The sequence below is a fragment of the Streptomyces sp. NPDC096040 genome (genome assembly GCF_040303265.1).
Lineage (GTDB): Bacteria > Actinomycetota > Actinomycetes > Streptomycetales > Streptomycetaceae > Streptomyces.
In genome coordinates this window covers 1-53,940 of the sequence record NZ_JBEOTA010000038.1, presented here as the reverse complement: position 1 = coordinate 53,940, position 53,940 = coordinate 1, and the positions used below count along the sequence as shown (strand labels likewise).

Below are 53,940 nucleotides of genomic sequence, written 5' to 3'. Positions count from 1 at the left end.
GGCGATCCGGGCGTGCGCCCGGCCCAGCGCGGTCGCCGGGCAGTAGTGGGCTCCGCCGCCGAAGGAGAGATGCTCGGCGGTGTTGTCGCGGTGGACGTCGAAGCGGTGCGGGTCGGGGAACTTCTCCGGGTCCAGGTTGGCGCCCTCGACGAGGACCAGGACGAGGTCGCCCTCGCGGATGTCGGTGTCGCCGAGCCGGATGTCCTCCAGGGCGAGCCGGGGCAGTGCGTCGGCGATGGAGAGGTTCACCCGCAGCAGTTCCTCGACCCCCGGGCCGATCAGGTCCGGGCGGTCCCTGAGGAGGTCGCGTGCCGTGGGGTGGGTGAGCAGGTACACCAGGGCCATGGTGAGGAAGCCGGAGGTGGAGATGGTTCCGGCGCCGAACATGGTGACGCCGACGGTGGCCAGCATCTCGTCGTTCGGACGGTCGTGCTCGGGGCCGTCCCGGAGTGCGGCGAGCTCGCCCATCAGGCCATGGGTGGCCGGGTCGTCGAGCAGGGCGGTCATCCGGGCGATGTCCCGGTCCCAGTTGATCCGGGCGCCGGTTATCGGGCACGCCGAGTTCATGAACGCGATGTCGAGGCTGCGCAGGAACGCCGGGGCCTCGGTCTGCGGGATGCCGAGGATGTGGCAGTGCATCCCCGCCGAGTACGGCTCGCAGAACGCGCCCCGCAGATCGGCCGTAGGTCCGTCCTCGACGAGCAGGTCGACCAGCCGGTGCGCCTCCGCGCGCAGCCACTCCATGAGGCCCGGCGCCTTGGGGTTGAGGGCCTTCAGCACCGCGCGGCGCAGCCCGGCGCCGGTGATGTTGCCCATGTTGTTCACGACCTCGGGCGGGATCGTGAGCGTGTACTGGCGGGGCACGCCCGGTGCGGAGGTGTCCTTGAGGGAGAACCGGTCGTCGCGCAACACCTGGTGGCACAGGCGGTACGACGACACCAGCCAGGCCTCGTCTCCCGCGATCGTGCGCACCCGTCGTACCGGGCTCGTGGCGCGCAGTTCCCCGACCTCGTCCGGCACCCGGGTGCCGTCCCAGGAGAACGGGAAGGACAGTAGCTCCGTGGCGGTGGTCATGCCGGGGCTCCTTCGGCGGCGGGGGTGACGATCGCGTGCCCCTGGTTTCGGGAGGCGCGCAGTCCGGCGCCCCGGGCGTACAACAGCTCGGCCATCGGCAGCAGTTGGTGGTAGCAGTTGAGGGAGGACGGCACGTGGAGGATGGCGGGGGTGTCGAGGAAGAGCGGGGCCTCCGCGCACACGTACTCCAGGCACACCGCGCGCTGCCGGTCGCTCGCCTCCTCTCCTCTGGCCGAGAGAAAGCGGCTGACCAGGGAGTCGCAGACGGCCCGGAAGTCTCCGTCCTCGACCAGCCGGTCCTTCAGCCGGCGGTGGATCTCCTGGTAGGAGGGGTTGGCGCGGAAGCGGGACATCGGCTGCCAGCGCAGCCGGGTGCCCTCCGGATCGGCCTCGGTGACGGCGTCACGGACCTTGGCGCGCACCCCGCGCAGGTTCTTCACCGCCTTGCGGCGGGCCTCGTCGGGCGAATAGCCGGATGCCTCGTACATCTCGGCGACGTACAGATCGGTATAGACGAAGTCGACTCTGTCGAAGTGGTCCAGTCCCCAGTGGGCGAGGTCGTGCAGGCGCCGGGCGGAAAAGTAGCTGTTGCCCGGCGACACGCCGATCACGGCGTGCGCACCCTCGTCGTAGATGACTTGGCAGTGGGAGGTGTAGGGCTGAACCTCGAAGACGTCGGCCATCAGCACGGATGCTGTGGTCAAGGGGGATACCCTCCGCCGCTCGCTAGTCCCTGCGGGGCCCAGTGCCCCTGGTGTGGCGACGCGGCGGCCCTCACGCTAGCGGTACCTGATCGACACGGGTAGTTACCGTCTGGGTTTGGCCGGAACCTGTCGTAGCAATGGTGGAAGTCCCGTGGAGATGCACGTGCTTTCAGGCCGGGAAGGTGGGACTCTCCTCTACGGTCCGATGAGTACCGCAGGGGGAAGTATCACCGTAGTGAACCGTATGCGCACTTCTTTCGGGGTCCTGGCCGCCGCCGGAGTCGTCACCGCCGCCCAGCTGGGCCTGGCAACCGGCGCGTCCGCGCAGGCCGGGGCGGCGCGGAGCACCGGTTGCCCGGTCGACATCGTCTATCCGAGCCGCTTCTACGTGAACTCGGCCGGCTGGGTCACCAACGGCGGCCTGTACTTCGCGGTGAAGAACACGAGCGCGAGCACGAGCTTCACGAAGGTCACGTTCACCGTGACGGACGTGAAGAACATCCGCTTCGGCAGCGCCGCGGCCAAGGGCGGCAAGGTCAGCCACAAGACGTCGAAAACGGTTTCGGTGTACACGACGACACTGAAGAAGAAGGCCAGTCTCGGCGTGAAGGTGCAGACACATCTGCTGAACACCCGTACCTACAAGGTGAAGTTCGCACTGCACGGCACGGGGTGGAACTGTGCCGTCGACCAGGGCACCTGGGGCTCCTGAACCGGGCCGGCCCGTACCCTGGTGACCGTGGTCGACTGCGACGAAGGTCCCGGTGCGGTGGCCGCCCGGCTCACCGGGCGGCCGGTCTCCGCCGAGCGGGCACGGTCGGGCAGCCTGGCGGAGGTGACGCTCACCGGCGGGCGTGCGGTGATGGTCAAGCGCGGCGAAGGCCCCGGCGCGGTGCGGGCCGAGGCGGCCGGGCTGCGCTGGCTGGCCGCCGCCGGGGCGGTCGCGGTACCCGGGGTGCTGGGGCACGACGAGCGGTGGCTGGTGACCGAGCTGGTCCCGCCCGGACGTCCGGGCGCCGAGGCGGCGACGCGTTTCGGCCGTGCGCTCGCCGCACTGCACGCCGCCGGAGCCCCGGCCTTCGGGGCGGCGCCGCCGGACGGCCCGTGCGACGCCTGGATCGGCCTCGCCCCGATGCGCAACGAGCCGGGAACCGACTGGCCGCACTGGTACGCCGAACACCGCGTCCTGCCATATCTGCGCACGGCGGTCGACCGCGGGCTCCTGCGGCCCGGCGAGGCGACCGTGGTCGAGGGGGTCTGCGAGCGGCTGCCGGAGCTGGCGGGGCCGCCCGAGCCGCCCGCCCGGCTGCACGGAGACCTGTGGAGCGGCAATGTCCTGTGGGGCGCCGACGGCCCGGTCCGGTTGATCGACCCGGCCGCGCACGGCGGGCACCGCGAGACCGACCTCGCGATGCTCCGCCTCTTCGGCTGTCCGTACCTTGACCTGATCCTGGAGGGGTACCAGGAGGTGGCCCCCCTGGCCGCCGGCTGGGCGGAGCGTGTGGGAGTGCACCAGTTGTTTCCGCTGCTGGTGCATACCGTGCTCTTCGGACGGGGCTACGCCGAACAGACTCTGGAGACATCCCGGTCCATCGCGGGCATCTGACGCCGTCACATGCCGAACGGGCATGTGAAATCGGCCACGGACGGGAACGATTCACCGCTGATTCCCAGCTGGTTTCTTAACAAGCCCTTAATTAGGACTGAGATTACGCAGAGTAAGGAAACCAACCACGCGTTCGAATCGTATAAGTGCATGGAAGAACGAAACAGGGAGAGACCATGCAACCGTTCGCGCTCAACTACGCACGCCCCGCAGTGCAGTTGGACGTCATCACTCCGTACGCGTATGACTCCGGACTGCAGTTGAACGTTCTCCTCGATGGCCGGATCGCAGCCACCGATCACGCAATGCTCAAAGCCCTGGGGACCACGACCTCCACCGCGGGCTCCAAGACGCACTTCGACGACTGAGCGCGGGCCCCCACGATGACCGTGCTCATCCTGACCAGTGACGAGGACGTGACGGCGGACATGGTGGTCCTCCGGCTGCACGAGGCCGGAGTGCCCGTCGTCCGCCTCGATCCTGCCGATCTGACCAGCGGTGTGGCCCTGTCGGGCGAATATGTGCAGGGCGTCAGTCGCGGGCATCTGTCCGTCAACGGGCGTCTGGTGAGCATGAGCGGCCTCCGCTCCATCTGGGTGCGCAGGCCGGGGGTGGCGGCCGCTCGGGCCGCCCAGCCGTCCGCCTGGCTGAGCGAGGAGTCCGAACAGGCGTTGTACGGCATGCTGCGCGGGACCGACGCGCGCTGGATGAACCATCCGGACGCGGCCCGCCGGGCCCGCCACAAGCCGTGGCAGCTGCGGCTGGCGCAGCGCAGCGGACTCGCCGTGCCCGCGACGCTGATCACCACGTTCCCGCAGGCGGCCAGGGAGTTCGCGGAACGCTTCCCGGATCTGGTCGTCAAACCGGTGTCGGGCGCGCATCCGCAGGAGCCGCCGCGGGCGTTGCCGACCAGCCGGGTGGCGCCGGACACCGACTTCGCGGCGGTGGCGTTCGGGCCGACGCTGTTGCAGCGGCGGGTCGCCAAACGGGCGGACATCCGGCTGACGGTGGTCGGCGAGCGGCTGCTGGCCGCCCGCAAGCCGGTGAACCCGGACGCCCATCCCGACGATGTGGACGTCCGGTTCGCCCCGTCCGTCTCTCCCTGGCAGGAGGCGGAGGTGCCGCCGCGAGTCGCCGAGAACGTTCACACGTATATGAAGGATGCAGAACTGGCCTACGGTGCCTTCGACTTCGCGGAGGACGCCGACGGCATCTGGTGGTTCCTGGAGTGCAACCAGTCGGGCCAGTTCGGTTTCGTCGAGATGGACACCGGTCAGCCGATCGCCGAGACCATCGCCGGCTGGCTGGCGCACGGCACGGAGCAGTACCGGCCGTACGTCAACGGCGGTCGGAGCACGACGCCTTGACCATCCGGGCGACGATGTGGGACCGGGCACGGAGAGAGGAACGGGAGATGCGCATCGGACTGCTGGGGACCGGCCCCTGGGCACGGGCGGCCTACGCCCCCGCGCTGGCGGGGCACGGATCGCTGGACTTCACCGGGGTGTGGGGCCGCCGCTCGAAGGCCGCGGCGGAGCTGGCCGAGGAGTACGGGGTCCGGGCATACGACGACGTGGACGCGCTGTTCGCCGATGTCGACGCGGTGGCCGTGGCACTGCCGCCGGCCGTCCAGGCGGAACTGGCGGTGCGGGCCGCGGCGGCGGGCCGGCATCTGCTGCTGGACAAGCCACTCGCGCTCGGCGTCGCCGAGGCGCGGGCCGTGGTGGAGGCGGCAGAGCGGGCCGGGGTCGCCTCGGTGGTCTTCTTCACCACCCGGTTCCAGAGCGAACCCGAGGCGTGGATCGGCGAACAGGCGGGCATGGCAGGCTGGTTCACGGCGCGGGCGCAGTGGCTAGGGTCGGTGTTCACCGACGAGAGCCCGTTCGCCGCGTCGCCGTGGCGACGGGAGAAGGGCGCGCTGTGGGACGTGGGCCCGCACGCCCTGTCCGTGCTGCTTCCGGTCCTGGGCGACGTACGGCGGGTGGCGGCCGCCGTGCACGGCCCCGCGGACACCGTCCATCTGGTCCTCGACCATGCCGCCGGTGCGTCCAGCACGGTGACGCTGAGCCTGACGGCTCCCGCGGCGGCAGCCGGGGCCGATGTGGAGCTGCGGGGCGAGGCGGGGGTGACGCTGCTGCCGAGGAGTGCGGAGGGAGCGGTCCCCGCCCTGTCCCGCGCCGCCGACGCCCTGGCCACCGCCGCCCGCACGGGCCACCCGCACCCCTGCGACGCGGCCTTCGGCCTACGGGTCACCGAGATCCTCACGGAGGCGGAGACCCTGCTGGGCAAGGACGTCGGCTAGCGATCTCGCCGACGGGCACCCGCTTGCCGCGCACCTGCCGGATGCCGCCCTCGAATCCCATGCCGGCTTCTCCGTCGGCTGTGGATCACCGCGCCGTCAGCATGTCACCCGGCACTGACAGCGGCCGTCGCCCAGAAGTTGATCCGCTCCCGGACGACCGGGTAGCCCGCCTCGGCGAAGTGCGCGGCCATCGGGAAGTTGCCCTGGTCGGTGGCGGCGCCGATGGCCTCGGCGCCCTGCTCCACGAGGAAGCGGGTGCACTCGACGAGCAGGTCGTAGGCGTAGCCGTGCCCGCGCTGCGCGGGCAGGACGCCGATGTACCCGATGCACGGCCCGGACGGATTGCGGGCCGGGATGTGGATGCCGACCGGCTCCCCGTCGGGCGTGCGGGCGATCTGCCACCACTCGCGGGGCGAGGGGAACCAGTGGAAGATCTCCAGGTCCTCCTGGGCCGCCAGCTCCACTCCCCCCTTCGCGACGGCCCTGCGGGCGTGGGCGTCGAGGGTCGCGGAGCTGATGTCGCGCAGGATGCCGAGGAAGACCGAGTCGTCGGGTTCGGGGGTGAAGACGAGACGGCCGGGCCGCGCGGGCAGACCGCACTCGGGGGTCCAGCGGTAGTTGTAGCGCTCCACCAGCAGTTCATAGCCCGCCTTGCGGGCGGCGCCGAAGCGGGTCTCGGCGGCCGTGCGCAGCGCGGGGACGTCACGCCAGCCGGCGGGCAGGTCGAGTTCCAGTTCGTCGGTCTGCCAGGGCGCGCCGCGCAGCAGTTCGGCGCCGGCCTCCTCCTCGCCCTCGGCCACGTCGAACCAGTTGATCAGGAGCGGTTCGGTGTCCTCGGGGCCGCCCCACCAGGCGGCGCGGGCGACCACCCGCCCGTCGCGCAGGGCGACGCGCTTCCAGCCAGGGCGGTAGCGGGTGTGCCGGTGCGTCTCGCGCAGGCGCAGCGGGTCGGGCAGGGCGTCGAAGAGCGAGGCGGTGCTGTCGTCGAGCGTGCGGATGACCGGATCGGTCACAGATTCCTCCGGGATACGTACTGTGGGCAGCGCTCCCGGGTCAGCTCTGACCTGTCACGCCCGGCAGACTGGGAGGGAGCGCGGAATGGGTGAGATGAACGTCACATTCGCCTCCTTCCGTCCGGTCTCGGGCGTGCGCCTCACACAGTAGGGGCCCCGGTTGGGACACGTCCACGGAAATTATCGCTGCGGCATTTCAAGATCCATACGCGACCCTTGTCCAGACACGGGCGTAGCTTGGGGATGTGACTTCGGTGCGCGGCTGGTTGTCGCGTGACTACCGGGACGGGCGTGGGTGGCTGCAGGGTGCACCGCCGCCACGCTGGGTGCGGGTGCTGCCCGTACTGCTGCTCGCGGTCGTGACCACGTTGACGCTGGCCAGCCCCGACGGCCACGACTTCGGCTTCCTGCTCGGGGCCATCCCGCCGCTGGCCGTCCTGTCGTACGGCCCGCTGGCGACGGCCGTGCTCAGCTGCCTGGTCGTGGTCCTGCTGAACGTGCCCGCCACCCATCTGAACCAACCCGGCAACACCGACCTGCTCACGATCACCTTCGTCGCCCTACTGAGTGTGTTCGTGTCCTATGTGCGCAGCCACCGGGACGCGCAGCTGGTCACCGAGCGGGCGGTGGGCGAGGCCGTGCAGCACGCCGTGCTGCCGCCACTGCCGGAGCGGGTCGGGGCGGTGGGGTGCGCCGGGCTGTACCGGGCGGCGCAGCACGGCACGCTGGTCGGCGGGGACTTCTTCGACGTGCGGGACGGGCCCTTCGGTGTGCGGGCGGTGATGGGGGACGTACGCGGTCACGGGCTGGCCGCCGTCTCCACGGTGGTGTCGCTGCTCGGGGCGTTCCGGGAGGCGGTCCTTGACCAGCCGGACCTGGAGTCGGTGGCGGCGCGGATGGACCGCAGACTGACGGTGGACTCGGCCGACGTACCGAACGCGGAGCTCTTCGCCACGGCCCTCTTGCTGGAGTTCTCCGCCGATCTGCGGTCGGTGCGACTGGTGGCCTGCGGTCATCCGGCGCCGGTGCTGCTGCGCGACGGCCGGGCCCAGGAGCTGGCCGCCGCTCCGGGGCCACCGATGGGGCTCGGTCTTGTGGGGGTGGAACCGCCGAAGGAGGTCACGGTCGAGCTGGGGCCCGGCGACCGGCTGTTCATCGCCTCGGACGGCGTCTGGGAGGCGCGCGACCGGGCAGGGGGCTTCTATCCGCTCCCGGAGCGGCTGGCCGGGTTCGCCGCCGCGGACGCGGCCGAGCTCACCGAGCTGGTGTGGGCCGATCTGACCCGGTGCTGCGAGGTGCGGGACGACGCCACCATGCTCGTCCTGGCGCCGGACATCACCTGAGGTTTCGGCGCCCGTCCCGCCTCAGCCCACCTCCCACAGGAAGCGGTGGGTGTGGATGCCGAAGTACGGGAACGACCGGACCTCGCGCACGCCCTCGATCGGCCGGACCACGTCGTTGACGAAATCGAGCAGGTGCTTCGGGCCGGGTGCGACCACCTCGGCGAACAGGTCGAAACCGCCCGAGGTGAACACCGAGTAGACCACTTCGGGGTGTGCGGCGAGGGCGTCGGCGACGGCGCGGGGGTCGCCGTCCACGCCGACGCCGAGCAGTGCCATCGCCTGGCCGCCCATGGCCATCGGGTCGGTGACGCCGACGACCTGCACGGCCCGGGAGTCCAGCAGACGCTGCAACCGCTGCCGGGCCGCGGAGGCGGAGAGGCCGACCCGGGGTCCCAGGTCGGCGTAGGCGATCCGGCCGTCGCTCTGCAACTCGCGCAGGATGGCCCGGTCGATGTCGTCCATGTGCACCTCGGCTCCCTTCCTCAGCAGACGAGTTCGAGCAGGGCGGCGCCGAACATCTCAGTGTGGGTGTCGACGTCCTGCTCGGTGGTGTCGGGGCACATCAGGGCCATGTTGTGGAACGGGGTGAGGAGGATGCCCCGGTTGGCGAGGTAGAGGTGCAGGAAGTCCTCCAGCTCGGTGTCGGCGGCGGCCGCGGACTCGGTGCCGGTGCGCGGGGCCGGGGCGGCGAAGCGGTACTCGGTGCGGGCGCCGAGGCGGCTGACCGACCAGGGCAGGGCGTGTGCGTCGACGGCCTGCCGGACGCCGGTCTCGAAGCGTTCGGAGAGCCGCGCCATACGGGCGAACGCCTCGTCGGTGAGCACATGCTCCAGGGTGGCCCGGGTGGCGGCGACAGAAAGCGCGTTGCCGGCGAGTGTGCCGCCGACCCCGCCCATGTCCACCAGGTCCAGGTCGGCGCGGGCCAGGAGGCGCTCGGCGAGGTCGGCGGAGAGGCCGTAGGCGCCGGCCGGGATGCCGCCGCCGATGGCCTTGCCGATGGTCAGCAGGTCCGGCTCCAGGTCCCAGGCGGCGGTGCAGCCACCGGGGCCCGCGGAGAACGTGTGCGTCTCGTCGTTGATCAGCAGCGTGCGGTACTGCCGGGTCAGGGCGCGCACGCCCGCCAGATAGCCGGGTTCCGGCAGGACGATGCCGATGTTGGTGAGCGCCGGTTCCATGAGTACGGCGGCCACGTCGCCGTGGGCGAGTTCGCGCTCCAGCTGCACGAGGTCGTTGAACTCGGCGACCCGGCTGGTCAGGGTGACGTCACAGGGCGCGCCGACGTTTCCGGGGCGGGGCGCGCCCTTGCCGCCGGGGCCCACGACGATGAGGGACTCGTCGACGCTGCCGTGGTAGCTGTAGCTGTTCACCAGGACCTTCGGGCGGCCGGTGACGGCCCGGGCCAGCCGGATGGCCCACCGGTTGGCGTCGGTCGCGGTGAGCGAGAAGCTCCAGCGGGCGAGCCCGAAGCGGCGGGTCAGCTCCGCACCCACCCACTCCGCGTCCTCCGTCGGCAGCATCGCCGTGGCCCCGCCCAGTTCGGCGAACCTTCGGTGCACCGCCTCCGTCACGGCGGCCGGCGAGTGACCGGCCATCGCGCCGGTGTCGCCGAGGCAGAAGTCGATGTACGTGTGCCCGTCGACGTCGGTGACCCGGGCGCCGCGCGCGGTCGCCAGATAGCGCGGGAAGGCGCCGGCGGTCTTGTTCATCCATGTCATCGGGACCCGGCCGAAGAGATGGCCGGCACCGGCATATGCCGCTCTGGAGCGGGGATTGCGCCGCTCGGCCTCGGCGCTCTCCCGGGCGAGGAGGGCGTGCAGACGGGTGCGGTCCATGGAGTACCCCTGGTCGGGAGCGAGGGCGACGGAATCAAGGGAGCGTACGACTGATACCGGCTCCCCATCAAGACATCGCGCTCGAATCGATTGTCACGAAAGCTGATTCGAGCGGCGGCGCCCGAAGAACGCCCGCCGCAACGCTCAGCAATCGCACCAGGGTTCGGTGTTCGAACTTCCGCCCTTAAACGCCACGGTTCGCCACCCCTTCCGCCAGTTAGAAATATCTACCAGCATGCATATGCCGGGTTGGCGTGCGAACGCACCGAGTGCCCGGTGTCGGTCGTTCCCTGCGCCCGAAACAGGTGAGCGGTGATCCCCCGGAGCGGTGCATGACGAACGCGATGTGGATGCAGGGTGTGGAATGGCTCGCGGCGGCCGCGGCGGACCCCCGGGCCTGCAAGTGGGAGTGGGACCACGGGGAGGGCGTCGCACTGCTGGAGGCGGGCCGCTACTGGGATGTGCTGAGCGTCCCGGACCGGCTCGGTCTGCTCACGCTGGACCTGCTGTGGCGGCCGTCGCTGCCGGTGCCCGGGCCGACCCTGGTGGACACCGCGGCGGGCCGGGTCGGCTTCTTCCTGCCGCCCGATCCGTCCGGCGGCTGGATCGGTGCCGGGCTGCGCTACGCGACCAAGGGCGCGTGGCTCGCCGTACCGCCGCCGTACCGGCCCGCGCGGTACCTGGAGTGGCTGGTGCCGCCCGACGGCAGCGGTGCGCTGCATGCGCCGGGCACGCTGGAGCTGGCACTGCGGGAGGCCAACGGCGCGCTGGCGGTGCTGGCCCCGAGGTGCGCGGAGTAGCGGGGTCAGCGGCGGGGCCGGGGCACGAGCACGGTGGCCTGCCGGTCCTCGGGTCCGGCCGGCACGGTACGGCCCTGGTCCCGCCACTCCCGGAGGAGCTGGGCGTAGATCGGCTCGATGGAGCGGAGGGCACGCGGCTCCCGGGCCGGGCGCCAGGGCGTGGATGAGGATCCGTCCATGCCGGGGCAACGCCCGAACGCGCCGGTGGTACGTGCCGGTGGTACGCGCTCACCGGGTCGGGTGAGCACGCCCCCTGATCGGACCCGGCCGCCTGTCCTACAAGCATTCCGGCAGGTGTTCGGGGGGCCTCCGGTCGACAGGCGCCTTCGGGGGTGCGCTCGTACGCTGTGAGGTCAGGGTTCTGACGTCCGACCCCACCGCACGTTCCCTCTCACGTGCCTGGAGTCAGCCCATGTCGCCCACGTCCGCCATGCTGCGCAGCGGGGCCGCGATCGCGCTCGCGCTGGGGGCACTGACGGTGCCGCTCGCCGGAGGGGCGGCCGCCGCCTCCGTACCGGCCGCGTTCGCCGCGCCCTCGCCCACTCCGTCGCCGTCGCCGTCGCCGTCGGGCAGTCCGGACGTCCGTGACATGACCCCGGCCGTGGCCCGCCAACTCGACGCGGCCGTGCGGAAGGTCATGCGCGAGGCGAACGTGCCCGGTGTGACCGTCGGCGTCTGGCACACCCGGCCGGCCCGACTACGTTCGCTCGTTCGGGGTCGCGAACAAGGCCACCGGACAGAAGATGTCGTCCGACCTGTACATGCGCATCGGCAGCGAAACCAAGATGTTCACCGTCACGGCAGTACTGCAACTGGTCGACCACGGCAAGGTGGGCCTGGACGACCCCATCGGCAGGTACCTCGACGGCGTGCCCAACGGCGACCGGATCACCCTGCGGGACCTGGCCGGGATGCGCAGCGGGCTGTTCAACTACTCAGCGGACGACGGCTTCTTCAAGGCGCTGACCTCGGATCCGCAGCGCCCCTTCACCCCACGGCAGTTGCTCGCCTACTCCTTCAGGCACCCGGTGATGTTCCAGCCCGGGAAGAAGTTCTACTACTCCAACACCAACCTGATCCTGCTCGGCCTGCTCGTCGAGAAGGAGAGCGGACAGCGGCTCGGCGACTACCTCCAGGAGCACGTCCTCGGTCCGGCGGGCATGAGCCACACGGTGTTCCCCACCGGGAACGAGTTCCCCGCCCCGCACGCGCAGGGCTACACCGATCAGACGGCGACCGGAAAGGTCGAGGAGACCGCCGACTGGGACCCCTCCTGGGCGTGGGCGGCCGGTGCGATGATCTCCGATCTGGACGACCTGCACACATGGGCGCGTACGGCGGCCACCGGGGTCTTCCCCGACGGTACGACCATGGTCGGCCCTGTCGTCCAGAAGCAGCGGCTGACGTCTCCGCCGACGGGGATCCCCGGCGCCGGGTACGGCCTCGGCATCTTCGACGTCCAGGGCTGGATCGGGCACAACGGCTCGCTGCCGGGCTACGAGGCCCTGACCGTCTGTCTGCCGTCCGCGCGCACGACCGTAGTCGTCCTGCTGAACACCGACATCAGCTACCGGGGGAACATCGAGCCGAGCACGCTGTTGGGCCGGGCGATCACCCGGGTCGTCTCGCCCACCCATGTCTTCGACCTTCCGGCGCCGGCCTCCGCCACGCGCTGACGCCCCACACTGACGGTGTGCACTGTGCCGCGAGTGCCACATGGGAGGGCCCTGGGCTCCCCCTGCCCACAGCTGCCCTACTCCCCCTGGAAACCGATTCCATGATCGAATTACCGGAACTGTTGGCCGGTGGTCTCGCCGCCGGAACGCTCTCCGCGCGCCGCTGGCCCGAGCCGAGGCGCTCGCCGCGTTGCCCGCCCTGTTCGGCTTAGGGCGTGAATCCAGGTCACGGGGGCGTGAGTCCGGGGGTCGCGGGGGCTGCGACCGGTCCCCCGTTCCGGTCGTGCCCCCGCGAACGTGAACCTACGTGCGGATCCGGCCGTTGGGTATCGCACCGGTGCCCGATCGGGAACCCGGAGGACTCACCCGTGCACAGGTGAGTCCGGTTGGCCCGGATTCGCCCCGAGCAGGACGGGTGCGGTGAGGTCCCCGAGGGCGAGGTGAGCCAGGACGACCTCGTACAGGTCGGTGCCCGCTGCCAGCAGCTGACGTTCCAGGACGGGCTCGGCGCCCCGGACGTGTTCACGGACGGTCTGGGCGTGTACCCCCAGGTCCTGGGCGGCGCGTTCGGCGTTGCCGTCGGCGGCGATCCAGGCACGCAGGGTGCCGCGCAGGTCACGGCCGTCCCGGGTCAGACGGTCCAGCAGGTCGTGCGCCCAGACGCGCAGCCCGGGCCCGGCCAGCAGGTCCCCGAGTCGCACGCCGGACGCCTGCGGTGCCGTACCGGTGAGGTCTTCCGTCCTGGCCGCCTGGGTGTTGAGGGCCAGATGGGCGGTGGCGCGCACGGTGAGGTCGGAGAAGTCGGCGCCCAGCAGGGCCTCCACTCGGTCCATGCGGGCGCGGACGGTGTTGCGGCTGACGCCGAGGACCTTCGCCGCGCTGACGGCGGTGAACTCCAGGCCGAGGCGGGTGGTGGCGAGGAGTTCGGCGCGGGTGTGGTGGGGCAGGGTGTCGAGCGGCCGGAGCACGGCGGTGGACCAGGCGTGCAGCGCGGCGGGGTCCATCAGCCGTTCCGGGTGGGTGCGTTCGGCGTAGACGGCGGCCTGGCCGGGGCGGAAGTGGGCGACGGCGAGTGCGCTGATGGCCTGGCCGTAGGCGGTGGCGGTCCGGGCGAGGCTCTGCCGGACGCTGCCGCCGAGGAAGGTGCCGGGGCGGCCGTCGACGAGCGAGCGCAGCCACTCGCCCGCCGTGGGCGCGGGGCTGACGACGATGACATGGCCGTCGACCGCGGGACAGCGCACGACCAGGGCCTGGCCGCGGGTGATGGCGAGGCAGTCCTCAGCGAGCCCGTCGCGTTCCGCCGGGTGCCCCTCGACGACGTACACACAGGCGCTGTCGGTGTCGAGGAGGCCGGGCCACAGGCCGGCGGCGACCCGACGTGCGGAGACGGTGTCCTCCACCATCAGCAGTTGCAGGATGGCGAGGCGCAGATCGGCGGTGGCCCGCCGGAGCCGGCGCCCGGCGGCCGTCAACTCGCGTTCCCTCAGCAGGAGTTCGACGACGCCGGCGGTTTGGGTGACGATCTCGGCGGCGCGTCGGTCGAAGGGGGTGGCGCGGGCCACGGCGAGCAGTGAGGTGGCCGCCCGGCGCGGGTCGGGAGCGCGGACGGAGACCAGCCGGAGGTGCCGGTCGCCGTCCTGGACGGCGGCGGCGGAGATCCGGCCTGCGACCACCTCGGCCACGAGGCTGTCGTCGAGGGACAGCGGCTCCCCGGCGAGCAGGGTTCCGTCGGTGTCCTGGAGGCAGACCGTCGCCTGCACCGCGCGGGCGAGCCAGCCGACGACCCGGCGCGGGTCGCGGGCGCCGGGGCGCAGATGGTCGAGGAGCTGCGTGGCCCAGGTGTCGCCGTGCGGTGTCGGGTGGTGCGGGCCCTCGCCTTCCCGGCCTGCCATCTCGCCCTGCTCCTCGTCCCTAGCGTCGACCTCGGCCTACGGACGTTACCGGACGAACCTGGGCCGGTCCCGACCGCCGGGTACAGCTCCGCCGACGGCCCTCGGGGGAAGGGCCGCCGGCGGAGTACGCCTCACCCGGGGCCGGGGGGTGGGCCCTCGGGCGGCTGTAGGGCGGGTGCCCGAAAATCCGGCGGGTATGCACACTGATCCGGAAGACGCGAGCCCGTACGGATCGGCGACCTTCGTCGGACTCGGGGCGAAGCGGACCTCGGCGGCGGAAGATACCTGCCTCGGTGGACTTGCGACCCCCGGTGGCTGCCGGCTACGAACAGGCACTCCGAACAGACAGAGGACGCGGGTGACCACGACGGAGGTGTGCACCCTGGTTCCTCAACGCGTTCCCGCTGCCCTCCACGACCGCCTTGCCGCGCGTCGGGCACGCCGTCGCAGACCGGGGCGACCCCCATGGCCACGGCCTCCCCGGCCGCCGTGAGCTGCCCGGCCGTCGCCGTGGGCACACCCGCTCCGGTCAGCTCGGGGCCAAGCGCCGCGCCGCCCCGGGGCCGTACCCGTCCCGCCGAGTCCGTGCGGCCGTCCGGGCCCGTACGGCATAAGCTCTGCGGATGGCGAAGTACTTCGACGTGCACCCCGACAACCCGCAGCCGCGCAGCATCTCCCAGATCGCCGACGCGGTGCGCTCGGGGTCACTCATCGCATATCCGACCGACTCCTGCTACGCGCTCGGCTGCCAGCTCGGCAGCCGGGACGGCATCGACCGGATCCGCGGCATCCGACGCCTGGACGACCGGCACCACTTCACCCTGATGTGCCGCGACTTCGCCCAGCTCGGCCAGTTCGTGCGCGTCGACAACGACGTGTTCCGGGCCGTGAAGGCGTCGACCCCCGGCAGCTACACCTTCATCCTCCCGGCGACCCGGGAGGTGCCGCGCAAGCTGCTGCATCCGAAGAAGAAGACCGTCGGCGTCCGTATCCCCGACCATGTGGTCACCCAGGCGCTGCTGGCAGAGCTGGGCGAACCGCTGCTGTCCAGCACGCTGCTGCTGCCGGACGAGAAGGAGCCGCTGACCCAGGGCTGGGAGATCAAGGACCGGCTCGACCACCAGGTGGACGCGGTGGTCGACTCCGGGGACTGCGGCACCGAGCCGACCACCGTCATCGACTTCTCCGACGGCGAGGCGCAGATCGTCCGCCGGGGCGCGGGAGACACCTCGCGCTTCGAGTGACGACGGAGTCCCCGGGCAATCGTCCTCTCACCTTCGCGTGCCACGATGATCGGGACATGCCGCGCCGGGCCCCCGACCCGACGCCGACTCCACAGAGAGGCACTGCGCCATGACCGCCGTACAGGGAACCGACGTGGACATCACCACCGAGGACGGCGTCGCCGACGCCTACCTGGCCCACCCCGCCGACGGGCTCCCCCACCCGGGCGTGCTCTTCTACCAGGACGCCTACGGCATCCGCCCGCACCTGAAGTCGATGGCGGACCGGCTCGCCGATGCGGGCTACACGGTTCTGGTCCCGAACGTCTTCTACCGCAGCGGCAGGACCCCGGTCATCGAACTGCCCGAGTTCATCGACCCGGCCGCGGACCCGACGCTCTGGCAGCGGATCGGCCCGATCATGCAGGCGCTGACGCCCGAGTTCAGCGACCGGGACTCGGCCGCCTACCTGGACTGGTTCGCCGAGAGCCCGCAGGTGACCGACGGGCCGGTGGCGATCACCGGCTACTGCATGGGCGCCCGGCTGGCCGTGCGGACCGCCGCCGTGTTCCCGGACCGGGTCGCGGCCGTGGGCGGTTTCCACGGCGGCCGGCTGGTCACCGAGGACGCGGACAGCCCGCACCTGCTGGCCGACCGGATCACGGCGGAGCTGTACTTCGGCTTCGCGGACCAGGACCACTCGATGACCGAGGAGCAGATCCGCACCTTCGAGGAGGCGCTCACCGCCGCCGGAGTCCGCAACACCTGCGAGATCTACCCGGGCGCCGCGCACGGCTACACCCAGGCCGACACCCCGGCATACTCCGCCGAGGCCGCCGAGCGCCACTGGGACGCACTGCTCGGTCTGCTGAAGCGCACCTTCTGATCGGAGCGGTACAGCGGGGCCCGTCGGCCGACGGGCCCCGATTCCGTCCGACTCATTGACATGCACTCGCCCCACCGCCACCCTGAGAGCGCTCTCAGACTGGTACGGACCAATGTCCGTACGACCCCGACCCCCACACGGAGGTGGAGAGTGCGCACAGGACTCGCACGCCGGACGCTGCCCCTGGCGGCCGCGGCGGCGCTGATCGGCGGGGTGCTCACCCTGGGCACCCCGCAGCCGGCCGGCGCGGCGGTGCCGGACACGATCCCGCTGAAGATCACCAACAACTCCGGCCGCGGCGACCAGGTGTACATCTACGACCTCGGCACCCAGCTCTCCACCGGACAGCAGGGCTGGGCCGACGCGAACGGCACCTTCCACGCCTGGCCCGCCGGCGGCACCCCGCCGACCCCCGCACCGGACGCCTCGATAACGGGCCCGGCGGCAGGGCAGTCGACGACGATCCGGATCCCGAAGTTCTCCGGCCGGATCTACTTCTCCTACGGCCAGAAGCTCGACTTCAGACTGACCACGGGCGGTCTGGTGCAGCCCGCCGTGCAGAACCCGAGCGACCCCAACCGCAACATCCTCTTCAACTGGTCCGAGTACACGCTCAACGACTCGGGTCTGTGGATCAACAGCACCCAGGTCGACATGTTCTCGGCGCCGTACGCGGTCGGGGTGCAGCGCTCCGACGGCACCGTGAGCACGACAGGGCATCTCAAGTCCGGTGGCTACAGCGGCTTCTTCAACGCCCTGCGCGGACAGTCGGGCGGCTGGGCGAACCTGGTCCAGACCCGATCCGACGGCACCGTCCTCCGCGCGCTCTCCCCGCTGTACGGGGTGGAGACCGGGGCGCTGCCCGCGAGCGTCCTGGACGACTACGTCAACCGCGTCTGGACGAAGTACACGACGACGACCCTGACCGTCACACCGTTCACGGACCAGCCGAACACCAAGTACTTCGGCCGGGTGTCGGGCAACGTCATGAACTTCACCAACTCCGCCGGGGCGGTGGTGACCAGCTTCCAGAAGCCGGACGCGGGCAGCGTCTTCGGCTGTCACAACCTGCTCGACGCGCCCAACGACCAGGTGCGCGGCCCGATCTCGCGCACCCTGTGCGCGGGCTTCAACCGGTCCACGCTGCTGACGAGTGCGAACCAGCCGGACACCAACCCGGCCGACTTCTACAAGGACGCGGTGACCAACCAGTACGCGCGTTCCGTCCACGCCCAGATGGCCGACGGCAAGGCGTACGCCTTCGCCTTCGACGACGTGGGCAACCAGGAGTCACTGGTCAACGACGGCAGTCCGCAGCAGGCGTATCTCACGCTGGACCCGCTGAGCTGACACAGTCGAGTGTCCCGCACCCGGCCTCCGGGTGCGGGACACTCGGCTTCCGGGCTCAGGAGGACGGCGTGCGCACCATGAACACGTCCACCGGATCCTCGGTCTCGACGGTGAATCCGTGCCGCTCGTACAGCCGTTGGGCCGCGCTGCCCCGCAGGACGTTCAGCCGGACCCGGACGCCGTTACGGTCGCACCGCTCCAGCAGCTCGTGCAGCACGCCCGAACCGACGCCGGCGCCCTGGACGTCCGGGGCCAGATAGAAGTGCTCCAGCCAGTGGGCGTCGGCGGTCGGCCGCAGCGCGACACAGCCGGCGAAGGCGCCGCCCACCTCGATCACCCAGGTGTGGGCCGCGTCGAACCCGTCGCGCAGCCGCTGCCGGACGCGACACGGGTCGTACCGCCCGAGCCGTTCCAGATCGTCCCGCAGCACGACGGCCCGCAGCTCGGCCACCGCTTCGACGTCAGCCGGCGACGCCGGCCGTATCTCCCAGTCCCCCATGACCGGCCAGGCTAGCCCGTGACCCGAGCCCCGACAGGCTGACCGTTTTATCCGGTTTATTCTGATGTGGTAAGGAGGCGCAGCCCCTGCGGCCCAGCCCGGTCGTCGGCAGCTCCCACCCCCACGGAAGGGGCTCACCATGCGGGTCTTCATCGTCGGCACAGGCAACATGGCGGGCGGTATCGCCACCCGGGCCCTGGCGGGTGGGCACACCGTCCGGCTGGTCGGCACCGACCCGGCAAAGGCGGCCACGCTCGCCGACGCCCTGGGCAAGCGGATGCCGGGCGCCGATGTGGCACCCGCCGTGCCGGACGCGGTGGGGGCGGCGGACGTGGTGGTGCTGGCCGTACCGTTCGACGCGGCCAAGCAGGTCGTGGTCGAGTACGGGGACCACCTGGTCGGGAAAACCGTCGTCGACATCTCCAACCCGGTGGACTTCGCCACCTTCGACACACTCACGGTGCCCGCGGACAGCTCCGGCGCCGAGCAGATCGCGGAGGCCGCCGTACCGGGCACCCGGGTGGTGAAGGCCTTCAACACCACGTTCGCGGGCTCGCTGGTCGCGGGCGAGGTCGGCGGGCTGCCGCTGGACGTGTTCATCGCGGGCGACGACCCGGCGGCCCGCGACCAGGTGGCCGAACTCGCCTCCTCCGGCGGGCTCAACCCGGTGGTCGTCGGTGGACTGCGCCACGCCCGCGAGCTGGAGGGCATCCAGTTGCTGCACATGGCCCTGCAGACGCGCCCCGAGGGGCACGGCTGGATGAGCGCGATCAAGATCGTCACACCCTGAGCCACTTCTGTGCCCGGACCGAAAACGGCCCGTGGAGAAGCTGTGCCGACTCGTGGTGCCCAGAGGTAACTGAAGTCCCGGTGAACGCCGGGGCGCACGCCCCCGGCGCGTAGTACCTTCCCCACAACAGCCGTGGCTCTGGGGGGAGTTTCACTTATGCACGGCACGACAAGCGGGTTCCACTACGGTGCGGTCACTCCGGTGGCGGCCTATCTGATGGCCTGTCTGGGCGCAGCCCTGGGGCTGCGCTGCATCGTCCGGTCGCTCTACCACAACGGGCAGTCCTGGAAGCCCGGTTGGCTCGCGCTGGGGGCGGCCTCGATCGGCTGCGGCATCTGGACGATGCACTTCATCGCGATGATCGGCTTCCATGTCCAGGAGACCACCATCCGCTACGACGTGGCCCTGACCCTGCTCAGTCTGGCGGTGGCGATCCTGGTGGTCGGCATCGGTGTCTTCGCGGTCGGCTACCGGGGCGCGACCGCCGGAACGCTCTGGACGGCGGGCGTCATCACGGGTCTCGGCGTGGCGGCCATGCACTACCTGGGCATGGCCGCGCTCCGCCTTGACGGAACGATTCACTACGACCGGCTCACGGTCGCCCTCTCGGTACTGATCGCGATCGCGGCGGCGACGGCCGCGCTCTGGGCCGCCGTGTCGGTCCGGGGCTTCACGGCGAGCCTCGGCGCCAGCCTGGTGATGGGTCTTGCGGTATCCGGCATGCACTACACCGCCATGGCGGCCGTGAGCGTCGACGTACACCCGGCGTCCGCCACCTCGTGGTCGAGCGCCTCACCGACCTCGCTGCTGCTGCCCATGCTGCTGGGCCCGGCCGTCTTCCTGCTGCTGGCCGGGGTGGTGGTGATGTTCGACCCGCTGCTGGTCCTGGGCGAAGGCGACTGGAACCGGCAGGCGGCCGGGAAGGACGACGGGGCGTCGGCGCCGCCACCAACGGCGCGCTCGCGGCCACCGGGCCCGCGCGACGGGGGCGCACCCGGGAACCGACACGGCCGTCCGGCACGCCCGGCGCCCGGCGGCGCGGCCCAGCCCGGCACGGCGACGCGCACCGCACCCGCCGGCCCGGACCGGTACGGCGCCCCGGGCCGCCCGGCGCCCGGCGGCACCGGCCGGTACGGCACCCCGACCCGCCCCGAGAACCCGTACGGCGCCCCCTCGAACCCCTACGAGTGGTGACCGCCCCGAAGGACGCCAACCCCCTCGCGTCACCCGCTCGTTGATCGTTGCTACGGTGCCCGCGTGTCTGACTCCTCACGCGAAACCGCAGAAGGCGCCGGCTGGGGCGATGCCGAGCGCGGCGCCTATCGCCAGTTGATGCCTGGCCATGTCGAGAAGCTGTTCTGGTTCAACCCCAGGACCATGTGGGCCGCCCGCAACGGGGTGCTGGCGTCCTGGTTCGGCGACCCGACCGGCCGTACCCGCAGCCGCTGGGTGGCCCAGCGGGCGGCCGCCGGAGCAGCGGCCGACAAGGTGATCCGGCGTGCTGAGGCCGAACGGTTCTCGTTCATGGTCATCGGTGACACCGGTGAGGGCGACGACTCCCAGTACGCCGTCGTGCCCGGCTTTCTGAAGGTGAGTCAGGACACCGACTTCGCGGTGATCGCGAGCGACGTGATCTATCCGGTCGGCGCCACCGACGACTACGGCACCAAGTTCTTCCGCCCCTACCAGGACTATCCGGCGCCGATATACGCGATACCCGGCAACCACGACTGGTACGAGGACCTCGGTGCGTTCATGCGGGTCTTCTGCGAGGACGCCCCGCCGCTGCCGCCCGATCCGAAACCCCGTCCCCTCTCCCGCGCCTGGTGGCGCACCCTGCTGTGGCACCGGCCGAGCCCGGCGGACGAGCAACTCCTGGCCGAGGCACGGAAGTTGCGGTCGGCGCAGGAGCAGACCGCCGTACAGCCCGGCCCCTACTGGGCCATCGACGCCGGCCCGGTGCGGATCGTCGGCATCGACACCGGTCTGCTCGGCACGGTCGACGCCGAACAGGGCGCCTGGCTGCGGGAGGTGTCGCGGGGTCCGCGCCCGAAGATCCTGGTGACCGGCTCGCCGCTGTACGTGGACGGCGCGCACCATCCATGCCCGATCGACGGCGGTGGCACCGTCGACGACATCGTCCGCGACCCGGCCCACCACTATGTGGCGGCGATCGGCGGCGACATCCACAACTACCAGCGCTACCCGGTCGACGTGGCCGGCCGCACCATCCAGTACGTGGTCGCGGGCGGCGGCGGTGCCTTCATGCACGCCACCCACACCATCCCCCGGATCTCCGTCGCGAACGTCACCGAGGACGACTTCCGCTGCTACCCGCTGCGCGGCGACTCCCTGGCCTTCTACAGCCGGCTGTACGGCCGCCGGCTGCGCATGCCCCGCTTCTTCACGCTCACCGCGGCGGAGGCCACGGCCGTGATCGCCGAACGCCTCGGCATCGAGCCCGGACGCGCCCCCGGCCCGGGCACCCGGGTCACCCGCCGCACCCGGCTGGTCGCGAGCCTGCTCGGCGCCGGCGGCCGCCCGGACCGCACCTCCCACTTCCGGCTGCCGGTGAAGAAGATCTACACCCAGCTGTTCTCCCCCGGCTCGGCCACCTACAGCCCGCCCTTCTTCAAGTGCTTCCTGCGCCTCGACGTGAGCCCGGAGGCGGTGCGGCTGCGCTGTTTCGCCGCGACCGGGAACCGTGTGCAGGAGCTGGATCCACCGGTCGAGGACGAGATCACCATCCCGCTCGTCTGATCACACTCCCGCAATGTTCGGGTGCCACAATCGGGGCAGAACTGACGTACGACCGCTGGAGGACCCGTGCCGTCCACCCCCCGCCCGCTGCGCAGACTGGGCTTCCTCACCATCGGCCTGTTCGACGGGGCGGATCCGGGCAAGGGGCACGAGTCCACGCTGGAGATCATCGAGCTGGGCGAGCGGCTGGGCTTCGACAGCGCATGGGTGCGCCACCGGCATCTCCAGTACGGCATTTCGTCCCCGGTGGCCGTCCTAGCGGCGGCCTCGCAGCGCACCAGCCGTATCGAACTGGGCACCGCGGTGATCCCGCTGGGCTGGGAGAACCCGCTACGGCTCGCCGAGGACCTGGCGACCGTCGACATCCTGTCCGGCGGCCGTCTCAACCCCGGCGTGAGCGTGGGCCCGCCCATGCACTACGAGCAGGTCAAGGAGGCCCTCTACCCGGACACGGCCGACACGGAGGACTTCAGCTACGAGCGGGTGCGGCGGCTGCTGGACTTCGTGCGGGGCAAGCCGGCCACCGACTTCAGCGGGGTCGAGGGATTCGAAGTGTTCTCCGACGTGGTCCAGCCGCACTCCCCCGGGCTCGGGCGGCGGCTCTGGTACGGCGGCGGCAGCGTCGGCTCCGCGCGCTGGGCGGGCGAGCACGGCATGAACTTCCTGACCAGCAGTGTCGTAAAGCCCGAGGGGCCGGACGGCCCCCACGACTTCGCGGAGATCCAGCTGTCGCACATCCGTGAGTTCCGCGCCCATCACCCGGACGGTGACGCGGCCCGGGTCTCGCAGGGGCTGGTCGTCATCCCCACCGACTCCGCCACGCCCGAGCAGCGCGCCAAGTACGAGGCGTACGCGGCCAAGCGGCTACCCCGCACCGCGGCCCCGCAGGGCCCTGCGCGGCTACTGTTCGCGCCGGACCTGGTGGGCACCTCGGCGCAGATCGCCGAACAACTGCACGCGCACGCCGCGTTCCGGGAGGTCGACGAGGTGGCGTTCGCGCTGCCGTTCACGTTCGAGCACGAGGACTATGTGCAGATCCTCACCGACATGGCGACCCGTCTGGGCCCGGCACTGGGCCGGCAGCCGGGCCTCTGAGTCACCAGCGGCCGGCGTCCGTGCCGGTCACCGGCTCCGACGGCCTGCCGTCCACGCCGACCGGCACCTCGCCGTGCAGCATCACCCGGTGCATGACCCGGGGGAAGCCGAGGTGGGCGTTGTCGCTGGGCGCGAGATGGATGGTGGCCCGGTTGTCCCAGAAGGCGACGCTGCCGGGCTCCCAGCGGAAGCGGACCGTGTACTCGGTGCGTACCGCCTGTTCGAGCAGCATCTCCAGGAGTGCGGCGCTCTCCGGGCGGGAGACGTCGGTGATCTGTTCGACGTAGTAGCCGTTGACGTACAGCACCCGCTCGCCGGTCTCCGGGTGGACGCGCACCAGCGGGTGCACCGAGGCGACCTGATGGTCGAGGAGATGGCGCAGATAGAAGTCGTCGCCGGGCCGGGGCTGGTAGCCGACGCCCAGGCGGTGCTCGGCGCGCAGTCCGTCGACGAAGGCGCGCACGGGTGCGGAGAGTCCGGCGTAGGCGGCGGCCAGGTTGGCCCAGGTGGTGTCGCCGCCGTACGGCGGGACGGTCTCGGCCCGCAGGATGGTCGCGGCGGGCGGGTCGATCCGGGCGCCGTGGTCGCAGTGCCAGCCGCGCAGCAGGGTGTGCCGGCGCCGCTGGAGCCACTCCTCGTGCTCCATCCCGAACCGTCCGCCAAGCTCCAGCCGGTCGGCGGTGGTCTCCACCTCCGGGAAGCCGGCGGGCGAGGCGCTGCCCCGCCTGCCCAGCACGACCGGCTCACCGAACCGCCGGGCGAAGGCGACATGCCCGGCGTGGTCCAGCCGCTGCCCGCGGAAGAAGACCACCTTCCAGCGCAGCACCGCCTCGCGGATCAGCGCGACCACGGCGTCGTCGAGGTCCGCGCCGAGGTCGACGCCGGTGATCTCGGCCCCGATGTGCCCGGCGACGGGTTTCACCTCGGCCCCCGCGACGCGCTCCGCCTGCTCCGCCGTGCCCCTGTCCGTCGTCATGCGTGCTCCGATGCTCGCCGGTACCGCTCTCTTCGAAGATCGTGACAGCCCGGCGCGCTCGGCAAAAGACGTGACCGGACGCGTCTGCCCCGCTTGATCGCCACTCCCCCCGTCCGTGAGGGTGGAGGAGGACAACGTCGAGGGAAGGTCTCATCGTGATCAGTATTCCGACGTACTCACTCAACGACGGTTCTGCGATCCCCGCCATCGGCCTGGGTACCTGGCCGATGGACGACACGCAGGCCGAGCAGGCCGTTCGCCGTGCGCTCCAGACGGGCTACCGGCTCGTGGACACGGCGGTGAACTACCGCAACGAGACCGGTGCCGGCCGGGGTGTCGCGAGCAGCGGCGTCCCCCGTGAGGAGGTGGTGGTGACGACGAAGCTACCGGGCCGGCACCACGGTCACGAGGAGACCCTCGCCTCCTTCGAGGAGTCCCGGCAGCGGCTGGGCGTGGAGTACGTGGACCTGTATCTGATCCACTGGCCCAACCCCCGGGTCGGCAAGTACGTCGACTCGTGGAAGGCGATGATCAAGCTGCGCGAGGAGGGTCTCGTCCGCTCGATCGGCGTCTCCAACTTCACCGAGGAGCACCTCACCCGGCTGGAGAAGGAGACCGGGGTGCTGCCGTCGGTGAACCAGGTGGAGCTGCATCCGCTGTTCCCGCAGGAGGAGCTGCGCGCCTTCCACGCCGAGAAGGGCATCGTCACCGAGAGCTGGAGCCCGCTCGGCCGGGGCAGCCTGCTGCTCGAGGACCCGGCCGTCGTCGGCGTGGCGGAGGCGCTCGGGGTGACGCCCGCGCAGGTGATCCTGCGCTGGCACGTCCAGCTCGGTGCCGTGGCCATCCCGAAGTCGGCGGATGCCGAGCGGCAGCGGGCGAACCTGGACGTCTTCGGGTTCCGGCTGAGTGAGGCCCAGATGGCCGCCATCTCGGACCGGCCCCACGAAAGGCTCGGCGGTGACCCGGACAGCCACGAGGAGTTCTGAGCGGCTACTCCTCCCTGCGCTCCCGGGGACGTGCCTGGGGGCGTTCGTGGGGAGTCTCCCGCTCCGCCCCGGTCGCGGTGAGGCTCCCGAGGATGTCCAGCAGCTCGGCGTCGCGGCTGCCGGGCTCGGCGTGGCAGACGACCAGGGTGAGTCCGTCGGTGCCGTCCACGGACAGTTTGTTCGAGTGCAGCTTCAGTTCGCCGACCAGTGGGTGGGTCAGATGGCTCACCCGGCCGCGCCGGGGACTTACCTCGTGCCGGGCCCTCAGGGTGCGGAACCGCTCGCTGCGCAGGGAGAGGTCACCGACCAGGTCGCGCAGCCTCGGGTCATCGGTGTCCGGTCCGGCGTACGCGCGCAGGGCGGCCACACCTCCCTCGGTGAGCCCTCCCAGTCGCCGCGCAACGCCCGCTCGGCCGGGTCGAGGAAGACGGCCCGCATCAGGTTGACGCCGGGCGTGTAGTTCGGGGACAGGGCGGTGCACAGCGCGTTGGCGGCCAGGCAGTCGGTGTAGCGGTTCTGGACATGGGCGGGGTTGCGGGTCCAGCCGTCGATCAGCTGGAGGATGCTCGCGGGCACCTGCTCGGGCTGGAGCGGAGCCCGGGTGCGCCGGGCACGCCGTACGTCGGCGGGGCGGTCCTGGGTCAGGGCGACGAGGTACGCGGTGGCGTCGGGGTCCAGGCCCAGCACCCGGGCGAGGGCTTCCAGGCTCGGCGCCTCGGCAGCAGGTCGCGCTGGCCTGGCTGCTCCAGCGCTCCCCGAACATCGCGCTGATCCCGGGCACCTCCTCGCCGGAGCACCTACGGGAGAACATCGCGGCCGCCTCCCTGGTGCTGCCCCGAGGACGCGATCACCGAACTGGACGGGATCGGGCAGCAGACCGCGGGCTGATCGGGAGCGACGGAGCCGGGTACTCGGGGCGCACCTCCGACGAAGGGAGCCGTGGTGGGTGGCGACGAGCGGCTGCGTAGGTACCGTGACAAGCGTGACTTCGGGCGGACCCGGGAGCCGGCCGGGCAGTCGGGTCCGGGCGGCGAGCGGCCCCGGTTCGTGGTGCAGATCCATGACGCGCGCCGGATGCACTTCGACTTCCGGTTGCAGGTCGACGGGGTCCTGAAGTCCTGGTCGATCCCCAAGGGCCCGTCGGCCGACCCGGGGGACAAGCGGCTGGCCGTGCCCACCGAGGACCATCCGCTGGAGTACGAGGACTTCGAGGGCGTCATCCCGAAGGGCGAGTACGGCGGCGGCACGGTGATCGTCTGGGACCACGGCTGGTACGAGCCGCTCAGTCACGACCGCAAGGGCCGGCCGGTCGGCTTCGAGGAGTCGCTGGAGCAGGGGCACGCCACGTTCCGGCTGCACGGCTCCAAGCTGCACGGCGAGTACGCCCTGACCCGCTTCCGGGGCAGCGACGGCGACGACGCCTGGCTGCTGGTGAAGAAGGGGGCCGCACGGTCGGGCGGCCACGGCACGCCCGATCCCCGCCGGGCCCGCTCGGTGACCTCCGGCCGCACCCTCGCCCAGGTCGCGGCGGACGCGGGCGAAGGGTGACGGGCGGTGCCCGGCCCGTCGGACGACGACCGGCTCCCTCCGGCCCCGCCGGGTGTGGAACTGGCCGCCCACCCCATGCTCGCCACCCTCAGTGACCGCCGTGAGTTCGGCGACGGGTGGGTCTTCGAACGGAAGCTGGACGGGGTCCGGATGCTGGTGGTGCGGGAGGGCGGCCGGACCCGGCTGTTGTCCCGCACGGGTCAGCGGCTCGACGACACCTTCCCGGAGGTCGGAGCGGCGCTCACCGCGCAGGAGTCGGGTGACTTCACCGTGGACGGGGAGATCGTGGCCTTCTCCCGCGGCCGCACCGACTTCTCCCGGCTGCAGCAGCGGCTGGGGCTGACCCGGCAGCGGGACATCGAGGCGACCGGGGTCTCGGTGACGTACTACGTCTTCGATCTGCTCCGCCTGGAGGGCCGCGACACCCGTCGACTGCCGTTGCGGGCGCGGAAGTCGCTGCTGCGGCGGGCGCTCGCCTACCGCTCGCCGCTGCGTTTCACACCCCACCGCAACGCGGGTGGTGCCGAGTTGCTCGCCGACGCGTGCGCCCGCGGCTGGGAGGGACTGATCGCCAAGCGGGCCGACGGGCCGTATGTGCCGCGGCGGTCCACCGACTGGCTGAAGCTGAAGTGCTCGCAGGAGCAGGAGTTCGTCGTCGGCGGGTTCACCGAACCGGCGCGCAGCCGTGTGGGGCTTGGCGCGCTGCTGCTCGGCTACTACGAGCAGGGGCGGCTGCGGTACGCAGGCAAGGTGGGCACCGGGTTCGACCGGCGGACCCTGCTGGCGCTGCGTGAGCGGCTCGACGAACTGGCCGTGCGGGGCTCGCCGTTCGACGGGCCGGTGCGGGCGGACCGGGTGCACTGGACAGAGCCGGAGCTCGTCGCGCAGATCGCGTTCACCGAGTGGACGAGGGACGGGATGCTGCGGCATCCGCGGTTCCTCGGGCTGCGGACGGACAAGGATCCCCGGGAGGTGGTCCGGGAGCGGGCGGCCGGATGACCGCGGGCGTTGCCCCGGTCCACCGGGATTTGCGGCGTTCCCGCCCCGGCCGGCCCACTGGGGGCCTATGTTCACGGAGGTACTCGATCTTCGGCTCAGGAGGCCCTCCGTATGCGCACCGCGCTCCGTACCGCCCTGGCCGGGGCGGTCGCCGCCGGCACTCTGCTGACCTGCGGCACCGCCTACGCCACCCCCGCCGGGCCCGGTGTGACCGGCCGGCTGATCAGCCAGACCACCGTCGGCGGCACGGACTACGTCCTGCGGGAGATCACCGTCCCGCCCGGCCAGAGCACCGGCTGGCACTTCCACGACGGCCCGGTCTACGGATACGTCCAGAAGGGCACGCTGAGCCACTTCCACTCGGACTGCGAGGGGGACGGCGTCTACCGGCAGGGCGGCACGGTGTACGAGCCAGGCGGTCCTGGCGATGTGCATCTGGGTGCCAACCTGGGCGACACCGACCTGGTCCTGGACGTGCTGTACATCCTCCCGCACGGCTCGCCGTACTCCGAGTCGGTGCCCAACCCGGGCTGCGACTTCCAGTAGACCGGCCCCGCCGTCAGGCGTCGATGACCGGCAACGGCCCTTCGGGCAGCGGCTGTTCGGCCCAGATGGTCTTGCCGCTGCCGGTCTGCCGACTGCCCCAGCGCTGGGTGAGCTGGGCGACGAGGAGCAGGCCCCGGCCTCCCTCGTCGTAGGCGTGCGCGCGACGCAGATGCGGTGAGGTCGAACTCCCGTCGGAGACCTCGCAGATGAGCGCACGGTCGCGGATCAGGCGTAGCTGGATGGGCGGTTCGCCGTAGCGGATGGCGTTGGTGACGAGTTCGCTGACGACGAGTTCGGTGACGAAGGCGGCCTCGTCCAGGCCCCAGACGGCGAGGCGTTCGGTGGCCGCCTGCCGGAAGTGCGCGACCTCGGCCGGGTCGGGCGGGACGTCCCAGGTGGCGACCCGGTCGGCGCCGAGGGCGCGGGTTCGGACCAGCAGGAGGGCGACGTCGTCGGAGGGCTGTTCCGGCAGGACGGCCTTGAGCACGTTGTCGCTGAGGGCCTCCAGCGAGTCGGCGGGTGCGCTCAGCGCCCGGCACATCTCCTCGGTGGCGCGGTCCACGTCCCGGTCCCGGTCCTCGATCAGGCCGTCCGTGTAGAGGCCGACGACGGCTCCCTCGGGCAGGTCGAGCTCCACCGCCTCGAAGGGCAGCCCGCCGACGCCGAGCGGCGGCCCGGCGGTCATCGGGACCAGCTCGGCCTCGCCGCCGGGCAGTACGACGGCGGGTGCCGGATGCCCCGCGGCGGCGAGGGTGAGGCGGCGCGAGACCGGGTCGTAGACGGCGTACAGGCAGGTGGCGCCCAGTTCGGCGACCTCCTCGCCACAGCCGCCCGCGGCCAGGTGGGTCACCAGGTCGTCGAGGTGGGTGAGCAGCTCGTCGGGGGGCAGGTCGACGTCCGCGAGGGTGCGTACGGCCGTCCGCAGCCGGCCCATGGTGGCGGAGGAGCGGATGCCGTGGCCGACGACGTCGCCGACGACCAGGCCGACCCGGCTGCCGGAGAGCGGGATCACGTCGAACCAGTCGCCGCCGATGCCGGCCAGCGATCCGCAGGGCAGATAGCGGTGGGCCACCTCGAGGGCGGCCTGGCCGGGCAGACCGCTGGGCAGCAGGCTGTGCTGGAGGGCGAGAGCGGTGGAGCGCTCGCGGGCGAAGCGGCGGGCGTTGTCGATGCAGACGGCGGCGCGGCTGGCGAGTTCCTCGGCGAACACGGTGTCGTCGATGGCGTAGGCGTCGGGGTGGCGCATGCGCACGCCGACGGCGACGCCGAGCAGGACGCCCCGGGCCCGCAGGGGTACGGCGATCATGGAGTGGACGCCCCGACGGTATCTGCGGCCCTCGGGCGCACGGGCGTTGCGCTCCGCGACCCAGCGGCGGAACTCCGGCTCGCCGGACTGGCTGACCACCGCGTGCCCCTCCCGCAGTGCCCGGGCCGGCGGCGACGACGCCAGGTACACCTCCGTCTCACCCAGCCGTACGGCCGCCTCGGGGGTCCCCTCGGTCGCCGAGCCGTGGGCGACGCGGCGCAGCACGATGTCACCCTCCGGGACGGTGGGCAGTTCCTCCGCGCCGAGGACCCAGTCGAGCAGGTCGACGCTGGCGAAGTCGGCGTAGCGCGGCACGATGAGTTCGACGACCTCTTCTGCGGTGCGCACCACGTCCAGGGTGGTGCCGATGGAGGTGGCCGCCTCGTTGAGGAGGGCGAGCCGCAGCCGGGCCAGGTACTGCGGGGTGCTGTCGAAGGCGGCGAGGGCGACGGCGGTCAGCTCGCCGTCGGGGTCACGCAGGGGCCACATCTCGATGCTCCAGGCGTGCTCCCGGCTGAGGGCCGGGGCGCCGGTGAAGGTCTCGTAACGGGCGGGCCGGCCGGTCCGGACGACCTGGCGCAGATGGCTCAGGAAGCCCTGGCTGTGCGGGGTGTCCTCGACGGTGTCCAGGAAGAAGCGGCCGCGCAGGGCCTCCTCGGGGACGCCCATGACCTGGCCGGCCTCGTCGTTGACGCGGAGGTAGCGCTGGTGGACGTCGAAGACCGACATGGACATGGAGGCCTGCTGGAAGGCCTGTCCGGCCAGGGTGGGGTCGGGCTGTGAGGGCGGGTCGGCGGTGAGGACGTATCCGGTGGTCTCGCCGTCGGGGCCGAGGACCGGGCAGGCGGTCAGGGCGATCTCCAGTCGGCGTCCGTCGGCGTGGCGCAGGGCGACGGTCCCGGAGCGGGCGGCGAGCGCTGCCGGGGGGACCGGCTCGGCGAGCAGGTCGGCGGCGGGCCGGCCCACGACCTGCTCCGCCGGGCGTCCGGTGAGCACCCGCGCGCCTTCGCTCCACCCCGTCACCCTGCCCAGGGCATCGATGATCGCCGCGGCTGCGACACGCTCCATACGCCCCAGGATGGGACCTGTGCCCCACTGCATCAAGCGCGGGGACGGGCCGTCTCAGCCCTGATGACCGCGCAGTGCTGCGAGCGCCCGGTCGGCGTGCGTGTTCATGCGCAGCTCGCTGCGGACGACTTCCACGACCGTGCGGTCCTGGGCGATGACGAAGGTCGCGCGCTTGGTGGGGGCCAGTGCGATGCCGCGCTTGACGCCGAACCGCTCGCGAACCGTGCCGTCGCTGTCGGAGAGCAGCGGCATGCCGAGCGTGTGCTTGCCGGAGAACTCCTGCTGGCGCTCGACGCTGTCCCCGCTGATCCCGACCGGCCTGGCGCCGGCGGCGGCGAACTCGGCTGCCAGGTCCCGGAAGTGGCAGGCCTCGGTGGTGCAGCCGGGAGACAGCGCGGCCGGGTAGAAGAAGAGGACGACCGGCCCGTCGGCCAGCAGTTCCGTGAGTGTCCGCGTCGTGCCGGTCTCGTCCGGCAGCGCGAAGTCCTCGACCTTGCTCCCGACCTCGACGGTTCCCGCCATCTATCGGCCCTCCTCGTTGTGTGCGACACCGCGCGCCCACAGCACCAGGGGGACCTGGAGCGGCAGGCGGACGAGGGCCGCGGTCCTGAGCGGCTCGGGCCGCTTTCGCCAGTCGACGGCCATCTGCACGTTGGCCGGGAACACGCCGACGAAGAAGGCGGCGGCCGCCCGGGCCGCCACCCTGCGGGTGCCCGGCAGGGCGATCCCGGCGGCCAGCGCGAGTTCCACGGCCCCGCTGCCGTACGTCCAGGCCCGGGGCGAGCCCGGCAGTGCTTTCGGGATCGTAGCGTCGAACGACTTCGGCGCCGCGAAGTGCGCCACTGCGGCGGTGGCCAGCAGCCCCGCCAGCAGCAGGGGTGAACGTTCGGACCGGGACACGGCGCCTCCTCTGACGGCCTGCCGCAGGACACTACCGGGCGGTACCGGCCCGCTCGCCGTCAGGGTCTGTGCTGGGTCGTCCGCACAGGCCGGCGGCTCACACGGTCCGGCCCGAGGGCACCGTCTCGCCGGACTCCGGGCCGGGCTCGTCCTCGACCGCGTACGTCAGAAAGTCGTCGACCATGCGGTGAAAAAGCGTGGCCAGCTGCCGCAGCTCCGCCGGCTTCCACTCGCCCAGGGCCAGCTGCATCCCGCGCGCCCCGGCGTCCCGGACCCGGTCGACGGCCTCCCGTCCGGCGTCGGTGAGCTCGATCCGCTGGGCGCGGCGATCGTCGGGATCGGGGACCCGGGTGACATAGCCCGACCTCTGGAGCTGCTGCACCGTCCGCGTCACATGGGACGCCTCGACTCCGAGCCGCTGCGCGAGCTCCCCCGGGCGCAGCGGCTGGGAGTCGGCGACCTGGCGCAGCAGGGCCACCGCGGCGCGGTCCAGCGGGACACCGGCGAGGGCCATCAGCCGCTCGTGCTGCCGGGCCCGGGTGCTCAGATAGGTGATGCGCGTCAGCGCACGCTCGATCTCGATGACCTCCGGCGTGGCGGCGGGGACGGCTGGCAGGGGTTCTGTGGGCATACCAGCCAGTTTACCATATCGTTGCGTAACTCAAGTAAGTTACTGCGTGGGTTTACGCACCCTACTGCACAGCGCGTACCGACCGGGCCCGCGCGGTCATGTTCCATGACGCCTTCAGCGGGCCCGTCTCCTCGGCCACCGCCGCACTGCGCTCCCCCGCATAGAACACCCCGTCGGCACCGTCCGCGGCCGGAAGGCCCTTCAGGGTGCCGAGTGTGTCGTCCACCGCGCCGACGAAGGCCTCGGGGTCGCCGAAGGCCGCCGGATCGAGGGCGATGAGCAGGGCGTTCTGCCGGTGCCTGCGGTCGCCCGCGTGGAAGGAGAAGACCGGCGCCCCGACCAGCACGCTGGTCAGGAGTTCGAAGGCCAGGGACGTACCGGACCCCTTCGCGCCGCCCAGCGGCAGCGGCACGACCGCCTCTTCCGGGTCGGTCGTCGGGGTGCCGTCCTCCGTCGCGGCCGCGCCCTCGGGCAGCGGGGTTCCGCTCGCCCTGGCCTGGCGGATCTTGCGAAAACTGCACGCCAGGGGGCGCCCGTCGGCGGGCTCGCGGCCTGACGTCGGTCGGCGTAGAACGTCGTAGCGGAGAGGAACCCCCGGATGACCACCATCATCAAGGCCGCGTCCGTACCCCTGCTCGACCGGGGCGGTGCGGTCCTGTCGACACCGCTGATCACCACGCCGTCGGCGGGCGGGGAGAACCTGATCACGAGCGGGATGTGTCTATCCGGTCGGCTCCGGCGCGCCGTTGCACTCGCACAACTGCGACGAGCACGTGACCGTCCTCGAGGGTGAGGCGGAGGTCTGGGTGGACGTCGAGGTGACCCGGCTGGAGCGGTTCGACACCACCCACATCCCGTCCCCCGTCCCCCACCTGTTCCGCAACCTCGGCGACACCCCGCTGCGGATCCTGTGGGTGTACTCGTCGGGATATGTCACCCGGACCTTCACGGAGACGGGAAAGACGGTCGAGCACCTCTCCGCCGAGGACCAGATGGGCTGAGCCCCGTCCCCGGGGACGTCCCAGGCGTCCCGGGGCACGCGGGGACGACATGGTCGCCCTCGGCCATGGCAATCCTCCGAACTGTGATCACGCTTCGTGGTCACAAGCACGACAGCACGGAGGTTTCCATGTCCCGTCGGATCCTGAAGAGCGGCCTGCTGGCCACGGTGGCGGTGTTCGCGTTCCTGCCCACGGCCGGGGCCGCCACCGCGAGCGCCGCCACCCCGAACCCCGCACCGCACGGAATCGTCGTCCAGTACTACAACTACACCACCCTGCCCGCCCCGGCGGCCCACCGTCACTACTACCGCACCCTGGGCCGGGTGACCACGCACCACCACGTCCGGCTCAACGTCCGCTCCGGCCCGAGCACCCGCTACCGCGTCGTCGGCCACCGTCACAACAACCGGTTCGTCCCGGTGGCCTGCAAGGCGTACGGCGGCTCGGTGCGCGGCAACCACACCTGGTACCGGCTCCCGCACCGCAAGGGGTTCGTCTCCAGCCGCTACGTCCGGGTCGGCCACGCCGTTCCGTGGTGCTGACGGGTTCCTCCCGCCGTACTCCCTGACCGCCGAAGGCCTGTTCGGGAACCCCGCGTTCCCGAACAGGCCTTCGGCATGCACCCCCCGATTCACCCTCTTCACCCCAGTTCGCCGATTGCGCCCCCGGTACCCATGGGAAGCCATCCCGGCAACAGGGGCGAAACGCCCATAGCGTAATGAAGTTGGGGCACGCGACATGCGGCACTCCGAAGGAGCGACCACCACCCCACCCGACGAGTCCCCGGCGGCAAGCCTGCGCGAGCTGAAGGAGCGTACGGGGCTGAGCCTGGCGGCGCTGGCCGCCCGCACCCCGTACAGCAAGTCCGCCTGGCACCGCTATCTCACCGGCGCCAAACGGCCGCCGCGCCCGGCCGTGGAGGCACTGGCCCGGCTCGCGGGCGCCGACCCGGCGGCCGTGGTGGCGCTGTGCGAGGCCGCCGAAGAGCGGCCGGCCGCGGCTCCGGCCCCGGAGCCGCGGCCGAGGCGGTGGTGGCGGCTGCCGCTGACGGCGCTCGCGCTGCTCGCCGTGGCCGGGGTGACGGCTGCCGCCGTGACCGTGTCCGACCGGCGCGCCGCCCAGGGTGCGCAGCCGGTGTCGGGGGCGCCGCGCTGTCACGGGCGGTCCTGTCAGGGCGAGTTGCCGGACGCCTCGGCGTGCGCCCGGGACGCACAGACCAAGAGCAGGGTCACCGGCACCGCGTACGACGTCCGGCTGCGCTACTCCCCCACCTGCGGCACGGCGTGGTCCGAGGTGCGGCTGCACGCCCCGCACGCCCGGGAGGTCTCGGTCCGGTCCGGGCAGGACGTGCTCTCCGCGAGCTATCCCGCCGCCGACTCCGTCGGCTACACCAGCCCGATGCTCGCGGTGCCGACACCCCGGGGGGTGGAGGCGTGTGCGGAGGTCGAGGACAAGCTGGCGTGCACCGGACTGGAGGCCGAGCCCGGCCTGGAGGAGTGAAGAAGTGGCGCCGCGCCCGTGGAAGGAGCCCGGCGCCGGACCGGTCGCGGACACCGGTCAGTGGGCGGCGACCAGTTGCTCCCGGTCGTTGCTGCGCTGCGGCTGCCTGGCCGAGCGCAGGGCGGCGATGCCGATGAACACCATCGAGGAGACACCGGCCAGCGCGAAGGCGGTGAAGCCCCAGTCTCCGTTGCCCGCCGCGAGCAGCCGGCCGCCGAGCCAGGGGCCGAAGACGGCACCGAAGCGGCCCATGCCCGAGGTCCAGCCGACGGCCGTGGCCCGGTTGTCCGGGGTGGAGCCATCTCTGTCTCCTCGGAGTGGGGGACTCCGCTCGGTGCGGAGCGCCGGGACGATGGGCTCGAGGCCTCGATGAACACATGCAAACAGGGAGGGCTGTCCGCTTCCGGTCAGTTTCCTGACATGAAGCTGACGTGGTCCACGTCACATGACAGTGCTGTTGCGATATCGCGTGCGACCCGGATGGTCACTGCAACTCCTTTAAGAAGATGGATCATTGAGGTGACGGAGTGCCGCCGTGCGTCCGCCGGGGCGGTCGGCGTTCCGCCGCCCCGGTGGCGCCACCTGACAGGCGACGAGGGGAGATATGGATTTGCTCCCGGATTCCATCGCGAAGCAGTCACAGATCCCCCGGCGACTCCCCCAGCGAGTAGCCGATCCCCCGCCGGGTGTGGATCAGCGCGGGCCCGCCCGGATTCACCTTGCGCCGGAGCCGGGAGACCAGTTGCTCGATGGCGTTGTCGCCCCGGAACTCGCCCCAGACGTACCGGCTGATCTGCTCCTTGGACAGCACCTTGTGTGCGTTGACGAGCAGGTGGCGCAGCAGTCGGTACTCGGCGGGCGTGAGGTCGAGGACGCGGCCGCCCCGGCGGGCCCGGCAGGTGCTGTCGTCCACGACCAGGTCGGCGTGGTCCAGCCTGCCGCCCCGTCAGCCGCCGTCACCGACGTCCCGGAGCAGCACCTTCACCGGGGCGAGGACTTCGGCGATCCGGAAGGGCTTGGTGACGTAGTCACGCTCGCCGGCGCCGATCTCGGGCACCAGCCGGGCCAGGGACTCACAGGCGGCCAGCAGCAGGACGGGCGGCCGGTACGCCGGTTTGAACCGGCCCCGGACCAGGTCGTCCATACCAGGCAGTTCGGCATCCATGACGACCAGGTCGAACCGCTGCGCCACAAGCCGCCGCGCCACTTCGGCCCCGCCGCCCGCGGCACCGGCCCGGTAGCCCGCCAGCGCCAGGGTGGTGGTGAGGAGATCGGCGGTGTCCGGGTCACCGGCGGCGACCAGAAGCCTCTACCCACTGCCGCAGGCCAGCGGTTGGGGTGACGGAGAGCTGCCGTACAAGGGATGACCCGTTCGTTCGAGGCTCGGCCAATTCGCTTGCTTGACTCAAGTAAGACACATGTGCTTGCCTAACTCAAGCAACTGGGGCGCCGCTGAGCGGAGGCCGCCCCGAGGGTCTGCCCCGGCGGACAGGCCCTGGCGCCGAACCCGTGGGGACGGGGACCGGCGCAGCCCTCGGGCCGGGACGCCGGCCCACTCCCCCGGGCCCGGCACCCGGCCCGAGGGCACCTCCCGGCCGCACCACCACCGGGCTAGCCGAGACGCCAGTCCGCCTCAGCACCTCCAGAAAGCGAGAGTCACCCCATGGCCACGATGAAGTCCGTACAGACCGGTGGCGTCGGCAAGATCGAGGTCGTGGACGTCGAACGTCCCGTGCCCGGCCCCGGGGACGTGCTGCTGAAGATCCACGCGGGTGGCATCTGCGGCACCGACGTCACCTTCCTGCACATGGGCGGCATGCCCTCCCGTTCCGACCTGGGCGGCGACCTCGTCCCGATCGCCCTGGGCCATGAGCCGGCCGGCGAGATAGTCGAGGCCGGCGTCGAGGTCACGGGGCTGAAGGTGGGCGACCGCGTGGTCGTGAACCCGCAGGCGGCACCCACCGGGATCATCGGCTGCGGCGGCAGGTACGGCGCCCTGAGCGAATATCTGCTGATCGAGAACGCCGAGGCCGGCCGGAGCGTCGCGGTGTTCCCGGGCACCGTGCCGTTCGAGGTCGCCTCCCTGAACGAGCCGATGGCCGTCTCCCGGCACGCGGTCAACCGCTCCGCCGCCGGACCCGACGACAAGGTGGTCGTGTTCGGCGCCGGACCGATCGGGCTGGGCGCGGCGATCTGGCTGAAGCTGCGCGGGGTCGAGCACGTCGTCGTCGCGGACGTGATCCCCGGCCGCCTGAAGAAGGCCCTCGCCGTCGGCGCGGACGCGGTCGTCAACTCGGCCGAGGAGGACGTCACCGCGCGGCTGACCGAACTGCACGGGCAGAGCGCCAACGCGCTGGGCCAGCCCCGCCCGGGGACCGACATCTTCATCGACGCGGCCGGTGCTCCGGCCGTCTTCAACACCGTGGTGGCCAACGCCAAGTGGCACGCCAGGCTGGTCATGGTCGCCGTGCAGAAGAAGGGCGAGATCGACCTCGGCGGCATGCTGCGCAGCGAGCTGACGCTCGTCGCCTCGCAGGGCTATCCGACCGAGATCTTCGAGGTTACCCCCGAACTGGTCGAGCACCACGAGCGGTTCGCGAAGCTGATCAGCCACCGCGTCCCGTTCACCGAGGTCCAGCATGCCTTCGAGCTGGCGCTCACCCCTGGCGCCGCGGAGAAGGTCGTCGTCACCTTCGACGCGTAGCGGTGACGGGCGCCAGCCACAGCCCCAGGAGCGCGTCGGTGAGCCCCGTGGCCGCGTCGCTCCAGGTGGCACGGGGGGTTTCGGTGCCCTCGGCGAGGGCGCGCTCGCGCTCCGCGCAGGTGTGCAGGATCAGCGTCCGCGCCATCTGGCCGCGTTCGGCGCGGACTTCGGCGGGCAGCTCCGGCAGCCGCCGGTTGAGCCCGGCGACGGCCTCGCGCAGCGAGGAGGAGGCGAGGGACTCCTCGACCATGATCTCGTAGAGGGCCGGATCGGTCGCCACCTGGGCGCAGAAGCGGGCGTACCACGTGGGGCTGCCCAGGCTCGCGAGGTGTTCGGTGATCGGGCGGACCAGGCAGTCCACCCAGTCACGGGCGTCGTCGGAGTCGCCGGTCGCGGCAAGCAGCCGGACCCGGATCTCCTCGATCCGGTCGAAGTGCCGGGCGGCGATCGCGCGGACCAGGTCGGCCTTGGTGCCGAAGTGGTAGCCCACGGCGGCGTTGTTGCCCTGGCCGGCGGCCTCGCTGACCTGACGGTTGGACACGGCGTACACGCCCTGTTCGGCGAAGAGCCGTTCCGCCGTGCTCAGGATGGCCTCCCGTGTCGCGCTGGCCTGCTCCGCCCGCGCCGTCCTGCCCGCCATACCCACCACCGCTCCGGGACCGCACATCACCCGGTCCGGCGGGTCCGCGAGCCGTACCGGGGCCTCGCCCGGGGCGGCGAGGTCCAGCCGAAGAAGCCTACGCGGCAGTGACGCGCAGTGTGATCCGGCCATACCAGTAAGATAAGTCAAGCGACTGACTTAACTCATGCTCATGTCGCTTCGTGCCGCCCCCTGTTCTGCCTACGGAGGTCCTCTCCATGTCCGAAGCCCCTGTCCAGCCCGCCGGATCCCCGAGACCAGCCCGCCCGAATCCGAACGTGGTGGTGGCGGTGCTGGCCCTGGCCGGTATCACCGTCTCGCTGATGCAGACCCTGGTGATCCCGATCGTCCCGGAGCTGCCGAAGTACCTCAACGCCTCCGCGTCCAACGCGGCGTGGGCGGTGACGGCGACCCTGCTGGCCGCCGCCGTGGCCACCCCGGTGGCCGGCCGTATCGGTGACATGTTCGGCAAGCGGCTGATGCTCCTGGTCAGCCTGGTGCTGCTGGTCTCGGGCTCGGTGGTGTGCGCGCTGAGCGACACGCTGGTCCCGATGATCGTCGGCCGTACTCTCCAGGGTCTGGCGGCGGCCGTGGTCCCGCTGGGCATCAGCATCATGCGCGACGAGCTGCCGCCGGAGCGTCTGGCGGGCTCGACGGCGCTGATGAGCGCCTCGCTGGGCGTCGGCGGCGCGCTGGGGCTGCCGGCCGCGGCCTTCATCGCGGACCACTTCGACTGGCATGTGCTGTTCTGGACCTCGGCCACCCTCGGGGCCGTCACGTTCCTTCTGGTCATGCTGCTGGTGCCGGAGTCCAAGGTGCGCTCGGGCGGCCGCTTCGACGCGGTGGGCGCGGTGGGCCTGGCGGTCGGCCTGGTCTCGCTGCTGCTCGCCGTCTCCAAGGGCGCCGACTGGGGCTGGGCGAGCGGCACCACGCTCGGCCTGTTCGCGCTCGCGGTCGTGGTCCTCGTCGCCTGGGGCTTCTTCGAGCTGCGCACCACCCAGCCGCTGGTCGACCTGCGCACCACGGTCCGCCGCCAGGTGCTGTTCACCAACCTTGCCTCGATCGCGTTCGGCTTCTCGATGTTCGCGATGTCCCTGGTGCTGCCGCAGCTGCTCCAGCTGCCGACCCAGACCGGGTACGGCCTCGGCAAGTCGATGATGACCGTCGGCCTGGTCATGGCCCCGCAGGGTCTGGTCATGATGGCCTTCGCCCCGGTCTCGGCCGCCATCACCAAGGCCAGGGGCCCGAAGATCACGCTGATGACCGGCGCGGTGATCGTCGCCGCCGGCTACGGCCTCAACATCGTCCTGATGTCCGCGGTCTGGCATCTGATCCTGGTCTCCTGCATCATCGGCGCCGGTATCGGCTTCGCCTACGGCGCGATGCCCGCGCTGATCATGGGGGCCGTCCCGGCGTCGGAGACGGCCGCCGCCAACAGCCTCAACACGCTGATGCGGTCCATCGGTACGTCGGTGGCCAGCGCCCTCGCCGGTGTGATCCTGGCGCAGATGACCATCAGTCTCGGCGGCTACACCCTGCCCTCCGAGAACGCGTTCAAGGTCGTCATGGCGATCGGTGCGGGCGCGGCCGTGCTGGCCTTGGTCCTCGCCTCCTTCCTGCCCGGCCGCCGCCCGGCGGACGCGGAACCCGCTCCGGCGCCGGTCGAGCCCGCGGCCGAGTCGGTGCACTGAGCGACCCGTAGGGAGGAGCGGGCCGCGCCGTCCGTCGAGGGCGAGGCGCTCAGCCGCTCGTCAGCCGCCCCGGAGCCGGCTCGCCCATGACCTTCTCCTCATCTCTCCCGGGCCGTCCGTGTCGCCGCAGCGCGGACGGCCCGCCCGCCGTATCGCGGACGAGGGTCACGCTCACCGCGCGGGAGCGCGAGGTCATGGCGCTGGCGGCACAGGGCCGCTCCAACGAGGAGATCGCCGGGAAGCTGTTCGTCTCCCCGCTGACCGTGTGCACCCACATCCACCGGGCGATGACCAAGCCGGACGCCCGCGACCGGGCCCAACTCGTGGTGATGGCCTACCAGTCGGGGCTGGGGCAGCTTGCGCCGCCGGCGAGCGGCTCCTGAAGGCTGTTCGGGGGAACCGGCGCCGGAAGAGGCGTGCCACGGCCGTAGGCGGTTCACATCTTCTGCCGTGACCACCGCCCTGCCGAAGATCCCGCCCATGCTCGCCACGCCCGGCAGGCTGCCGCCCGCCGCGCAGGACGCCCGGTGGGCGTACGAGACCAAGCAGGACGGCCAGCGCGCGGTCGTCTACCTGCCCGGTGACGGCGGTCTGCTGCTGCGCGCCCGGTCCGGCGAGGAGATCACCGCCGCGTATCCCGAACTGCGCCCGCTGGGCGGGATGCTGGGCCGGGTACCGGCGATCCTGGACGGCGAGGTGCTGGCCCTCGACGAGAACGGGCGCGCCGACTTCCAGCTGCTGCAGAGCCGGATGGGCCTGGCCCACGCCCCGGCCCGCGCGGCCCGGATGGCGGCCCGGGTCCCCGTCCATCTGGTGCTGTTCGACGTGCTGCACCTGGAGGGCGCCCCGCTGCTGAGGGTGCCGTACGCGCAGCGGCGGACCCGGTTGGAGGCGCTCGGCCTCGACGGGCCTTACTGGTCGACGCCCGGGGCCGTCGTCGGGCACGGCGCCGAGGCGCTGCGGACCACCCGGGAGCACGGTCTTGAGGGCCTGGTCTGCAAACGGCTGGACTCGGTGTACGAGCCGGGGGTGCGGTCCCGCGCCTGGATCAAGATCCGGAACATGCGCGCCGAGGACGTGGTCGTCGGCGGCTGGCTCCCGGGCAAGGGGCGGCTGACCGGGCTGCCGGGCGCGGTGCTGGTCGGCCAGCGGTCCGCCGACGGCCGCCTGCGGTACGTCGGCGGGGTGGGCACCGGCTGGAGCGAGACGGAACGGACCGACCTGGCCGCGCTGTTGCGGGCCGCCGCGACCGACGCCTGCCCCTTCGTCCCGGTCCCGCCGGTCCCGGGCGCCCACTGGGTGCTGCCCCGGCTGGTCGGCGAGGTCAGCTACAGCACCAGGACCCGGGCCGGGCTGCTGCGCCAGCCGTCCTGGCTGCGGCTGCGCCCGGACCTCACACCGGAGGAGTCGGCGGCGGACCTGCCCGACGGCATCGGCTGACCGACGCGAACGACTGTTGGGCGGGGCTTCACCGGCGGGACACCCGGGGCGACTTGGCAAGGTCTTGACCGAACGGGAAGCTGAACTCTCCTTCCCCCCGCAGCAGTTGGAGGCCTCCGTGTCGTCACGGACGTTCCGCATCGGTCGCCGCGGATGGCTGACCGGACTCGCCGGTGCCGCCGCCCTGATCGTCGCCTTCCCCGCCGCCGCCTTCGCCGCCCGCCAACGCCGAGCCGGTCGAGAAGACCTACCAGCCGGCCTTCGACTACGACACCGACGGCTGCTACCCGACGCCCGCGGTCGGCCCCGACGGCACGGTCAACGGCGGCCTCAACCCGACCGGCGCGCTCAACGGCTCCTGCCGGGACGCCTCCGACCTCGAGAACACCAACAGCTACCGGGATTCATTCGCAGTGCTCCGGCCAGGCGCACCCGCTTCCGCGTCGACCTCCGCGGCGCGGACGCCGACCGGCTCAACCTCGGCGGCGATCAGCACATCGACGCCGTGGCGGACGAGGAGACCGGAGCACTGCTCACCCCGGCCGAGCACCGTGACCCGCTGCGCAACCGCGGTCTGCTGCGCACTCCGCTCGCCCCCGCCGTGTCGACCCAAGACGCCGACCTGTTCCTCCCCTTCGGCCGGCGGCCGGCGGCGTGACGGGACTCTGTTTCGCCGAGCGGAGGCCGACAGGATGTCGGAATCCTCGGCCGGCACGAAGGTCTATCGTGTCCTCATGTCCGTGCCAGAGTTGATCCGTATCGTCTCCCGCGACTCTCCGATGGCGCTCGCTCAGGTGGCCCGGGTCCGGGCCGAGTTGGCCGCCCTCCATCCGCAGGTGCGCACCGAGGTCGTGCCGGTGAAGACGACCGGCGACAAGTGGCTGGGCGATCTTTCCCAGGTCGAGGGGAAGGGGGCGTTCACCAAGGAGGTGGACGCTGCGCTGCTGGCCGGCGAGGCGGACCTCGCCGTGCACTGTGTGAAGGACGTGCCGGCGGACCGGCCGCTGCCCGCCGGGACCGTGTTCGCGGCGTTCCTGAAGCGGGACGACATCCGTGATGCCCTGGTCCACCCGGACGGGCTGACCCTGGACCAGCTGCCGCCGGGCACCCGGATCGGCACCTCCGCGGTCCGCCGCATCGCCCAGCTGGCGGCCACCCATCCGCATCTGGAGTGTGTTCCGTTCCGGGGCAACGCCAACCGGCGCCTGGAGAAGCTCGCCGCCGGGGACGCCGACGCGCTGCTGCTCGCGGTGTCGGGCCTGGAGCGGATCGATCGTACGGACGTGATCAGCGAGGTGCTGGACCCGGAGACGATGATGCCGCCGATCGGCGCGGGCATCCTCGCACTGCAGTGCCGGGAGGGCGACACCGAGCTGATCGACGTGGTGAGCGAGCTCGGTGACCCGGACACCTACCGGGAGGCCACCGCCGAACGGATGTTCCTGCACGTCCTCCAGGGGCACTGCAACAGCCCGATCGCCGGGTACGCCCGGGTCGACGGCGGCGGTGAACTGTCGCTGCGCGCCTGTGTGTTCACACCGGACGGCAAGACCCGGCTGAACGCGCACGAATGGGCGGGCCGTCTCGACCCGGCGACACTGGGCACCTCGGTCGCCGTGGCCCTGCTGCGGCAGGGCGCCCGCGAGATCATCGATGGCATCCCGCACTAGGACACCCCTCGGGGACGCCCCCTTGACAACTAGGCGGAGGAACCGGGCTCCGTCTGGTCCTTGAGGAAGGCGCTCACCTGGTGGGCCAGGCTGCCCGGCCCGGCGCTCTGGCAGGCCGTGGCGGCGGTCGACTCCTGTACGCCGATGCCGCCCGCCCACAGCCGGCGGTCGGTCCAGTCCTCGTCGACGCGCAGCTGGATCTGGATGTCCACCTGGGTGAGGGCGGCCTCCGGGCCGGCGGCGTAGAGAACGGCGGTGGCGCGGCGCAGCGGGTAGACGTCAAAGCCCTCGATGAACTGGGAGCTGCGCCAGTCGATGAACGCGCCCTCCCCGTCGGGGCCCACCCGCACGTCGATCTGGCCGTCCTCCAGCTGAACGCTGAAGTGACGGGAGCCGCGGTTCTCCACGGTCACCCGGACACTGAAGTACGTCAGCCCGGCCGCGGCGTCGTCCCGGCCGCGCGGCGGCTCGGCCTCCGCCAGGCGGTGGACGCGGACCCGCAGACCGGCATGCTCTTCGTACTCGTGCCAGTCCCCGACCACGTTCGGCTCGTACACAGTGCCCCTCTCGACCACCGCTGTTTATCTGTGCGCTCAGCGCACTGTCAAATGAGCGGAATGCGCTGTGGCCAGGGGGTTCGCCCGCTTTGATCGCTGATCAAAGCGTTGCGCAGCGGTTATCCCGCCCCGGGACTCCGGGGCGGGACGAAGGCGCGTGCCGCACATCACGTCGGCGTCTTACCCGCGGCAAGATCAGCGGGCCAGGCGGCCGAGCAGCGACGAGGCGGCGGCGATACCGAGGGCGGCGGCGACCGCCAGCACGGCGAAATCGAGGCCGAGATGCGAGGGCGTGCCGAGCAGCAGCCCGCGCAGGGCGTCGACCTGGTAGCTCAGCGGGTTGATCTTGCTGACCACCTGGAGCCAGCCCGGCATGATCGCCACCGGGTAGAGGGCGTTGGAGCCGAAGAACAGCGGCATGGTGATCGCCTGTCCGATGCCCATCAGCCGGTCACGGCTCAGGACGATTCCCGCGATGCTCATCGACAGGCAGGAGAAGAAGGCCGAGGCGAGGACGACGGCCAGCCCGACCCCCAGCAGCTTCAGCGGGTTCCAGGTGAGGGAAACCCCGAGGATCGCGGCGATCACGATCACCACCACGGCCTGGATCAGGGACTTCACCCCGGCCGCGAAGGCCTTGCCGGTGATGAGCGCCGAGCGCGGGGTGGGGGTGACGAGGAGCTTGTTGAGGATGCCGGCATCGCGCTCCCAGATGATCTGGATGCCGTAGAAGATCGCGATGAACATCGCGGACTGGGCGATGATGCCGGGCGCGAGGTAGTCGATGTAGGGGATGCCGCCGGTGGGTATCGCCTTGATCCGGGTGAAGGTCTGCCCGAAGATCAGCAGCCACAGGGCCGGCTGTATCGCCCGGGTGTAGAGCTCGGTGCGGTCGTGGCTGAGCTTCTGCAGCTCTACGGCGCACATGGCGACGACCCGGGCCGGCAGCAGCTGCCACCCGGAGCGCGGCTGGGGCGGCGTCAGCAGCAGGGACGCCGCCGTGCGCTCAGCCGACGCGTTTCGCGGTGCGGCGGGTGCTTCGGACATCGCGGAAACCTCCTGACTGGTCGTCGAGGCCGCTGCCGGCCACGTCGCGGAAGACGTCTTCGAGAGTGGGCAGGGTGTCGGTGCCCTGGCGTTCGGCGAGGCCGCGCCTGAGCTCGTCGGGGGTGCCGAGGGCGCGGATGCGGCCGCGGTGCATCAGGCCGACCCGGCCGCAGTGCTGGTCGGCCTCGTCCATGTAGTGGGTGGTGACCAGGACGGTCATGCCGGTGGCTTCGCGTACGGCGTTGATCTGGTCCCACACACTGGTGCGGGCGATCGGGTCGAGGCCGATGGTCGGCTCGTCGAGGATCAGCAGCCGTGGCGCGCTGACCAGTGCCTGGGCGAGTTCGAGGCGGCGGACCATCCCACCGGAGTACGTGCCGGCGAGCCGGTCGGCGGCGTCGGCGAGGTCGACGGCCTCCAGCGCCTGCGCGACCCGCTCGGCGCGCTCGCGCCGGGGGACGTCGAAGACCCGGGCGAACAGGGCGACGTTCTCGCGTCCGGTGAGCCCGCCGTCGGCGGACAGCTGCTGCGGGACGTAGCCGAGCAGCCTGCGGACGGCCATCCGCTCCCGGCCGGTGTCGTGGCCGAAGACACGGACCATTCCGGCGGGGACCGGAAGCAGGGTGGTGATGCAGCGGATGGCGGTGGTCTTGCCGGCGCCGTTGGGGCCCAGCAGTCCGAAGACCTCGCCCTCGCCGACGGCCAGGTCGAGCCCGTCGACGGCCTTGGTCTCCCCGAAGGTGTAGGAGAGCCCGGTGCAGTCGACTGCGGTGGTGTCCGGCGTCATGATTCCTCGGCCTCCTCGTGCAGGGTGACGGCCAGCTTGCGCAGCGCCGGAAGCGCGGCCTCGAGCGCCGCCCGGTCCGCTTCGTCGAGCCGGGACACATGGCTGACGACGAGGTCCGCGCGGCGCCGCTGCCAGTCCGCGAGGCGTTTCTCGGCGGCCTCGGTCAGCAGCAGGCGGGCGGCCCGGCGGTCGGCGGGGTCGGTCTCGCGGAGCAGGTAGCCGTCCTTGGCCAGCTGGTTGACCAGGGTCGACACCGAATTGCTCGCCAGGTACAGCTCCTTGGCGGCGTCCGAGATGCCGATCCCGGGCCGCGACTCGACCAGGCGCAGCAGCTCCACCTCGGCGCCTCGCAGCCGGGGCAGCGCGAGCCCGCGGCGTAGTCGGCGGCGGATCAGCCGCTGGATACCGACGAGCGCGTCGGCCACCTCTTCCGGAAAGGCCTCGGATTTCACACCCCGAAGATTACCTCTGCAACAGAGGTAATTTACCCAAGAAGGAGTCAAGACAGAAGAGACCAATTCCACCTTTTTGAGTGGCTTGTTTGACTATGCCCCATTTGGGGCATGCCCCCCTCAGTGCTTCGGACCGGAGGCACGTGCGTGGGAGCCACTTTCCGCCGGTGCCCCCGTGTTCTCCCGGGGTCCGAGTGCGTTCCTCCCACGGTGTCCGTCCACACAGCACCCGCTGAGGAGGTGCGCGCCATGCGTGCCACCACCGCCACCACCAAGCCCCATCCACACGACGACGCCCCTGACACGGCCGAGGACTTCACCCGGCTGGCCGGACTGCCAGAAGGCCCCGAGCGCCGGGCATTGCGCGACGGCCTGGTCGAGGTCTGGCTGCCCATGGCCGAGCGGATCGCCGTACGGTTCCGCGGCCGCGGAGAGACCCTGGAGGACCTCTACCAGGTCGCCGCGCTGGGGCTGGTGAAGGCCGTCGACCACTACGACCCGGCGCGCGGCCGGGCTTTCGAGGCGTACGCCGTGCCGACGATCACCGGCGAGATCAAGCGCCACTTCCGTGACCACATGTGGACCCTGCACGTGCCACGACGGGTGCAGGAGCTTCGCAACCGGGTTCGGGTCGCCCTCAAGGAGCTGGACCAGGCCTCGCCGGGCGGCGCGCCCACCGTCGCCGAGATCGCCGAGCGGGCCCGGCTCACCGAGAGCGAGGTGCGGGCCGGGATGGAGGCCCTGGACTGCTTCTCGGCGCTGTCGCTGGACGCCGAGGTGTCCGGCGCCGACGGCTATGCGCTCGGCGACACCCTGGGCGGCCCCGACCCCGGCTACGACCTGATCGTCGACCGCACGGCGGCCGAGCCCTGCCTTCAGGGCCTTCCCGAGCGTGACCGGCTCATCCTCTACCTGCGGTTCTTCCACGGTATGACGCAGAGCCGGATCGCCGAGCAGCTGGGCGTCTCTCAGATGCATGTGTCCCGGCTGCTCAGCGCCTGCTTCGAGCGGCTGCGCGAGGAGCTGCTGGCCGAGACGGGCTGAGTCTCACGCGGTCGGTGCGCCGGGGATCTGTGTCGGCCCGTGTCGGTCGAGGGTGTCCTCCAGTTCGGCGCGGATCTCGGCGGGCATGTCGCCGGTGCGCCCCCAGAGGAGGATCAGCTCCGCGACGTTGCGGAGCTTGGTGTTGGTGTGCTGGGAGACCTCCTTGAGCACCTCCCACCCCTCGTCGGGGGCGACCCGGCCGAGCGCTACCACCATCCCGATCGCCTGGTCCACCACGGCATGGGAGGCGACGGCCTCCTTGAGCTGGTCGATCTCCTCCTGGAGGTGGAGGATGAAGTCCGCCTCGCTCTCGCTGTCGCTCACTCACCCATCGTCGCCACTCGTCTGGCCGAGTGCCACCGGGGTACTCGGCAGGCACCCCCGCCGCTTCCGGTTGGAGACTGGTGTAAGACCGGTAGCCCGCCGGCCCCGACCCCAGGACGAGTGCCATGAACAACGACACGCCTGCCCCCGGCCCCGTGAAGAAGCAGCGAGACGTCCTCTCCACGCACTCGGTCTTCGGCGCCCCCTGCTGGGTGAGCCTGACCAGCCGGGACCTCCAGACGACCGAGGACTTCTACAGTGCCGTGCTCGGCTGGCGATGGCGCAGTGTGAGGCTCGGCGACCACTTCCGGATCGCCCTGGCGGACGGGGTACCGGTCGCGGGTATCGCCGCGGTCGCCGCGATGTGGCAGATGGCGGTGGCCTGGACGCCGTACTTCGCCGTCCCGGACGCGGACGAGGCGGTCGCCAGGGCCCGCGAGCGCGGCGGCACCCCGGCGGTGGGGCCGCTGTCCTTCCCGCCCGGCCGGGCGGCGCTGCTCGCCGACCGGGACGGGGCGATCTTCGGCATCTGGGAGGGCGAGCTGGTCTCCAACTGGGAGACCTGGCGGCAGGCCGCACCCACCTTCATCCGCCTGCACACCCGCAACGCCTTCGACTCGGCGATCTTCTACGGCGAGGTCCTCGGCTGGGCCTCCGGCAAATCTGGCTGCTGCGAGGTGGAGTACGAGGGCGGCGAGGTCGTGCTCCGCAGCCGGGGCAACGTCGTGGCCCGTATCGACTCCGGGGCGGTGGAGACGGCCCCCGACCCGACGGTGCGGCCGCACTGGCAGATCCACTTCGCGGTCAACGACGTCGGCGAGTGCGCACGGGCGGCCGAGAAGCACGGCGGCAGCGTCCTCCTGGAGAAGGACACCGAGGCCATACTGCGCGACCCGGACGGGGCTCAGTTCACCGTGACGGCACGCCCCCTTCTCCCCTGACTTCTCCCCTGATCCCTCAGTCCTTGCCGCGGGAGGGCCGGGACAGCAGGACCAGGCTGCGGGCCTCGGCACGCACTCTGGTGCCCGCCTTGCGTTCGCGTTCGTCGGGGATGCCGTCGGGCTCGGCGGTGTCGATGAGGGCCGTCCAGCGTTCGCCGTAGGAGTCGTCGGGCAGCCGGAAGTCGACCGGTTCCCAGCAGCTGTTGAGGAGCAGCAGGAACGAGTCGTCGACCAGGCGCCGCCCGTAGGGGTCGCGTTCGGCGATGGCGTCGCCGTTGAGGAAGACGCCGACCGAGTGCGCGTCGGGGCGCTGCCAGTCCCGGTCGGTCATCTCGCGGGCGTCGGGCAGGAGCCAGACCAGGTCGGGCAGTGGCTGTCCCGGGTGCATGGCGGTCTCGCCGCGGAAGAAGCGGCGCCGGCGCAGCACGGGGTGGGCGGCGCGCAGCCCGATGACGTACCGGGTGAAGTCGCTGAGCGTCCGCTGTTCCTCGGTGAGGTCCCAGTCGGTCCAGGAGACCTGGTTGTCCTGGCAGTAGGCGTTGTTGTTGCCGCGTTGGGTGCGGCCGAGTTCGTCGCCGTGGCTGAGCATCGGGATGCCCTGGGACAGCAGCAGGGTGGCGAGGAAGTTGCGCTGCTGGCGGGCCCGGAGTTCGAGGACGGCCGGATCCTTGGTGTCGCCCTCGGCACCGCAGTTCCAGGACCGGTTGTGGCTCTCGCCGTCCCGGTTGTTCTCGCCGTTGGCCTGGTTGTGCTTGTCGTTGTACGAGACCAGGTCGCGCAGGGTGAAACCGTCGTGCGCGGTGACGAAGTTGACGCTCGCGCGCGGTCGGCGGCCCCGCTGCTGGTACAGGTCGGAGGAGCCGGTGAGCCGGGAGGCGAACTCGCCGAGCGAACCCGGCTCGGCCCGCCAGAAGTCCCGTACGGCGTCCCGGTACTTGCCGTTCCACTCCGACCACAGTGGCGGGAAGTTGCCGACCTGGTATCCGCCCTCCCCCACGTCCCAGGGCTCGGCGATGAGCTTCACCCGGCTGATCACCGGGTCCTGCTGGATCAGGTCGAAGAACGCCGACAGCCGGTCCACCTCGTGGAACTGCCGCGCCAGGGTGGCCGCGAGGTCGAAGCGGAAGCCGTCGACATGCATCTCGGTCACCCAGTAGCGCAGCGAGTCCATGATCAGCTGAAGGACGTAGGGGTGGCGCATCAGCAGGCTGTTGCCGGTGCCGGTGGTGTCGTAGTAGTGCGCCCAGTCGCCGTCGACGAGCCGGTAGTAGGAGGCGTTGTCGATGCCCCGGAAGGACAGCGTGGGGCCCATCTCGTTGCCCTCGGCGGTGTGGTTGTAGACCACGTCGAGGATCACTTCGAGGCCGGCCGCGTGCAGCGCCTTGACCATCGCCTTGAACTCGTTGACCTGCTGGCCCCGGCTGCCGAAGGCGGCGTAGGCGTTGTGCGGGGCGAAGAAGCCGATGGTGTTGTAGCCCCAGTAGTTGGACAGGCCCCGGTCCTGCAACACCCCGTCCTGCACGAACTGGTGGACCGGCATCAGCTCGACCGCCGTGACGCCGAGCGAGGTCAGGTGCTCGAGGACCGCCGGGTGGGCGAGACCGGCGTAACTGCCCCTGAGCCGTTCGGGTACCTCCGGATGGCTGCGGGTGAGGCCGCGGACATGGGCCTCGTAGATCACCGAGTCGGAGTAGGCCCGCCGGGGCGGACGGTCGTCACCCCAGTCGAAGTAGGGGTCGGTGACCACACCGAGCATGGAGTGCCCGGCACTGTCGGCCGGGGACGGCCCGCCCGGTGTGCGCTCGTACAACGAGGCATGGTTGTCGATCTGGCCGTCGACCGCCCGGGCGTACGGATCCAGGAGCAGCTTCGCCGGATTGCACCGGTGGCCGACCTCCGGGTCCCAGGGGCCGGTCACCCGGTAGCCGTAGCGCTGCCCCGGCCCGACGCCGGGCAGATAGGCGTGCCAGACGAAGCCGTCGACCTCGGTCATCGGCACCGGCCGCTGGGTGCCGGCGTCGTTCACCAGGACCAGCTCGACCCGCTCGGCGACCTCGCTGAACAGGGCGAAGTTGGTGCCCTGTCCGTCGAAGGAGGCACCCAACGGGTAGGGGTGCCCGCTCCACACGGGCACCCCTTTCCGGGACTTCCGAGCCGTCACCGGGCGCCCTCCAGAACGCCCTCGGCGGATGCGGCCAACTGGGCGACGGGGAGGGCCCGTGGCGCCCGGAGCGTCCGGCGCAGGCTGGGCGCCGGCGCGGACGGGACCAGCGGGACGCGCTCCCCGGACCGGGCTCGCTGCGAGAACCAGATGATCTTGCTGCCGGTCTCCGGGGCACAGCACCCCCAGCCGTCGCTGGTGGCGGCGAGATGCGCCAGGCACGACCGCAGATCCTGGTCGGGGCGCAGGTCACGGTCGTCGTCGCCGATGGCGGTGATGAGGTGCTGCCCGTTCCACCACATCTCGATGGACGTGTGTTTGTCCGTCGCGTGCTGGTCGATGGCGGTCAGCAGCAGTTCGACACCGCGGCAGACGGGATCCACGAGGTTGTCGAGGTCCCAGTAGCGGAGATGGGCGGCCAGGATGCGGCTGACCTGTCCCACCCGTTCCGGGCTGACCTCAACGTCGAGGTGGTAGTAGCAGGGCACTGCGGTCTTCATTGTCGCTGGCTCCTCACCCGGCGCGGCTCCCGCTCCCCTCACCCGTCCGGAAATCCGTTCCGGACGCGTAGCGTGAGCACTGATCGCTTCTGAGTCACCTCCCACAGTGCGGGCGCTACGCCATTCGTGCAACACGAGAGCCGCATGAGGTGGTTGAAGGTCCAACAAGACGCTCGGTCGTCATCCGTGCACCATGAGTGAAAGCCTCGATTCGCCGTAACAGCTCCGTGCCTCTTCCGTGCCCGGACGCTCCCCGACCGTCGGGGACACGTGCCCACTCGAGAGCGTCGGAAGGAAAGACACGGCCATGCTGCTACCCGCGAAGGCCGAGGTGGCCCGGCAGCTGCGGCGCTACCGGGCGTGGGAGCGTGTCATGCTCGCCTCGCCGCAGGACCGCGAGGTGCGGTCCACCTTCGAGGACTCGGGCTACACGCTGTGCGTGCTGATGGGCAAGCGCTGCGCCCGGGAGGCGGTGGACGCGGCCGAGCGCTATCTGCGCACCAGCCTCGTCACCTATCTGCGGGAACAGGGCGGCCGGACCCAGCTGAGCGGGAAGGTCCGGCGGGGTCCGCCGTCGGACCGGAGCTCCGCGAGGCAGTGATCCGCAGGCGGACCCCCGCGGGATGACACCAGTCCTCCCGCGCACTACGGACCGCGGAGCCGGGCCCGGGCCCGGCTCCGCGCACGGCGGAGGTGAGACCCATGAAGGCGACAGAGGCCATCGGCCGTGTTCCGGTGCGTGACGTGCAACCGGCCGTGGAGAGCGGCGGGCGTCCGGCGAAGGCGGTCCCCGGCGAGACCTTCCAGGTCACCGCCACCGTCTTCCGTGAGGGTCATGACGCCGTCGGCGCCAATGTGGTGCTGTGCGACCCCGAGGGCCGGCCCGGCCCCTGGGCGCCGATGCGGGAGCTGGTCCGCGGCACCGACCGCTGGGGCGCCGAGGTCACCCCGGACGCGACCGGACGCTGGACGTACCACGTGGAGGCCTGGAGCGCCCCGCTCACCACCTGGCGGCGGCACGCGCGCGTGAAGATCCCGGCGGGCATCGACACCGGTCTGGTCCTGGAGGAGGGCGCCGAGCTGTACGCGCGCGCGGCCGCCGGGGTTCCCGAGGGACCGGAGCGCGAGCGGGTGCTGGCGGCGGCCCGGGCCCTGGGCGACGACACCCTCCCCCTGCACACACGTCTGGCGAGCGCGCTGGCTCCCGAGGTGGACGAGATCCTGGCCCGGTATCCGCTGCGGGAGTTGGTGACCGCGTCCGAGCCGCTGCCCCTGCTCGTCGAGCGCGAGCGGGCCCTTTTCGGCTCCTGGTACGAGTTCTTCCCGCGCTCCGAGGGGACCGAGGACCGGCCGCACGGCACCTTCCGGACAGCGGCCCGGAGGCTGCCCGCGATCGCCGAGATGGGCTTCGACGTCGTCTACCTCCCGCCGATCCACCCCATCGGGACCACCTTCCGCAAGGGCCGCAACAACACCCTCGCCCCCACCCCCGACGATGTCGGCGTGCCCTGGGCGATCGGTTCCCCCGAGGGCGGCCACGACGCCGTCCATCCCGATCTGGGGACCCTGGAGGACTTCCAGTGGTTCGTGGCCGAGGCCGGCCGGCACGGCCTGGAGGTCGCGCTGGACTTCGCATTGCAGTGCTCACCCGACCATCCCTGGGTGGACAAGCACCCCGAGTGGTTCCACCACCGGCCCGACGGGACCATCGCCTACGCCGAGAACCCGCCGAAGAAGTACCAGGACATCTACCCCATCGCCTTCGACGCCGACATGCCAGGCCTGATCGCCGAGACGGTCCGGGTGCTGCGGCACTGGATGGACTGCGGGGTACGGATCTTCCGCGTCGACAACCCCCACACCAAACCCGTCGTCTTCTGGGAACGGGTGATCGCCGAGATCAACCGCACCGATCCCGACGTGATCTTCCTCGCCGAGGCCTTCACCCGGCCCGCGATGATGCGCACCCTCGCCCAGATCGGCTTCCAGCAGTCGTACACCTATTTCACCTGGCGCAACACCAAGCAGGGACTCACCGAGTACCTCACCGAACTGTCCGGCGAGAGCGCCGCCTGGATGCGGCCCAACTTCTTCGCCAACACCCCGGACATCCTGCACGCCTACCTCCAGCACGGCGGCCGCCCCGCCTTCGAGATCCGTGCCGTGCTCGCCGCCACCCTCTCCCCCACCTGGGGCATCTACAGCGGCTACGAACTCTGCGAGAACACCCCGCTCAAGGAAGGCAGCGAGGAGTACCTCGACTCCGAGAAGTACCAGCTCAAACCCCGCGACTGGGCCCGCGCCGAGACGGAGGGCATCGCACCCCTCGTCACCCGCCTCAACACCGTCCGACGCGGTCACCCCGCGCTCCAGCAGCTGCGCAACCTGCGCTTCCACCACACGGACAACGACTCCGTCATCGCGTACAGCAAGCGCGCCGGGGAGGACACCGTCCTGGTGGTCGTCAACCTTGATCCGCACCACACCCAGGAGGCCACGGTCTCGTTGGACATGCCGCGACTCGGCCTGGACTGGAACTCCGCCCTGTCCGTGCGGGACGAACTGACGGGTGAGACCTACTCATGGGGCAGGACCAACTATGTGCGCCTCACACCCGGCCAGGCACCGGCGCATGTGCTCCAGGTAGGGCGACCGACACCAGCGAACGGAGGGCCCAGCGCGTCATGACTGTCAACGACCCCGTCCCGGACACCTTCGAGGACACTCCCGCAAAGGACCGGGACCCGGAGTGGTTCAAACGCGCCGTGTTCTACGAGGTCCTCGTCCGTTCCTTTCAGGACAGCGACGGTGACGGCATCGGCGACCTGAAGGGCCTGACCGCCAAGCTCGACTATCTGCAGTGGCTCGGTGTCGACTGCCTGTGGCTGCCTCCGTTCTTCAAGTCGCCGCTGCGGGACGGCGGTTACGACGTCTCCGACTACACCGCCGTACTCCCCGAATTCGGTGACCTCGCCGACTTCGTGGAATTCGTGGACGCGGCCCACCAGCGCGGCATGCGCGTGATCATCGACTTCGTCGTCAACCACACCAGCGACCAGCACCCTTGGTTCCAGGAGTCCCGGAAGAACCCCGAGGGGCCGTACGGCGACTACTACATGTGGGCGGACGACGACAAGCAGTACCAGGACGCGCGGGTCATCTTCGTCGACACCGAGGTCTCCAACTGGACCTTCGATCCCGTGCGTGGCCAGTACTACTTCCATCGTTTCTTCTCGCACCAGCCCGACCTCAACTACGAGAACCCGGCGGTTCAGGAGGAGGTCCTGGCCGCGCTCCGGTTCTGGCTGGACCTGGGCATCGACGGCTTCCGCCTGGACGCGGTGCCGTATCTGTACGCGGAAGAGGGCACCAACTGCGAGAACCTGCCGCCCACCCATGAGTTCCTGAGGCGGGTCCGGCGCGAGATCGACGCGATGTATCCGGACACCGTGCTGCTGGCGGAGGCGAACCAGTGGCCCGAGGACGTCGTCGACTACTTCGGCGACTACGACAAGGGCGGCGACGAATGCCACATGGCATTCCACTTCCCGGTCATGCCGCGCATCTTCATGGCCGTGCGGCGAGAATCCCGTTACCCCGTCTCGGAGATCCTCGCCAAGACGCCGGCCATTCCGTCCGGCTGCCAGTGGGGCATCTTCCTGCGCAACCACGACGA

58 protein-coding genes and 5 pseudogenes (1 of these 63 only partly in view) are annotated in these 53,940 nt (G+C 71.4%); 36 read left to right on the top strand and 27 right to left on the bottom strand.

What is annotated here, in order from left to right; all coding sequences use genetic code 11:
- On the bottom strand, positions 1 to 1,074 hold the 5' portion of the coding sequence (locus ABTY98_RS36280; protein WP_352225369.1) for a cytochrome P450. It extends 117 nt beyond the left edge of the window; the window shows 1,074 of its 1,191 coding nt (coding positions 1–1,074); its start codon is at positions 1,072 to 1,074; its stop codon lies beyond the left edge, outside the window.
- Positions 1,071 to 1,778, bottom strand: a complete 708-nt coding sequence (locus ABTY98_RS36275) for a cyclodityrosine synthase (RefSeq protein ID WP_352225368.1) — start codon at positions 1,776 to 1,778, stop codon at positions 1,071 to 1,073. Before ABTY98_RS36275 ends, ABTY98_RS36280 begins: the two co-directional genes overlap by 4 nt.
- Positions 1,779 to 2,022: 244 nt before the next feature.
- Here ABTY98_RS36275 and ABTY98_RS36270 point away from each other — a divergent pair, with 244 nt between their 5' ends.
- The 5 genes from ABTY98_RS36270 to ABTY98_RS36250 all read left to right on the top strand — a co-directional run bounded on the left by ABTY98_RS36270 (position 2,023) and on the right by ABTY98_RS36250 (position 5,686).
- Entirely contained in the window at positions 2,023 to 2,490 is a 468-nt protein-coding gene (locus tag ABTY98_RS36270; RefSeq protein ID WP_352225367.1) for a hypothetical protein, read from the top strand.
- Positions 2,491 to 2,517: 27 nt separating this feature from the next.
- Positions 2,518 to 3,384 carry a fructosamine kinase family protein gene (locus ABTY98_RS36265; protein ID WP_352225366.1) on the top strand — a complete coding sequence of 289 codons (867 nt, stop codon included), beginning with the start codon at positions 2,518 to 2,520 and terminating at the stop codon, positions 3,382 to 3,384.
- Between the two features lie 176 nt (positions 3,385 to 3,560).
- On the top strand, positions 3,561 to 3,752 hold the full coding sequence (gene tgmA / locus ABTY98_RS36260; RefSeq protein ID WP_352225365.1) for a putative ATP-grasp-modified RiPP: 192 nt from the start codon (positions 3,561 to 3,563) through the stop codon (positions 3,750 to 3,752).
- A gap of 15 nt (positions 3,753 to 3,767) precedes the next feature.
- The gene (gene tgmB / locus ABTY98_RS36255) at positions 3,768 to 4,751 is read left to right on the top strand and encodes an ATP-grasp ribosomal peptide maturase (RefSeq protein ID WP_352225364.1); all 984 of its coding nucleotides are present in this window, start codon (positions 3,768 to 3,770) and stop codon (positions 4,749 to 4,751) included.
- A gap of 47 nt (positions 4,752 to 4,798) precedes the next feature.
- Positions 4,799 to 5,686 carry a Gfo/Idh/MocA family protein gene (locus ABTY98_RS36250; RefSeq protein WP_352225363.1) on the top strand — a complete coding sequence of 296 codons (888 nt, stop codon included), beginning with the start codon at positions 4,799 to 4,801 and terminating at the stop codon, positions 5,684 to 5,686.
- A 104-nt stretch (positions 5,687 to 5,790) separates the two neighbouring features.
- On the opposite strand, the gene ABTY98_RS36245 is transcribed toward ABTY98_RS36250, so the two are convergent.
- Entirely contained in the window at positions 5,791 to 6,699 is a 909-nt protein-coding gene (locus tag ABTY98_RS36245) for a GNAT family N-acetyltransferase (protein ID WP_352225362.1), read from the bottom strand.
- A gap of 245 nt (positions 6,700 to 6,944) precedes the next feature.
- On the opposite strand from ABTY98_RS36245, the gene ABTY98_RS36240 reads away from it, so the two are divergent.
- Positions 6,945 to 8,042 (top strand): PP2C family protein-serine/threonine phosphatase, encoded by a 1,098-nt coding sequence (locus ABTY98_RS36240; RefSeq protein ID WP_352225361.1) that lies wholly within the window; start codon positions 6,945 to 6,947, stop codon positions 8,040 to 8,042.
- A gap of 21 nt (positions 8,043 to 8,063) precedes the next feature.
- On the opposite strand, the gene ABTY98_RS36235 is transcribed toward ABTY98_RS36240, so the two are convergent.
- Together ABTY98_RS36235 and ABTY98_RS36230 are read right to left on the bottom strand one after the other, a co-directional pair.
- Positions 8,064 to 8,504 carry an Lrp/AsnC family transcriptional regulator gene (locus ABTY98_RS36235; RefSeq protein ID WP_352225360.1) on the bottom strand — a complete coding sequence of 147 codons (441 nt, stop codon included), beginning with the start codon at positions 8,502 to 8,504 and terminating at the stop codon, positions 8,064 to 8,066.
- A gap of 20 nt (positions 8,505 to 8,524) precedes the next feature.
- The gene (locus ABTY98_RS36230; RefSeq protein WP_352225359.1) at positions 8,525 to 9,874 is read right to left on the bottom strand and encodes a transaminase; all 1,350 of its coding nucleotides are present in this window, start codon (positions 9,872 to 9,874) and stop codon (positions 8,525 to 8,527) included.
- Between the two features lie 332 nt (positions 9,875 to 10,206).
- Between ABTY98_RS36230 and ABTY98_RS36225 the strand changes: the two genes are divergently transcribed.
- Positions 10,207 to 10,674: a hypothetical protein gene (locus ABTY98_RS36225; protein ID WP_352225358.1), complete on the top strand. Its 468-nt coding sequence runs from the start codon at positions 10,207 to 10,209 to the stop codon at positions 10,672 to 10,674.
- 5 nt (positions 10,675 to 10,679) lie between these two features.
- On the opposite strand, the gene ABTY98_RS36220 is transcribed toward ABTY98_RS36225, so the two are convergent.
- Positions 10,680 to 10,853 (bottom strand): hypothetical protein, encoded by a 174-nt coding sequence (locus tag ABTY98_RS36220; RefSeq protein ID WP_352225357.1) that lies wholly within the window; start codon positions 10,851 to 10,853, stop codon positions 10,680 to 10,682.
- A gap of 233 nt (positions 10,854 to 11,086) precedes the next feature.
- On the opposite strand from ABTY98_RS36220, the pseudogene ABTY98_RS36215 reads away from it, so the two are divergent.
- A pseudogene (locus ABTY98_RS36215) lies at positions 11,087 to 12,350 on the top strand (serine hydrolase domain-containing protein).
- Between the two features lie 362 nt (positions 12,351 to 12,712).
- Here ABTY98_RS36215 and ABTY98_RS36210 read toward each other — a convergent pair.
- Positions 12,713 to 14,242, bottom strand: a complete 1,530-nt coding sequence (locus ABTY98_RS36210) for a helix-turn-helix domain-containing protein (RefSeq protein ID WP_352225356.1) — start codon at positions 14,240 to 14,242, stop codon at positions 12,713 to 12,715.
- Between the two features lie 623 nt (positions 14,243 to 14,865).
- On the opposite strand from ABTY98_RS36210, the gene ABTY98_RS36205 reads away from it, so the two are divergent.
- The 3 genes from ABTY98_RS36205 to ABTY98_RS36195 all read left to right on the top strand — a co-directional run bounded on the left by ABTY98_RS36205 (position 14,866) and on the right by ABTY98_RS36195 (position 17,701).
- Positions 14,866 to 15,486, top strand: a complete 621-nt coding sequence (locus tag ABTY98_RS36205; protein WP_352225355.1) for an L-threonylcarbamoyladenylate synthase — start codon at positions 14,866 to 14,868, stop codon at positions 15,484 to 15,486.
- Between the two features lie 109 nt (positions 15,487 to 15,595).
- The gene (locus ABTY98_RS36200) at positions 15,596 to 16,351 is read left to right on the top strand and encodes a dienelactone hydrolase family protein (protein WP_352225354.1); all 756 of its coding nucleotides are present in this window, start codon (positions 15,596 to 15,598) and stop codon (positions 16,349 to 16,351) included.
- Between the two features lie 150 nt (positions 16,352 to 16,501).
- Complete coding sequence (locus tag ABTY98_RS36195) at positions 16,502 to 17,701, top strand: glycoside hydrolase family 64 protein (protein WP_352225353.1); 1,200 nt, start codon at positions 16,502 to 16,504, stop codon at positions 17,699 to 17,701.
- Between the two features lie 55 nt (positions 17,702 to 17,756).
- On the opposite strand, the gene ABTY98_RS36190 is transcribed toward ABTY98_RS36195, so the two are convergent.
- Entirely contained in the window at positions 17,757 to 18,200 is a 444-nt protein-coding gene (locus ABTY98_RS36190; protein WP_352225352.1) for a GNAT family N-acetyltransferase, read from the bottom strand.
- Between the two features lie 139 nt (positions 18,201 to 18,339).
- On the opposite strand from ABTY98_RS36190, the gene ABTY98_RS36185 reads away from it, so the two are divergent.
- From ABTY98_RS36185 to ABTY98_RS36170, 4 genes are all read left to right on the top strand, one after another.
- The gene (locus tag ABTY98_RS36185; RefSeq protein WP_352225351.1) at positions 18,340 to 18,990 is read left to right on the top strand and encodes an NADPH-dependent F420 reductase; all 651 of its coding nucleotides are present in this window, start codon (positions 18,340 to 18,342) and stop codon (positions 18,988 to 18,990) included.
- A gap of 156 nt (positions 18,991 to 19,146) precedes the next feature.
- On the top strand, positions 19,147 to 20,184 hold the full coding sequence (locus tag ABTY98_RS36180; RefSeq protein WP_352225350.1) for an MHYT domain-containing protein: 1,038 nt from the start codon (positions 19,147 to 19,149) through the stop codon (positions 20,182 to 20,184).
- A gap of 63 nt (positions 20,185 to 20,247) precedes the next feature.
- The gene (locus ABTY98_RS36175) at positions 20,248 to 21,750 is read left to right on the top strand and encodes a metallophosphoesterase family protein (protein WP_352225349.1); all 1,503 of its coding nucleotides are present in this window, start codon (positions 20,248 to 20,250) and stop codon (positions 21,748 to 21,750) included.
- A gap of 66 nt (positions 21,751 to 21,816) precedes the next feature.
- Positions 21,817 to 22,845 carry an LLM class flavin-dependent oxidoreductase gene (locus ABTY98_RS36170; RefSeq protein ID WP_352225348.1) on the top strand — a complete coding sequence of 343 codons (1,029 nt, stop codon included), beginning with the start codon at positions 21,817 to 21,819 and terminating at the stop codon, positions 22,843 to 22,845.
- Between the two features lies 1 nt (position 22,846).
- Here ABTY98_RS36170 and ABTY98_RS36165 read toward each other — a convergent pair whose 3' ends face one another.
- Entirely contained in the window at positions 22,847 to 23,821 is a 975-nt protein-coding gene (locus ABTY98_RS36165) for a TauD/TfdA dioxygenase family protein (RefSeq protein WP_352225347.1), read from the bottom strand.
- A 155-nt stretch (positions 23,822 to 23,976) separates the two neighbouring features.
- Here ABTY98_RS36165 and ABTY98_RS36160 point away from each other — a divergent pair, with 155 nt between their 5' ends.
- Positions 23,977 to 24,807 carry an aldo/keto reductase gene (locus tag ABTY98_RS36160; RefSeq protein ID WP_352225346.1) on the top strand — a complete coding sequence of 277 codons (831 nt, stop codon included), beginning with the start codon at positions 23,977 to 23,979 and terminating at the stop codon, positions 24,805 to 24,807.
- A gap of 4 nt (positions 24,808 to 24,811) precedes the next feature.
- Here the strand turns inward: ABTY98_RS36160 and ABTY98_RS36155 are convergent, their stop codons facing one another.
- Positions 24,812 to 25,174 (bottom strand): MmyB family transcriptional regulator, encoded by a 363-nt coding sequence (locus ABTY98_RS36155; RefSeq protein WP_352225344.1) that lies wholly within the window; start codon positions 25,172 to 25,174, stop codon positions 24,812 to 24,814.
- Positions 25,072 to 25,494 (bottom strand): MmyB family transcriptional regulator, encoded by a 423-nt coding sequence (locus tag ABTY98_RS36150; RefSeq protein WP_352225343.1) that lies wholly within the window; start codon positions 25,492 to 25,494, stop codon positions 25,072 to 25,074. The genes ABTY98_RS36155 and ABTY98_RS36150 overlap by 103 nt, the downstream gene beginning before the upstream one ends.
- A gap of 23 nt (positions 25,495 to 25,517) precedes the next feature.
- Between ABTY98_RS36150 and ABTY98_RS36145 the strand changes: the two are divergent.
- From ABTY98_RS36145 to ABTY98_RS36130, 4 genes and pseudogenes are all read left to right on the top strand, one after another.
- A pseudogene (locus ABTY98_RS36145) lies at positions 25,518 to 25,695 on the top strand (aldo/keto reductase); the annotation flags it as partial.
- A 54-nt stretch (positions 25,696 to 25,749) separates the two neighbouring features.
- On the top strand, positions 25,750 to 26,355 hold the full coding sequence (locus ABTY98_RS36140; protein WP_352225342.1) for a DNA polymerase ligase N-terminal domain-containing protein: 606 nt from the start codon (positions 25,750 to 25,752) through the stop codon (positions 26,353 to 26,355).
- Between the two features lie 75 nt (positions 26,356 to 26,430).
- A complete protein-coding gene (gene ligD, locus ABTY98_RS36135; RefSeq protein WP_352225385.1) occupies positions 26,431 to 27,354 on the top strand; it encodes a non-homologous end-joining DNA ligase in 924 nt (307 codons plus the stop codon).
- A 111-nt stretch (positions 27,355 to 27,465) separates the two neighbouring features.
- Positions 27,466 to 27,900 carry a cupin domain-containing protein gene (locus tag ABTY98_RS36130; protein ID WP_352225341.1) on the top strand — a complete coding sequence of 145 codons (435 nt, stop codon included), beginning with the start codon at positions 27,466 to 27,468 and terminating at the stop codon, positions 27,898 to 27,900.
- 13 nt (positions 27,901 to 27,913) lie between these two features.
- On the opposite strand, the gene ABTY98_RS36125 is transcribed toward ABTY98_RS36130, so the two are convergent.
- The 5 genes from ABTY98_RS36125 to ABTY98_RS36105 all read right to left on the bottom strand — a co-directional run bounded on the left by ABTY98_RS36125 (position 27,914) and on the right by ABTY98_RS36105 (position 32,310).
- Entirely contained in the window at positions 27,914 to 30,274 is a 2,361-nt protein-coding gene (locus ABTY98_RS36125) for an ATP-binding SpoIIE family protein phosphatase (RefSeq protein WP_352225340.1), read from the bottom strand.
- A gap of 54 nt (positions 30,275 to 30,328) precedes the next feature.
- A complete protein-coding gene (locus ABTY98_RS36120) occupies positions 30,329 to 30,796 on the bottom strand; it encodes a peroxiredoxin (RefSeq protein ID WP_352225339.1) in 468 nt (155 codons plus the stop codon).
- A complete protein-coding gene (locus ABTY98_RS36115) occupies positions 30,797 to 31,174 on the bottom strand; it encodes a DoxX family protein (protein WP_352225338.1) in 378 nt (125 codons plus the stop codon).
- Positions 31,175 to 31,271: 97 nt separating this feature from the next.
- Entirely contained in the window at positions 31,272 to 31,805 is a 534-nt protein-coding gene (locus ABTY98_RS36110; protein ID WP_352225336.1) for a MarR family winged helix-turn-helix transcriptional regulator, read from the bottom strand.
- Positions 31,806 to 31,866: 61 nt separating this feature from the next.
- Positions 31,867 to 32,310: an Ldh family oxidoreductase gene (locus ABTY98_RS36105; RefSeq protein WP_352225384.1), complete on the bottom strand. Its 444-nt coding sequence runs from the start codon at positions 32,308 to 32,310 to the stop codon at positions 31,867 to 31,869.
- A gap of 93 nt (positions 32,311 to 32,403) precedes the next feature.
- Between ABTY98_RS36105 and ABTY98_RS36100 the strand changes: the two genes are divergently transcribed.
- From ABTY98_RS36100 to ABTY98_RS36085, 4 genes are all read left to right on the top strand, one after another.
- Positions 32,404 to 32,598, top strand: coding sequence for a hypothetical protein (locus ABTY98_RS36100; RefSeq protein WP_352225335.1), 195 nt, complete (start codon positions 32,404 to 32,406; stop codon positions 32,596 to 32,598).
- Positions 32,579 to 32,806 carry a cupin domain-containing protein gene (locus tag ABTY98_RS36095; protein WP_352225333.1) on the top strand — a complete coding sequence of 76 codons (228 nt, stop codon included), beginning with the start codon at positions 32,579 to 32,581 and terminating at the stop codon, positions 32,804 to 32,806. The genes ABTY98_RS36100 and ABTY98_RS36095 overlap by 20 nt, the downstream gene beginning before the upstream one ends.
- Before the next feature lie 128 nt (positions 32,807 to 32,934).
- Positions 32,935 to 33,348 carry an SH3 domain-containing protein gene (locus tag ABTY98_RS36090; protein WP_352225332.1) on the top strand — a complete coding sequence of 138 codons (414 nt, stop codon included), beginning with the start codon at positions 32,935 to 32,937 and terminating at the stop codon, positions 33,346 to 33,348.
- Between the two features lie 196 nt (positions 33,349 to 33,544).
- Positions 33,545 to 34,306, top strand: a complete 762-nt coding sequence (locus ABTY98_RS36085; RefSeq protein ID WP_352225330.1) for an XRE family transcriptional regulator — start codon at positions 33,545 to 33,547, stop codon at positions 34,304 to 34,306.
- A 57-nt stretch (positions 34,307 to 34,363) separates the two neighbouring features.
- Here the strand turns inward: ABTY98_RS36085 and ABTY98_RS36080 are convergent.
- The 3 genes and pseudogenes from ABTY98_RS36080 to ABTY98_RS36070 all read right to left on the bottom strand — a co-directional run.
- Positions 34,364 to 34,603 (bottom strand): annotated as a pseudogene (locus ABTY98_RS36080) (MFS transporter); the annotation flags it as partial.
- 340 nt (positions 34,604 to 34,943) lie between these two features.
- Complete coding sequence (locus ABTY98_RS36075; protein WP_352225328.1) at positions 34,944 to 35,219, bottom strand: winged helix-turn-helix domain-containing protein; 276 nt, start codon at positions 35,217 to 35,219, stop codon at positions 34,944 to 34,946.
- Positions 35,220 to 35,252: 33 nt separating this feature from the next.
- The gene (locus ABTY98_RS36070) at positions 35,253 to 35,609 is read right to left on the bottom strand and encodes a response regulator (protein WP_352225383.1); all 357 of its coding nucleotides are present in this window, start codon (positions 35,607 to 35,609) and stop codon (positions 35,253 to 35,255) included.
- A 360-nt stretch (positions 35,610 to 35,969) separates the two neighbouring features.
- Here ABTY98_RS36070 and ABTY98_RS36065 point away from each other — a divergent pair, with 360 nt between their 5' ends.
- A complete protein-coding gene (locus ABTY98_RS36065; RefSeq protein ID WP_352225327.1) occupies positions 35,970 to 37,010 on the top strand; it encodes a zinc-dependent alcohol dehydrogenase in 1,041 nt (346 codons plus the stop codon).
- Here the strand turns inward: ABTY98_RS36065 and ABTY98_RS36060 are convergent.
- A complete protein-coding gene (locus ABTY98_RS36060; protein ID WP_352225382.1) occupies positions 36,994 to 37,650 on the bottom strand; it encodes a TetR/AcrR family transcriptional regulator in 657 nt (218 codons plus the stop codon). The two genes, ABTY98_RS36065 and ABTY98_RS36060, sit on opposite strands and share 17 nt — an antisense overlap.
- A gap of 218 nt (positions 37,651 to 37,868) precedes the next feature.
- On the opposite strand from ABTY98_RS36060, the gene ABTY98_RS36055 reads away from it, so the two are divergent.
- The 6 genes and pseudogenes from ABTY98_RS36055 (at position 37,869) to hemC (ending at position 42,451) form a co-directional block, all read left to right on the top strand.
- Entirely contained in the window at positions 37,869 to 39,341 is a 1,473-nt protein-coding gene (locus tag ABTY98_RS36055) for an MFS transporter (protein ID WP_352225326.1), read from the top strand.
- Between the two features lie 170 nt (positions 39,342 to 39,511).
- Positions 39,512 to 39,724 (top strand): annotated as a pseudogene (locus ABTY98_RS36050) (response regulator transcription factor); the annotation flags it as partial.
- 97 nt (positions 39,725 to 39,821) lie between these two features.
- A complete protein-coding gene (locus ABTY98_RS36045) occupies positions 39,822 to 40,781 on the top strand; it encodes an ATP-dependent DNA ligase (RefSeq protein WP_352225381.1) in 960 nt (319 codons plus the stop codon).
- Positions 40,782 to 40,899: 118 nt separating this feature from the next.
- Positions 40,900 to 41,179: pseudogene (locus ABTY98_RS36040) on the top strand (NPP1 family protein); the annotation flags it as partial.
- Positions 41,180 to 41,286: 107 nt separating this feature from the next.
- The gene (locus ABTY98_RS36035) at positions 41,287 to 41,439 is read left to right on the top strand and encodes a hypothetical protein (RefSeq protein WP_352225386.1); all 153 of its coding nucleotides are present in this window, start codon (positions 41,287 to 41,289) and stop codon (positions 41,437 to 41,439) included.
- 76 nt (positions 41,440 to 41,515) lie between these two features.
- Positions 41,516 to 42,451 carry a hydroxymethylbilane synthase gene (gene hemC / locus ABTY98_RS36030; protein ID WP_352225380.1) on the top strand — a complete coding sequence of 312 codons (936 nt, stop codon included), beginning with the start codon at positions 41,516 to 41,518 and terminating at the stop codon, positions 42,449 to 42,451.
- 29 nt (positions 42,452 to 42,480) lie between these two features.
- On the opposite strand, the gene ABTY98_RS36025 is transcribed toward hemC, so the two are convergent.
- The 4 genes from ABTY98_RS36025 to ABTY98_RS36010 form a co-directional block, all read right to left on the bottom strand.
- Entirely contained in the window at positions 42,481 to 43,008 is a 528-nt protein-coding gene (locus ABTY98_RS36025; protein ID WP_352225325.1) for a hypothetical protein, read from the bottom strand.
- 195 nt (positions 43,009 to 43,203) lie between these two features.
- Positions 43,204 to 44,055, bottom strand: coding sequence for an ABC transporter permease (locus ABTY98_RS36020; protein ID WP_352225323.1), 852 nt, complete (start codon positions 44,053 to 44,055; stop codon positions 43,204 to 43,206).
- Positions 44,015 to 44,842 carry an ABC transporter ATP-binding protein gene (locus ABTY98_RS36015; RefSeq protein WP_352225322.1) on the bottom strand — a complete coding sequence of 276 codons (828 nt, stop codon included), beginning with the start codon at positions 44,840 to 44,842 and terminating at the stop codon, positions 44,015 to 44,017. Before ABTY98_RS36015 ends, ABTY98_RS36020 begins: the two co-directional genes overlap by 41 nt.
- Positions 44,839 to 45,294, bottom strand: coding sequence for a MarR family winged helix-turn-helix transcriptional regulator (locus tag ABTY98_RS36010; protein ID WP_352225321.1), 456 nt, complete (start codon positions 45,292 to 45,294; stop codon positions 44,839 to 44,841). Before ABTY98_RS36010 ends, ABTY98_RS36015 begins: the two co-directional genes overlap by 4 nt.
- A 249-nt stretch (positions 45,295 to 45,543) precedes the next feature.
- Between ABTY98_RS36010 and ABTY98_RS36005 the strand changes: the two genes are divergently transcribed.
- Positions 45,544 to 46,338 carry an RNA polymerase sigma factor SigF gene (locus tag ABTY98_RS36005; protein ID WP_352225320.1) on the top strand — a complete coding sequence of 265 codons (795 nt, stop codon included), beginning with the start codon at positions 45,544 to 45,546 and terminating at the stop codon, positions 46,336 to 46,338.
- A gap of 3 nt (positions 46,339 to 46,341) precedes the next feature.
- Here ABTY98_RS36005 and ABTY98_RS36000 read toward each other — a convergent pair whose 3' ends face one another.
- Complete coding sequence (locus ABTY98_RS36000) at positions 46,342 to 46,662, bottom strand: ANTAR domain-containing protein (protein ID WP_352225319.1); 321 nt, start codon at positions 46,660 to 46,662, stop codon at positions 46,342 to 46,344.
- 125 nt (positions 46,663 to 46,787) lie between these two features.
- Between ABTY98_RS36000 and ABTY98_RS35995 the strand changes: the two genes are divergently transcribed.
- Entirely contained in the window at positions 46,788 to 47,603 is an 816-nt protein-coding gene (locus ABTY98_RS35995; protein WP_352225318.1) for a VOC family protein, read from the top strand.
- Between the two features lie 16 nt (positions 47,604 to 47,619).
- Here ABTY98_RS35995 and glgX read toward each other — a convergent pair whose 3' ends face one another.
- Both glgX and ABTY98_RS35985 read right to left on the bottom strand, forming a co-directional pair.
- Positions 47,620 to 49,764 carry a glycogen debranching protein GlgX gene (gene glgX / locus ABTY98_RS35990; protein ID WP_352225317.1) on the bottom strand — a complete coding sequence of 715 codons (2,145 nt, stop codon included), beginning with the start codon at positions 49,762 to 49,764 and terminating at the stop codon, positions 47,620 to 47,622.
- Positions 49,761 to 50,264, bottom strand: a complete 504-nt coding sequence (locus ABTY98_RS35985) for a pep a2 (RefSeq protein WP_352225316.1) — start codon at positions 50,262 to 50,264, stop codon at positions 49,761 to 49,763. Before ABTY98_RS35985 ends, glgX begins: the two co-directional genes overlap by 4 nt.
- A gap of 307 nt (positions 50,265 to 50,571) precedes the next feature.
- Here ABTY98_RS35985 and ABTY98_RS35980 point away from each other — a divergent pair, with 307 nt between their 5' ends.
- The 3 genes from ABTY98_RS35980 to ABTY98_RS35970 form a co-directional block, all read left to right on the top strand.
- The gene (locus ABTY98_RS35980) at positions 50,572 to 50,865 is read left to right on the top strand and encodes a DUF5133 domain-containing protein (RefSeq protein ID WP_352225315.1); all 294 of its coding nucleotides are present in this window, start codon (positions 50,572 to 50,574) and stop codon (positions 50,863 to 50,865) included.
- Between the two features lie 101 nt (positions 50,866 to 50,966).
- Positions 50,967 to 52,952, top strand: a complete 1,986-nt coding sequence (locus ABTY98_RS35975; protein WP_352225314.1) for an alpha-1,4-glucan--maltose-1-phosphate maltosyltransferase — start codon at positions 50,967 to 50,969, stop codon at positions 52,950 to 52,952.
- Positions 52,949 to 53,940, top strand: a 992-nt coding sequence (locus ABTY98_RS35970) for an alpha-amylase family glycosyl hydrolase (protein ID WP_352225313.1), incomplete at its 3' end; no start/stop codon positions are given. The genes ABTY98_RS35975 and ABTY98_RS35970, both read left to right, overlap by 4 nt.

Bases quoted from the DNA above. Each gene is read 5' to 3' on its own strand.
- ABTY98_RS36060 (WP_352225382.1), bottom strand. From the start codon at position 37,650: ATGGCGGGCAGGACGGCGCGGGCGGAGCAGGCCAGCGCGACACGGGAG.
- ABTY98_RS36190 (WP_352225352.1), bottom strand. From the start codon at position 18,200: ATGGGGGACTGGGAGATACGGCCGGCGTCGCCGGCTGACGTCGAAGCG.
- ABTY98_RS36110 (WP_352225336.1), bottom strand. From the start codon at position 31,805: ATGCCCACAGAACCCCTGCCAGCCGTCCCCGCCGCCACGCCGGAGGTC.
- ABTY98_RS36085 (WP_352225330.1), top strand. From the start codon at position 33,545: ATGCGGCACTCCGAAGGAGCGACCACCACCCCACCCGACGAGTCCCCG.
- ABTY98_RS36235 (WP_352225360.1), bottom strand. From the start codon at position 8,504: ATGGACGACATCGACCGGGCCATCCTGCGCGAGTTGCAGAGCGACGGC.
- ABTY98_RS36220 (WP_352225357.1), bottom strand. From the start codon at position 10,853: ATGGACGGATCCTCATCCACGCCCTGGCGCCCGGCCCGGGAGCCGCGT.
- ABTY98_RS36180 (WP_352225350.1), top strand. From the start codon at position 19,147: ATGCACGGCACGACAAGCGGGTTCCACTACGGTGCGGTCACTCCGGTG.
- ABTY98_RS36015 (WP_352225322.1), bottom strand. From the start codon at position 44,842: ATGACGCCGGACACCACCGCAGTCGACTGCACCGGGCTCTCCTACACC.
- ABTY98_RS36225 (WP_352225358.1), top strand. From the start codon at position 10,207: ATGACGAACGCGATGTGGATGCAGGGTGTGGAATGGCTCGCGGCGGCC.
- ABTY98_RS36210 (WP_352225356.1), bottom strand. From the start codon at position 14,242: ATGGCAGGCCGGGAAGGCGAGGGCCCGCACCACCCGACACCGCACGGC.
- ABTY98_RS35980 (WP_352225315.1), top strand. From the start codon at position 50,572: ATGCTGCTACCCGCGAAGGCCGAGGTGGCCCGGCAGCTGCGGCGCTAC.
- ABTY98_RS36185 (WP_352225351.1), top strand. From the start codon at position 18,340: ATGCGGGTCTTCATCGTCGGCACAGGCAACATGGCGGGCGGTATCGCC.
- ligD (WP_352225385.1), top strand. From the start codon at position 26,431: ATGCTCGCCACCCTCAGTGACCGCCGTGAGTTCGGCGACGGGTGGGTC.
- ABTY98_RS36065 (WP_352225327.1), top strand. From the start codon at position 35,970: ATGGCCACGATGAAGTCCGTACAGACCGGTGGCGTCGGCAAGATCGAG.
- ABTY98_RS36130 (WP_352225341.1), top strand. From the start codon at position 27,466: ATGCGCACCGCGCTCCGTACCGCCCTGGCCGGGGCGGTCGCCGCCGGC.
- ABTY98_RS36230 (WP_352225359.1), bottom strand. From the start codon at position 9,874: ATGGACCGCACCCGTCTGCACGCCCTCCTCGCCCGGGAGAGCGCCGAG.
- ABTY98_RS36100 (WP_352225335.1), top strand. From the start codon at position 32,404: ATGACCACCATCATCAAGGCCGCGTCCGTACCCCTGCTCGACCGGGGC.
- ABTY98_RS36020 (WP_352225323.1), bottom strand. From the start codon at position 44,055: ATGTCCGAAGCACCCGCCGCACCGCGAAACGCGTCGGCTGAGCGCACG.
- ABTY98_RS36090 (WP_352225332.1), top strand. From the start codon at position 32,935: ATGTCCCGTCGGATCCTGAAGAGCGGCCTGCTGGCCACGGTGGCGGTG.
- ABTY98_RS36045 (WP_352225381.1), top strand. From the start codon at position 39,822: ATGCTCGCCACGCCCGGCAGGCTGCCGCCCGCCGCGCAGGACGCCCGG.
- ABTY98_RS35995 (WP_352225318.1), top strand. From the start codon at position 46,788: ATGAACAACGACACGCCTGCCCCCGGCCCCGTGAAGAAGCAGCGAGAC.
- ABTY98_RS36205 (WP_352225355.1), top strand. From the start codon at position 14,866: ATGGCGAAGTACTTCGACGTGCACCCCGACAACCCGCAGCCGCGCAGC.
- ABTY98_RS35985 (WP_352225316.1), bottom strand. From the start codon at position 50,264: ATGAAGACCGCAGTGCCCTGCTACTACCACCTCGACGTTGAGGTCAGC.
- hemC (WP_352225380.1), top strand. From the start codon at position 41,516: ATGTCCGTGCCAGAGTTGATCCGTATCGTCTCCCGCGACTCTCCGATG.
- ABTY98_RS36005 (WP_352225320.1), top strand. From the start codon at position 45,544: ATGCGTGCCACCACCGCCACCACCAAGCCCCATCCACACGACGACGCC.
- ABTY98_RS36270 (WP_352225367.1), top strand. From the start codon at position 2,023: ATGCGCACTTCTTTCGGGGTCCTGGCCGCCGCCGGAGTCGTCACCGCC.
- ABTY98_RS36250 (WP_352225363.1), top strand. From the start codon at position 4,799: ATGCGCATCGGACTGCTGGGGACCGGCCCCTGGGCACGGGCGGCCTAC.
- ABTY98_RS36165 (WP_352225347.1), bottom strand. From the start codon at position 23,821: ATGACGACGGACAGGGGCACGGCGGAGCAGGCGGAGCGCGTCGCGGGG.
- tgmA (WP_352225365.1), top strand. From the start codon at position 3,561: ATGCAACCGTTCGCGCTCAACTACGCACGCCCCGCAGTGCAGTTGGAC.
- ABTY98_RS36120 (WP_352225339.1), bottom strand. From the start codon at position 30,796: ATGGCGGGAACCGTCGAGGTCGGGAGCAAGGTCGAGGACTTCGCGCTG.
- ABTY98_RS36055 (WP_352225326.1), top strand. From the start codon at position 37,869: ATGTCCGAAGCCCCTGTCCAGCCCGCCGGATCCCCGAGACCAGCCCGC.
- ABTY98_RS36200 (WP_352225354.1), top strand. From the start codon at position 15,596: ATGACCGCCGTACAGGGAACCGACGTGGACATCACCACCGAGGACGGC.
- ABTY98_RS35975 (WP_352225314.1), top strand. From the start codon at position 50,967: ATGAAGGCGACAGAGGCCATCGGCCGTGTTCCGGTGCGTGACGTGCAA.
- tgmB (WP_352225364.1), top strand. From the start codon at position 3,768: ATGACCGTGCTCATCCTGACCAGTGACGAGGACGTGACGGCGGACATG.
- ABTY98_RS36125 (WP_352225340.1), bottom strand. From the start codon at position 30,274: ATGGAGCGTGTCGCAGCCGCGGCGATCATCGATGCCCTGGGCAGGGTG.